Genomic DNA, 57,671 nt, shown 5'->3' on the forward strand with positions numbered 1-57,671 from the left:
GTTAGAGGAGAAAAAGCTATTATTAGAAGGTTTAGGTTTAGACAATTTAGTAGTTCAGAAGTTTGATTACGAATTTTCACAATTAACTGCAGAGGAGTTCGTAGAGCAAGTATTGGTAAATAAGTTTAATATTTCTAAGATAATTATTGGATACGACCATCGTTTTGGCAAGAATAGAACTGCAGATATTAACGATTTAAAGCTATTCGGTGAGAAATATGGTTTCGAGGTCGAAGAAATATCAGCAGAAGAAATAGATCACGTTTCTGTTAGTTCTACTAAGATTCGCCATGCATTAGAGATTGGTGATATGGCAATGGCTAACGAGTTCTTAGATTACGAGTATTTCTTTTCTGGAGTCGTTGTTCACGGTAAGAAGTTAGGGAGAAAATTAGGTTTTCCGACGGCTAATATTGAGATTGACGAGGATTATAAACTGATACCTCAGAATGGAGTTTATGTAGTGGAATCTGAAATAAATGGTGAACGCGTAAAGGGGATGATGAGTGTAGGTGTGAACCCAACCTTTGAAGGACACCCTTATACGATAGAAGTAAATTACCTAGATTGGGATGGAGATTTATATGATAAAATTTTAAAAGTTCGTATCTTAGACAGAATAAGAGATGAATTAAAGTTTAACAATCTAGACGAGTTAATTGCTAAGTTACACAACGATGAACAGGTAACTCGTGAATTTTTTGAGAAGTATGTGGAAAAAAGCACTTCAACCAATTGATAACTTCCCACTAGTTATATTTAGAATTTTCTTTGGATTTTTATTTGCATGTGAGTCTTTTGGTGCTATAGCTACTGGATGGGTGCGTACAAATTTAGTTGATGTCCAGATGACTTTCTCCCATATTTATATGGATTTTTTACAGGTCTTAGTTGGTCCTCAAATGTATGTTTATTTTGCATTGATGGGATTTGTATCTATTGCTGTTATGTTAGGGTGGCGCTACCGCTTGAATATTGTACTATTGACAATTTTATGGGCTGGTGCTTATTTTATTCAGAAGACTTCGTATAACAATCACTATTATATGTTGTTGCTGATTTGTTTTTATATGTGCTTTTTACCAGCACATCAATATGCCTCTATGGATGTAAAAGCAGGTCGGGTTGATAAAAAGTTATATATGCCGCGTTACTTTTCGTGGTTTTTTATCTTTCAGGTAACTATTTTATATGTTTTTGGTACAGTTGCAAAGTTTTATCCCGATTGGCTTGATGGAACTTTTACTCGTTTAATGTACCAAAGTGCTAATATTCCGGAAGTATTTAAGGAAGTGTTTACTCAGAAGTGGTTTTACATTACGATTGCTTATTTGGGTATTATTTTCGATGGATTAATTGTTCCGATGTTGTTGTGGAAGAAGACACGTACATTAGGAGTTATAGCAGCTTTGACTTTTCACCTTTTTAACTCTGCAACTTTACATATTGGAATTTTTCCATATTTTGCTTTGAGTTTTTCGGTGTTTTTTTATGAACCAGAACAAGTACGTCGTTTGTTTTTCAAGAAGAAACCTGTTTTTGAAGTGACTGATGATTTGACTAGTTACGGTACACAGAACTTTTTAAGCAAAGGGCAATTGTATGTTTTAAGTGCGTTTATGGTTGTGCAAGTTTTATTGCCTTTGAGAATACACTTTATAAAGGGAGATACACTTTGGACAGATGAAGGTCATCGTCTAAGTTGGCGAATGATGTTGCGTTCTCGTGTAGGTTATACTGATTTTATTGTAGAGAATAAAGATACGAAAACAAGAAGTTATTATCCATTAGCAGAAGTTTTATCTACTAAGCAAGCGGCGCGTTTAACTTCACCTGATATGATATGGCAAATGGCTCAGGTAATCAAAAAAGAATATGCTGCTAAGGGAGAAGATGTAGCTGTATACGCAGATAGTTTTGTCTCTATAAATGGACGTCCTTATAGTAGATTTGTTGATAATACGGTTGATTTAGGTAATGTAGGATGGAATTATTTCACACACTGTCCTTGGATCTTAGAGAAACCATTTTAATAAAACAAAAAGCCTTGATTACAATCAAGGCTTTTTGTTTTCTATTTCTTTCTTATATTCTACTAATTCTAGATTACTATTAAAAACGGCATACGTAAAGTAATTAATCCAATCTCCTAAATTGACATATTTAGAATTTGGGTTTAAATCCAATACCATAGGTAAATGCCTATGACCAAATACGAAGTAGTCGTAGTGTTGCGTTTCTAATTTGCGCTTGGCATAAAGAATTAACCATTCCTTATCTTCCCCTAAATAGGTGATATCTTCCTCTCCTGAGATAAGTTTATTCTTTACTGATAAGTACGAACCTAATCTCACGCCAATATCTGGATGTAACCATCTAAATAGCCATTTTGAGAATTTATTGGTAAATACTTTTTTCATTCTCTTGTAACCAAGATCTCCAGGTCCTAAGCCATCTCCATGACCAATAAAGAACTTTTTGCCATTGATATTAAATATTTTTGGCTCGTGAAATACAGGAATACCCAATTCTTTTTGGAAGTAATCATCCATCCATAGGTCGTGATTACCGACAAAGAAGTAAACGGGTACACCACGATCCTTTATTTCAGCAAGTTTTCCGAGAATTCGAACAAACCCTTTTGGTACAACTGTCTTATACTCAAACCAAAAGTCAAAGAGATCACCGAGTATAATTAATGCTCCCATATCGTGTTCTTTATCGCGAAGCCACTGCAAAAATAGTTGTTCACGAGGAATACTTTTTTCACGAGTCGGTGCTCCAAAGTGTTGATCGGATGCAAAATATACTTTCTTATTTGTTTGAATATTTATTTCCAAATTCTAAAGATTATCTGATTGGTGCCATTCAGCATAAGAAGATTCTGTTTCCTGAAGTCTTAATGAATATAGTTCAATTCCATCAGGAAGTCGGTCTTTTATTTTATTAGCAAAATCGATGACCATGTTTTCACTTGTAGGTTGATACTCTACCAGAATAACATGGTGTCCACGTTGTTCTAATTCCTTAGCAAGTTCAATGTGTGGAGTGTTTTTATTAAAAACAGTTGCATGGTCAAAATTGTCAACTATTTCTTCCTTCACTATTTTTTTTAGATCTCCAAAATCTATAACCATTCCATATTTTACATTATTTGTATCCTCAATAGGGCTACCAATAACAGTTACTGCTAATTTGTAACTATGTCCATGAACATTTTTACACTTGCCATCATATCCAAATAAGGCATGTCCAGTTTCAAATGTAAATTGTTTTGTAATTCTAATCTTAGGCATAACTAAAAATTTTGACAAAGGTAAGGAAAAAAAAGCCCTTACATTCATATATAACCCTGCCTTTTTACGGACTATTACTCTTAGAAGATGCGGTATTTTAATTGAAAGGAAACTTTAGGCCACCATTTGATACGATTAAGCCACTTTTCAGCTTCTTCATCATATTCGACATTTTCATCAAGTTCAAACGCTACTTTGCTCCCTCCTTGTTTGATTGTATAATCACCTTGGTACATCATACCAAGTTCAAAAGTGAAACCCAATCTACTTTTAGATATCGCTCTTCCTATTCCAAATCCTAAATAGGGTTTAATTACATTACCAACAGTGGCTTGTGCATCGATATTCCCATTATTGATGTCTATAACATTCCCTTGAAAATCTAAAGTAGGCCATTCTTCACCTTCTAGTGGATTAGCTCTTTCACCATCTTTATCAATCAAGTAACCGTGTAAGTCCACTTTGTTATTTCCCATGTATAAGCCGCCTGATACAAAAAACAACCCTCCTTTTACTGGGTAAAAGTCAACTAAAGCATGTCCATGAAACATATTTAGTTTTCCTTTCATTGTCAGATCAGGTCTGTAGCCAAAAGTTTTGCTTAATTCATTTCGTGGGTCATCGGGAGTACCATCATAGTATTTAGAGTTATACTTGAAAAAATTGATACCAGCTCTTAATTGAAGATTAGGTGTTAAGGGTGAACTCGCTTCTGCTGTAATCCCCATACTTGTTATTCCAATACCAACTGATAATTCACTAAAAGCAATGTCTGAGTAGTGTTTTGCAACTGGTTCTGGTTGGAAAGTAAAACCATCAGCAGATTGAGCATTAACAGAAAGTATACTTAGGAGAATACAAACCAATAGGTATAGTGCATTAGTTTTCATAAATTAAATGATTATTAAAAAATACGATAATTGATTTTCAGTTCAGCTTTTGGCCACCACCTGAGCCATTCGTTATATTTTTGTGTATCCTCTACTCTTGCGTCAGCCTCCTTACCTGTAGTTACTTTTTGTCCATTTTGTTTTAAAGTATAGTCGCCTTGATATAGCATACCGACTTCGAGCTTGATGCCTATTCTTCGCATACTGACAGATCTTCCTACTCCTATACCTAAGTATGGTTTTACGACATTTCCTAAACGCATTTCTGCATCTAATCGCCCTTTATTTAAGTCTAAGATATTTCCATCATATTCTAAAGTGGGCCATTCGTGCCCTACGAGTATATCTGCTGGATTTCCTTTGTCATCGATGAAGCCACCTTTGACGGAAACGGTATTTCTACCGAAGTAAAAACCTCCAGAGATGAAAAACACTCCTTCTTTATTGGGATAGAAGTCTACTAATGCGTGGGCGTGAAATAGCTTGATTCGGCCTTCGACTTCCAATCTTGGCGAGTATCCAAAGGAATTGAGAAAATATCCTTGGGGATCTTCTATGTTTAGTTTCTGTGCGCTTGAGTTGTAATTTAGATAGTTGAGCCCTGCGCGTATCTTCAAATGTGGTGCTAATGGTGTAGCAGCTTCTATAGTTAATCCTAAAGTCGAGATACCAGCAGAAATATTTAAGTGGTCTAAGAATCTCGTGGCTAAGTGGGCATCACCAGATTTATCCACTAGGTGTCCAACCAAATCTTGTGGAGGGATGGTGTTGTTATCAGTAGATGCTTTGAGATTGTAAGACCCCAAAACGAAACTTAACAAGATTAAAGTAAGTAATCTTTTCATAGCAATTATAGTACCTTTATTTTTAGATTGTTAAAATTATATAAAAAATAGGAGGTAGGCTATTATATTTTTTTGGATTTTTAATTGTTTTACATAAAACACTGTGTTGTACAAAGGGGCTTTCAGTGTAATTAGTTTCTGTATGTAGTAGTGTTAATGACGTAGAACTCTTACATGTATGTGTGACTATTGATAGTATTTGATTTGAGCTGTTCGTTTGGTGCTTGTCGTTTGATGGTGAAGTGATAGACTTAGAATGGTACTTTATAGCCGATCATTCTCCTTTAAATACCTTGGATTGGTTTGTAATGTTTTTTTATAGTGTTTTTTTTACAGCAAGGTTTTGATTACGAGTATTTTATGAATGGCTCACAATTTGGAATTGTAAGACAAAGTTTCTTTAGCTTAGATTAAATAGGAAGAACTTGAAAAGGAATAATAGGATAATTGGTATATAATAAAAAGCGAAAAAGCATATAAGATAACTTATATGCTTTTTCGCTTATGCTATATTCAATAACTATTATTATTTCTTTTTAAATTGATTAAGTGCATTGATTGTAAACTCAGATAGAACCAGTCTACCCGAAACTTCAGCTCTTTGATGGAGAAGTTCACTCCAATGCTCTGTTCCTTCCCAGAATATTTTCTTCATCGCGATGAGAGCCTGTGGGTTGTACTCACTAACACGCTTAGCAAAATCACCAAGTTCTAAGTCCATACGGGTATCATCTTCATATAATTCTGCATATAGCCCATGAGTTTTTGCCCATGTGGCAGTTTTCCACTCATGTGCCGCGAGTGACATTTCTGTGAATGCAGTCTTTCCAATCTTTCTTGATACAGCTGGTTCGATGACGAACGGACCTATACCGATGGCTAATTCTGATAACTTGATAGCCGCTTTATCCGTTGCATAACAATAGTCGCAAGCAGCAGCTAATCCTACACCACCGCCTACAGTCTTGCCGTGAATACGTCCAATAAATATTTGTGGACTTCGGCGCATAGCATCTATTACTGAGGCAAACCCTGAAAAGAATTTCTTCCCAGTCACTTGGTCTTTGATGGATAATAATTCATCAAATGATGCTCCTGCACAGAAAGCACCTGTGCCTGCACTTTTTAGGATAACTACTGTAATTGCTTTGTTTTTGCTTAGCTCTTCTATCTTGTCTGTAAGTTCTCTTAGCTGATAACTTGGAAAAGAATTGCTGGCAGGATTATAGAAAGTTAGGGTTGCTATTTTGTCTTGTATTTCTGAGGTAATAAAGGGCTTATTTGATTTTTCCATAGTTTAATTGATTGTTTTCTCAAATGTAGGAAAATAATTAGATTTTTCATTTTTACTAATAGAATAGAAATTGAATGAAAAAGTGATGTTTATGCCTTAAGTTTTATAACTTAAACTACTTATATTGGCGTAACTTTGATTTGATTAATTGTATTTGGATGAGGGAGGTATATTGTTTTGGTGAGAATTGGATGGTAATGTCCCATCTTATTTTATTGTACTTCAATATACTTTTGTTTTTAATGTATCGTTTAATATATTGAGGTTCGACAGCAAGAATTGTCAGCTATGAGTTGTAAGAATAAGTCTTGAATAGGTAAAAAAAAATAGCTATAAAAAGCTATTAGAAAAAAGAATAAAGAACTCTATGCAATTGGAGGAGGATCGATTGCTGTTATATATGGTGTCGAATGGATGCGATGTTTGAAAAAGAAAGGGGCAAATAAGTAATGTATGGTTGATCCCTTAATTTCTGGAATAACTATATTATTAATAAAAAAAGTTTCACAAATAATGTTAGTTAATTTTTCTGAAGTAGGCTCATTGTCTGAGTTTACTTTACTACTACTAATATTATAAACATAGAGGCTGGCAGTAGGACAATAGGTGAGTTTTTTACTACAACTATTTTCTACAGCAAAGTTTATCTTTTCAGCACCAAAAAGTGCGAAGACTAAACATAGTAACCACGCTATATATTTATTGTATTTGTTCATAGAGTGACAAATATATTTAAATAAATGAAAGAGAATATTAAACAATCACATTACAATTAAACTTTAACAGTAGTTAACGGTATGAAAGAAGATGATTTTCAATTTACAGTAATGGAACAAGAAGAAGCTGAAGAAATAGCTTTTAATTGGAAGTATCCTGGTATTTTGAGCTTTTATGATATGACAAAAGACGAAGAAGAATTAGAAGATTTCTTAGATCCACAAATACGTGGACAAAATACTTTTACAGTTAGAAAGCCAGGATTAACTGAGATTTTAGCCTTTTTCAATTATGATCTCATCGATAATAATACAGCAGAATATTGGTTTGGTCTTAACCCTCTTTATATGGGAAAGGGATATGGAAAGGAATTAATTGACTATATAGAATGGGCATTTATCACTAAAAAAGCAGTGTGTAAGTTTGTGTTAGCTATAGCTAAATTGAATCAAATGGGGATAAAAGTTTTTGAAAAAGCGGGTTATGAGGTAGTAGGACATTTTTACAATAAGACCAATGGAGGTGAATATGACTTCTTAAAACTCGAAAAGAGAGTTGGAAAATGTTAATTTACATATCACCGTGTTCCATTGTTATATTGATTATCCTATCATTTTTTTGACAGAGTAATTTAAACCTATTGATGCAATAACGATTAGGATGGCAGTACTCACCCATAAGGTTTCATAACCAAGGTGAGAGGCAATCTTTGTAGAAAGAATGGGAGATACTATAAATCCAACTGCAAAAGTCAACCCATTTACCCCCATATAAGCCCCTTTGTTATTTGCTCCTGCTCTCATAGCTGTTACAGTTGACGTAAAAGGCATTGCGAGCATTTCTGAAACACATAACACAGATATAGATAAATATATTGTAAAAATACTGTGATCAAAAGCTAATAGTAAAAAGGATAATGCACTGATTAGAACCCCATAGTAAATGGTCTTTCGTATGGTAAGATATTTTTCTGCAAGGTGAACAAGTAACATTTCCGTTAGAAAGATTAACAGACCACTATAACCAAGTACCAAACCAATTTGTGATTCATTTAGCCCTCCTACTTTTTCATAGTATAAAGGCATTGTACTGAATAACTGTAGAAAAGCAATAGAATATAGTGTACAGAATACACTATAAATAATGAACATTTTGTCTTTATAAGGAGATTTGTTATTATCGCCTACTAACTCTGTTCTATCCTCTAAAATACCCTCTTCGTTGTATTTTTCTTTATTTGTTTTTCTACCTCTAAAAAAGTTTATAAAAACGATTGCTGCAATGAAAGCTGCAGCTGCATTAATATTGAATAATAAACTATAGGAAATTGCCGCTAGTAATCCTCCCATTGCTGGGCCAATTGAGAAACCGAGATTTACAGCCATTCTGTTTAAAGAGAAAGCTCGTGTGATATTCTGTGGTTTAGCATACATTGTAATGGCAACGGAGTTTGCAGGGCGAAACATTTCACTTACTGTACTCTGAAGTAAAATCATGAGGGCTAAACTAGTAACTGTTGTAAAGTGTGGAAGTAGAATAAATACAGGAATACTTCCTAATAAACTAAGATATTGTACTTTGTAGTTTCCGATTTTGTCAGTAATCCATCCACCTAATGTTGAACCTATAATTGACCCTACACCGTAGCACGCTAAAACATATCCTGTTTGTTCTTCAGTAAACAGGAGTTTTTTGGTCATGTAAACACCTAAAAAGGGGAATACCATAGAGCCAGCTCGGTTAATTAACATCACGATAGCTAGCATCCACGATGCAGACGATAGTCCACTATACGAATCTACGTAGATCTTATATATTTTTTTCATAAAGCTTTTTAGGTGGTGGTTATTCGAGTGTCAAATCAATAGAATTACTTCTTTGATAGATTCTTTATTCTTTCGGCTTCTTTCATAGCGTTGTAATAAGCAGCTCTACTCAATGGTTCATATTCTTGCGTTTCACCAAGCATGACTAAATCTTCACTTGCCGCTTTTCTAAAACTATAATTTGCCAAGTTACCAGTTCTCGTACAAATGGCATGAACTTTTGTTACATATTCAGCAGTAGCCATAAGTGCAGGCATTGGTCCAAAAGGCTTCCCTTTAAAGTCCATATCTAAACCTGCAACAATTACTCGGACGCCTGAATTTGCCAAATCATTACAGACATTTACAATTTCATCGTCGAAAAACTGTGCTTCGTCAATACCTACAACGTCGCAACTATCACCTAACAAACGGATATGTGCAGCCGAAGGGACAGGTGTTGACCTTATCTCATTAGCATCATGTGATACAACAAATTCTTCATCGTAGCGCGTATCAATGGCAGGCTTAAAAATTTCAACTTTCTGTTTGGCAAATTGAGCTCTTTTGAGTCTACGAATTAATTCTTCGGTTTTACCAGAGAACATAGAACCGCAAATTACTTCTATCCAACCAAATTGTTCTTTGTGATTAACAGGATTTTCGAGAAACATTTTGTAAATTTCAGGCTGAAATCAGCGTTTATTTTTGTTATTTTGTAAAGTACAAATTTATCAAAAAAAGCTCGGGAAATTACTAATCCAAATTAAAAGTTATGAAGAAAGTCTTAGAAGGAGAATTACTCAGTATTGCTCATCGCATTTTACAGATGAAAGATAAGGATGTAACTAATCTCTTAACTGAAGCTAAGAATTTATATGAAAAGCTATTAATCTTGCAGTTCTATCAAGATTGCCATGATAAAGGTTTAGAAGGAAATACTACAAATGAAACATTTGAAGCTGATTTAACCGCATATTATGCCAACAAGTCTTTTGATCAAAAAGATGAGAGTGATCGCCATCAAATGCCTATTGACTTGGTAGAAGAAGATTACCCAATCGTAATAGAGTCTGAGAAAGAAGGTTATTTGTCTAATGCGGATGAAGTGATTTCTGATATTGTACAAAAGATAGCTCCTGAGATTCTTCACGATGATATTCCTACAACTTTTCCGATAGAGTACTCTACTGATCTATCTATGGGACCTGCAATAGTCGAATCGGAGAATGAAGATAAAGCCGAACTTCATCGTTTTTTGGATGAGCAAGAGGAGACTTTAGATGAAGTTGTCAGTAGTGATGTAACTGTAGATCAACCACAATTGGTTGTAAATAAAGAAGAAGTTGCAAACACTAAGACTGAAGATAACAATACTATTATTACAGGTGATGACTTAAAGGTGGAAGAAGATGTAGTACAAGTAATCAGTACTAAAGATGAAATTCATCATTTAATTCATTCTCAAGTCGAGATAGATAAGGCTCAAGTCGAGGTTGATTTGCCAAAAGTGGTGAAAGAAGAAGCTATTGTTGCAGATCGAATAGTTCCTGTTGATGATTCGATTTCTCCTTTGAAGAGAGAAGAGGATCCTTTCTCTGGTTTTAATTTTATGGATTTAGACTTTAAGAGAGTTGATGATACTTCTTTAAAGGCAGAAGAAGCTATTACACAAGTAAATGATGAAGATAGTTCATTAACGACCGAATCTGAGAAAGAAGAAGCAAAAGAGGACCAAAGTCAAAATACGTTATTTAACCTTGAGTCGATGTCTGTTAAAGAGCCGCGTATTTCAAAATCAAAGTCAATCAATGACATCTATAACTCGTCTATATCTGTAGGATTAAATGATAGGATTGCATTTGAGAAACATTTGTTTGGAGGTAGTGCAGAAGATTTCAACCGAGTACTTTCACAGTTGAATACAGTTAGTAATTTTGATGAAGCAATGAGCTTGATTGAACATTTAGTGAAACCTGAATACAATAACTGGGAAGGAAAAGAAGAGTATGAAGAGCGCTTTGTCGCAATTGTAGAGAAACGATTTATATAGTATGAGTAAATTATATTTGGTACCAACACCAATTGGGAATCTTGATGATATGACGTTTCGTGCCATTAAAGTTTTGCAAGAAGTAGATTATATTTTAGCAGAAGATACCCGTAATAGTGGAAAACTTTTAAAGCATTTTGAGATTACAACTCCTATGTTTAGTCATCATATGCACAACGAGCATAAGACAGTAGAGGGATTGGTTAAAAGAATGCAGTCTGGAGAAATATTTGCGTTGATCTCTGATGCAGGTACTCCTGCTATTTCAGATCCGGGGTTTTTATTAACCAGAGCATGTATTGAAGCGGGAGTTGAAGTGGAGTGCTTACCTGGAGCAACTGCATTTGTTCCAGCATTAGTGAATAGTGGTTTGCCAAATGACAAATTTGTTTTTGAGGGTTTTTTACCTGATAAGAAAGGAAGACAGACACGTTATCTAATTTTAGCAGAAGAAGATCGTACTATGATTATCTATGTTTCACCACATAAGCTTAATAAGACGTTAGCTGAGTTTAAGGAATATTTTGGAGAAGACCGTTTAATCTCAGTCTCTCGCGAATTGTCTAAGCTACATGAAGAAACGGTTAGAGGAACAGTTGTCGAGGTATTAAATCATTTTGAAGCCAAACCAGCTAAAGGAGAAATAGTAGTGATTGTTTCTGGTAAAAAGAAATAATAACTGAATTAAAATATGTTAAGGTCAATGTCTGATGTTACAAGTAGCATCAGACATTGGCTTTTTTTTGATACATTTGATAAAAACGATAATAAATTATGTCACATAAAGTAACAACAACGTGGATTGAGAATATGCAATTCGAATCTACAAACCCAAGTGGAGATACTATTCGAATTGATGCCGGACCTGAGAATGGTGGAGATAATAAAGGGCTTAGACCCAAAGCATTAATGTTATCTGCTTTAGCAGGCTGTAGTGGGTTAGATATAGCACATTTAATCAAGAAAATGCGTTTGGAAGTAGATGAGTTTAAAATGGAAACAGAGGGGAAGTTAACTGATAGTGATCCATCAACTTATCATACTGTTGTATTAGATTATCACTTTTACGGAAGTAAACTTGATGAAGCAAAATTAAAAAGAGCCGTTGACATGTCAATTGAGAAATATTGTGGCGTAATGAATATGTTTAAAGAATTTGCTAAAGTAGAAACGAATATTCATTATCATAATAAATAGTAAATGCGTTGGAAGCTTAAAACGGATGTTATCGCCGAAGCAGTTGTGCATTTACAAGAAGTATTAAAAGTTGATAAAATTATAGCTCAGTTACTCGTTCAAAGAGGTATCAGTACTTATAACGAAGCAAAAGACTTTTTTCGCCCTTCTTTAGACGCTTTACACGATCCATTTTTGATGAAAGATATGGACAAATCAATTGTGCGTATTAAGGAAGCAGTTCAAAATAATGAGAAGATTTTAATCTATGGTGATTATGATGTAGATGGAACAACTTCGGTTGCAATGTTAGCTTCTTTTTTTAAAGGTTTTTATCCTAATGTCGATACATATATCCCTGATAGATATAGTGAAGGGTATGGTGTTTCTTATCAGGGAATTGATTATGCTTCTCAAAATGATGTAAAACTAATTATTTCAATAGACTGTGGAATAAAATCTGTTGATGAAATTGCTTATGCTCAGGAGTTAGATATTGATTTTATTGTCTGTGATCATCATTTGCCTGGAGAAATTTTGCCTCAAGCTAAGGCGGTATTGGATCCCAAACGCTCTGATTGTAATTATCCATTTAAAGAGCTATGTGGTTGTGGTGTTGGTTTTAAGTTGATCCAAGCTTATAGTATCAGTCAACAAAGAGATATAAAAGGTTTAGTTCAGTATTTAGACTTGGTTGCAACTGCAATAGTAGCAGATGTCGTCCCGATGACTGGAGAGAATAGAATAATGGCTTATTATGGTTTAGAGGTTATTAATAAAACGCCGAGACCAGGTTTGCGCGCATTGCTATCTTCTTATGATCAATCCTCCTTTACAATTAGCGATATTGTCTTCAAGATTGCACCGAAGATTAATGCTGCAGGTAGATTAGAGCATGGAAAGTTTGCGGTAGAATTATTGTCAACTTCTGATTATACTGAAGCTATTAAGCTTGCAAAGTATATCATGGATATTAATAGTGAGCGCAAACACATAGATCAACAGATTACAGAACAAGCTTTGCAAATGATTGTCGATAATAAAGAGGTTTTTAATAAATCGACAGTAATTTATAATCCGACATGGCACAAAGGAGTTATTGGAATTGTGGCATCGCGATTAATAGAGACCTACTATAGACCAACCATTGTATTTACTGAAAGTGGAGAGTATTTAGCAGCTTCGGCTCGCTCTGTCAAGAATTTTGACGTTTATGAAGCAATCAAAGAGTGTTCGGAGTATTTAATTCAGTTTGGAGGTCACAAGTATGCTGCTGGCTTGACATTGTATAAGGAAAATTACACTGCCTTTAAAGAGAAATTTGAAGAAGTAGTCTCTCGCACTTTAGATGAAAGAGATATGATTCCTGAATTGGTCATCGATGCGGAAGTTGATTTTTCTGATCTCACGCCAAAGGTAATTCGCATTTTAAGACAGTTCGAACCCTTTGGCCCAGATAATGAAATGCCTTTGTTTATTTCAAATAATATTTATGATACGGGAGGGAAGCGTTTAATTGGAAAGAATAAAGAGCATATGTACCTTTATGTTAAGCAAAGGGGAAATGAAGAACAATCTTTTCCTGTGGTTGCTTTTCGTTTTGGTAAGTACTTTGAAGAACTCAACAATAGGCGTTTTTTTAACTTCGTTTATAGTATCGAAGATAGTGAGTGGAAGGGAAAAGTTAAGACTCAGCTTGTTATGAAAGATATGCAACTAGTTTAATTTAGTGAAATGCTTTTAAAATACGGATGAAACTGTATAAATTTGTGAAAATCAATTAAACATATAAAAATGAAAATAGCTGTAGTAGGGGCTACCGGAATGGTAGGAGAGATTATGCTAAAAGTTTTAGCAGAGCGCAATTTTCCTGTAACGGAATTAATACCAGTAGCATCAGAGAAATCTGTTGGAAAGGAAGTTGAGTTCAAAGGGAAAAAGTTTGTAATTAAGTCTATGGAAGATGCAATTGCTATGAAGCCTGAAATAGCTATATTTTCTGCTGGTGGTACTACATCTTTAGAATGGGCACCTAAGTTTGCTGAAAACGGAACGACTGTAATAGACAATTCCTCTGCTTGGAGAATGGACCCTACAAAGAAACTTATTGTACCAGAGATTAATGCAGATGTTTTAACGAAAGAAGATAAGATCATTGCTAATCCAAATTGTTCGACTATTCAACTTGTAATGGCTTTAGCGCCACTACATAAAAAATATGCAATTAAGCGCGTTGTAGTGTCTACCTATCAGTCAATTACTGGAACAGGAGTTAAAGCTGTTAAACAGTTAGAGAATGAGTATAAGGATATTAAAGGAGAAATGGCTTATAATTATCCAATTCACAGAAATGCGATTCCTCATTGTGATGTTTTCGAAGATAACGGCTACACGAAAGAGGAAATGAAGTTAGTAAAAGAGACTAAGAAAATACTAAGAGATGATACAGTTCTTGTAACAGCTACAGCGGTTAGAATCCCTGTGGTTGGAGGACATAGTGAATCTGTAAATATTCAGTTCGAGAATAGTTTTGATTTAGCTGAGGTTCGCCGAATATTGCATGAAACACCAGGAATCATTGTTCAAGATAACACAGATACAAATACGTATCCAATGCCTTTGTATGCAGAGGGAAAAGACGAGGTGTTTGTGGGGCGAATTAGACGAGATGAAACTCAAGATAACACGCTTAATATGTGGATAGTTGCTGATAATTTAAGAAAAGGTGCTGCTACTAATACAGTTCAGATTGCTGAGTACCTTGTTCAAAATAAAATAGTATAGTGTTTATAGAAAAAGGAGCTAATTCATAAGCTCCTTTTTCTATTGATATATATCCAAATCTAATAAGATAGTAACTCCTTCATTCGGCTTACTGGTAATCTTCAGATTGGCACCTAACTCTTTAGCTCTTTCTTTCATATTTTTTAAGCCTGTACCTTTACTTAAGATTCTATTATCTTTTGAATTAAACCCAATGCCATTGTCCTTTATGATTAATTGGAATCGGCCATCCCTTAGTTTTATGGTAGAAACTATTACTTCTGTTGCTTTCGAATGCTTATTTATGTTTTGAAATACTTCTTGAAGTATTCGATAGACGTTTAACTTCTGTTCACTATTGAGTCTATCCCAATTAATACTTGCGTCTGGATTGTAGTGAAATTGACTGTTAAAAGCATTTTGCTGATTTGAAATTAAGTCTTCAATGAGTTGATCAAAAGGATTTTGATCCGACAATTTTTCCTGACTTAAAATAGTTGATATTGTTCTTATTTCTTCTTCTGCTACATGTAATTCATTTATCAAAAGCTTTCTTTGTTCTTCATTTGAGTTTCCATCTAACTGCATTAGATGGAATCTGGTGGTGAATATTCTATTAATAATGCCATCGTGTAGTTCCTTTGCTATTCTTTTTCTTTCTTCAAACTTTGCATTATCTGAGAGGTCTTTTTGTTCTAATATTAATTTGTAAATCTTCTCATCAGCTAATTGACTTCTATGTTGATACCTTAAGCTTTTGTTTTTGATATACAGTATGAGCATGATAATTGTTCCAATAAAAACAATTAATATCAAGCTACTGATGAGAATGATATTTTTTTTATCAGCTATTAACTGTTGATTTTGCAGTGACAATTGTTCTGCTTCAAATTCAATTCGCGCAAATTTGTTCTTGCTTTGTCGTTCAATCTTAAATAATTTATCATTTAGTTCAAGAAACTTACTGATGTGTTCTTGTGCATTTGTGGTATCGTATTTCGACATAAAGGCCAAGGCTTCTTTCGCAATCTGATATCGTTTTTCATAGTTTGCCCTATCATAAGCTTTCTTACAATATTCGAGAGCTTTAGGTAGATTATTTTGATGAATATAGTACTTAGCTTTTACTAAGTAAGTGCTTGGAAGTCCTCCACTATAAGTACCTTTACTGTTGTATTTTGTTTCAAGAGCTACAATTTCGTCTATATAATCTAATAAGTTTTCAAACTCGCCCAAATCTATTTTAGCCTTGATGAGGTTCGTTAATAAGATGCTGTATAGGCGTGATTCTTTGGGAATATTAGGATATTCATAAAGTCCTTTTAAAGCGTACTTTTTGGCTTTCTGTAAATCTCCTTCATAGTAGTATAAGTGAGAAAGATTGTTGTTTATATGTGAAGTATAATGTTCTGCTTCTTGTTGTGTAATTGCGTTACTGTCTTTTAATTCATTGACAATTGTCTTTGTAATGGCGAAGTACTTTTTAGCTTCAGAGTAATCAAAGAGTTCGATTAAGTTAATGGCTAAAAGGTGATTTGCTTTGTAAAGTATGGTTTTATCTTTAGTGTTTTTTAGCAAGCGCAATCCTTTGAGTATTTCCTTTTCACTTTCCGTATATATACCGTGCTCGAATACTATCTGAGCTTTTGCAATTGAAATTCTACCTAATTCAATGCTGTCCTGTAATTGATTGTAACTTTGTTCTGCTTTGACAAGAAATTGATAAGTACTATCTAACTGATTTTCGAAATAGTGTTTTTGAGCCTTTAGTTTAAAAACTTGTCCTTGTATTTCAAAGTCGCTTTTATTCTCGGAATATAATATTAACTGATTACTTAGTGAATCAAAGGCAGTTAGACTTTGAAAATTATCAAGGTTTCTTACCTTTTTGAGTAATTCTAAGGAGTAATTTCTGTTTTCTTCGTTATTTCTTAGCCGTAAGGCCTTGTGAAGGAGGCTATCCATCTCTTGATTGGCAAGACTGTCATTAGATTTTTTTTGAGGTAATTGTTCTACTGACTGTTGATGTGTGATGCTGTTTGCTTCTCTTTTGCAGTTAATGAAAAGAGCTATAATTAATATGTAGGTTATACCTTGTATGTAGGAGAATCTCATTATAGTTGTTAAAGGGACTTTGTTGCTTTATAAAAATAATTAAATTTTTTCATAGAAAGATAAAAAGCTTGAAGTGTCTTTGTTGTTTTTAATATGTTAAAAACGAGTTGTTTATGCCTTGTTTTGCTAATTTAGGTGTTAACAGAGATATGTTTATGGGGTCAATAAAGTTAATTAAATGCTTAATTTTATAAATTGTTATGTTTTATTTATCTTTATAGTGAATTAAAAATTGTCATAATGTATAATATCTTCTTAGTCGATGATCACCCCTTAATTGTGGAGGGCTATATTCTTGCCTTATGTAAGGAAGGAAGCCCATTTGTATCATCTAAATTTACTAAAGCTTTCGATTGTTTGTCAGCAAAATCTATGATAGATACTGCTGTAGAAAAAGGAGAAAGCTTTGATATTGCAATTGTAGACTTCTCAGTTCCAGGTAATGTTGACTTTAAGTGGAATGATGGGGGAGATATTATTCTTTATCTTAATAAGGTAATGCCAAGCTGTAAAACAGTGATGATTACAGGGCATACTGAAGTAATTACCATTTACGAGATTGTCAAGAATATTCGACCTAATGGTTTGGCAAGTAAGCATGAAATTTCACCAGGAAGTTTAATAGACATTGTTCAAGATGTTTTAAAAGGTGAACGTTATCAAAGTGATATTGTTAAACATTGTTTGAGTGAGATTGTGCGAAAAGAGATGATGTATGATGATTATAATCGATCAATTTTAGTTCTTTTGTCAAAGGGATATAAGTTACAAGAATTGGAAAATCACATTCCATTGTCTAATCCTACTATTAAAAAGCGATTGGCAAAAATGAAGCAAGTATTCGAAGTTGCTGATACGCAAACATTGATTCAGAAAGCAATTAAATTGGGATTTGTATAAAAAAAGGCTCTTTCATATTGAAAGAGCCTTTTGCTTTGTATTACTTTTTGAGATAATCTCTCAAAACGTATTGTAGAATACCATCATTTCGGTAATACTCAATTTCTATTAGTGAATCGAATCGAGCTTTTACTTGGAATTGAATTGATTTTCCATTCTCTAATGTAGCTGTGACATCTATTATTTTGTGTGGTTTGATATCATCTTCTAATCCTGTTATAGTGAACGTTTCTTTACCAGTTAATCCCAATGTTTCTGCATTTTGATTTTCTAAAAACTGCAACGGTACTATTCCCATACCGATTAGATTACTTCTGTGAATACGCTCAAAGCTTTCTGCAATAACAGCTTTTACTCCTAATAAGTAAGTTCCTTTTGCTGCCCAATCTCTTGATGAACCACTTCCGTATTCTTTTCCAGCAATGACAATTAGAGGAGTGTTATCTTCTTTGTACTTCATTGCCGTATCAAAAACAGTCAGAGATTCATTAGTTGGTAAATAGGTACTGTACCCACCTTCTCTTTGAGCAATTTTGTTCTTAATGCGAACGTTTGCAAAAGTTCCTCTCATCATGACTTCGTGATTTCCACGACGCGAGCCATAAGAGTTAAAGTCTTTAGGTGAAACTCCCTGACTTAGCAAGTATTTACCTGCTGCTGACTCTTCGTTAAAGGCTCCTGCAGGAGAGATGTGGTCAGTAGTCACTGAGTCACCAAGGTAAAGTAATACTTTGGCTTTGTGAATATCGCTAATAGGCTTTAATTCTGAAGGAAGGTTTTCAAAGAATGGAGCTTGTCTAATATAAGTGGAGTCTTTGTCCCAATCAAATTTTTGTCCTGTCGGAGCTTGTAGTTCTTGCCAATCTTTTTCCCCGTCAAAAATGACACTATATACTTGATCAAAATCTTCGCGTTTTAGCGATTGATTAATTACCTCTCTAATTTCTTCATGTGTTGGCCAAATATCTTTTAAGTAAACAGGTTCTCCATTAGGATCATAATCTAAAGGCTCATTGATTAAATCAATATCAACTCGTCCCACTAATGCATAAGCAACTACAAGCATTGGTGACATTAAGAAATTCATCTTCACTTGAGGGTGAACTCTGGCTTCGAAGTTTCTGTTTCCTGATAACACAGATGCAACAATAAGGTCTCCTTTTTTGACTGCTTCAGCAACAGGTAATGGCAAAGGTCCACTGTTACCTATACAAGAAGTACACCCATAACCCACAGTGTGGAATCTCAGTGCTTCTAAGTCTTCCAATAATCCAGAGCGTTGAAGGTATTGGGTCACCACTTTTGATCCTGGCGCCAAACTTGTTTTTACCCAAGATTTGGTTCTTAGCCCTCTTTGTATGGCTTTACGCGCTACAAGACCTGCCCCAATCATTACTTCTGGATTTGATGTATTCGTACAACTCGTGATAGCTGCTATAACGATACTTCCATCACTGAGAACATATTCTTTGTTTTTTTGTTTGATGCGTACAGAGCGAAGGCTGTCTTGTACTACTTCAACTTGCTGGTTACTTTCTTTTCTTTCTTCATATTGAAATTCTGTACCTGATCCTCCTTCAGATAACCAAGCGTGTTCTCTTCTCTCTTTTGTCGTTACATAAGTACGTTTATATTCATCTTGTAATAGAGTAGAGAATGATTTGCCTAAGTCTTTTGCCAATATTTTATCTTGAGGACGTTTCGGGCCTGATACCGTTGGCTCCAGTGTATTTAGATCTAATTCTAAGACAGTAGTGTATTCAATGTTTTCTTTTCCTGTTCTCCAAAGCATATTGTTTTTACAATATTCTTCTACTAATTGTACTTGTTTTTCTTCTCTGTTGGTTGCGCGCATATAGTCAAGCGTACGATCATCAATTGGGAAATAGGTTACAGTACATCCAAACTCTGGAGACATATTTGAAATAGTAGCTCTATCCGTTACAGAAAGATTGTCTAGTCCATCGCCAAATACCTCTACGAATTTTCCTACAACGCCATGTTGACGCAATAACTTTGTAATGGATAACACCATATCTGTTGCAGTTGCTCCTTGTGGTATTTTTCCTGTTAGTTTTAACCCAATAACTTCTGGACAAGTAAAGTAGATAGGTTGTCCTAACATTGCTGCTTCAGCCTCTATACCTCCAACTCCCCAGGCAATCACACCAATACCGTTAACCATCGGAGTATGTGAATCAGTACCTACTAATGTGTCAGGGAAGGCCCATCCATCGCGCTCGATGATTCCTTTTGCTAAGTATTCTAAGTTCACTTGGTGACAAATACCCATACCTGGAGGTACTACAGTAAAGTTGTTTAGTTCTTTTTGAGCCCACTTTAGCAATTCATATCGCTCTGAATTGCGTTCGTACTCTTTTTCAACGTTATTTTGGTAGGCGTAGTCAGTTCCGTAATAATCTACTTGTACAGAGTGGTCTATAACTAAATCAACGGGTATCGCTGGGTTGATTTTGTTTCCGTCCTTACCTTGTCTGATGAACTCATCTCTTAACGATGCAATATCTACTACTGCAGGAACCCCTGTAAAGTCTTGCATTAAAACTCTCGCAGGTTTAAAGGGAATGTCTTTATCTGTCCCCTTAGGATCCCAGTTTATTAATGTGTCTAAATGTTCGTCTGTAATCACATATCCATCGTGATTACGCAAAACATTCTCTAATAGAATACGAATAGAGAAAGGCAATCTGTGAATGTTGTGGCCTTTTTCTTGTAATTCTTGAAGTGATGCGAATTTATACTTTGTCATAATTGTTAGTTTATGCGTTAAATTATGAAATATTATTCTCTTTCTCTCATTTTTAACGATATTTCACAGTGTATTTGGATTTTTTACAAAACGGGATTCTAAAATAATTTGTTGACTGATATATGTCATATTTATTTAACAATTACTGTGATAATTTTACTTGTGTAAATTTTGATTATATGAAAATAGAACAGATATATACTGGTTGTATTGCACACGCTGCATATTATTTAGAAAGTGAAGGAGAAGCGGCAATTTTTGATCCATTGAGAGATGTTCAACCATATATTGATAGAGCAGATGCAGACGGAGCTAAGATTAAATTTGTTTTTGAGACACATTTTCATGCAGATTTTGTTAGTGGTCATTTAGATTTAGTGAAGAAAACAGGAGCTAAAATTGTCTTTGGACCTACTGCACAGCCTGGGTATGATGCTATTGTTGCTGAGGATAATCAAGTATTTGAGATTGGAAAAATAAAAGTGCAGGTTTTACATACTCCAGGTCATACTATGGAGAGTAGTACGTATCTGGTTTATGATGAAAAAGGAGAGAAACACGCAATTATTACGGGGGATACACTGTTCATTGGCGATGTGGGAAGACCTGATTTAGTACAGTTAGTAAAATCTGAGATTACTGAGGAAATATTGGCTCGACATTTATTTCAGTCATTGCGCACCAAAATTATGCCTTTACCAGATAATTTAATTGTCTATCCTAATCACGGTGCGGGTTCTGCATGTGGGAAAAACATGAGTAAGGAGACGACTGATACATTGGGCAATCAAAAGAAAACGAATTATGCTTTGCGTGCTGATATGACAGAAGATGAGTTTGTCAAAGAATTATTAACGGGCTTAGCTACTCCGCCACAATATTTCCCAAATAATGTCTTGATGAATATTCAGGGTTATGAAAATTTGGATAACGTTTTAGATCGCGCCAATAAACCAATCAAATTAGAGGAGTTTAAAGGCCTATTGAACGACAAAGAAATATTAGTTCTCGATACAAGAGATGCTCAGACTTTCTCGGAAGGATTTATTCCAAATAGTTTGAATATAGGATTGAAAGGGCCATTTGCTGTCTGGGTAGGAGAGATGATCAAAGATATCAAACAAAAAATTGTACTCATCACAGAGAAAGGAAGTGAGGAGGAAAGTATGATTCGTTTGTCACGTGTAGGATACGACAATACAATTGGTTATTTAGAAGGTGGTTTTGATACGTGGAAGTCTGCTAATTTGCCTGTTGAAAAAATTAAGCGCATAGAAGCGAAGGAATTAGACGCACTAAAAGAAAAGAGTAAAGCTGTTTTATTTGATGTTAGGAAAATCAATGAGTATAATGCCGAACATCTTGAAAACTCTATAAACCTTCCTTTGAATCAACTGGAAGATAGAGTAAGTGAAGTTTCAAAGCAGGATTTGTTGATTGTCTATTGTGCAGGAGGATACAGAAGTATGATAGCAGCTTCATTGTTGTATAAGTACGGAATAAAAAATATTGTTGATGTAGTAGGTGGGTTTAATGTTATTCGAAATGAATCTTTATTGCCAAAAACAAAATTTGTTTGCCCTTCATCAATGTTGTAATTAAACTATTGATTGGTATAAACTTATTTATATAAGTTTGTGGGATAAAAAGAAAGTATGGCAAAAGTAATTGGATTAGTTGGTGTTGGATTGATTGGGGGATCCATGGTTTTAGATTTAAAGGAAAAAGGATTTGCATCTAAAATTATTGGTAGTGATTTATCAGATACTAACTTAAAAAAGGCATTAGAATTAAAGATTATTGACGAAGCAGTCGACTTAGATAATTTAATTTCACGTTCTGATATTATTGTATTAGCAACTCCTGTAAATGCAACAGTTGAATTGGTTCCTTATGTCCTGGATAGGATTTCAGAGGACAAGTTTGTGTTAGATGTTGGTTCGACAAAATCAATGTTGTCTGATGCGGTGGCCAATCATGCCAATCGCGGTAATTTTGTAGCAACACATCCAATGTCTGGAACTGAGTTTAGCGGACCTGAGGCAGCATTTAAGGGATTGTTTAAAGATAGAGTCGCAATTATCTGCGATCCAGAGAAATCAAATCCTAAAGCATTAAATGTAATTTCAGAGATGTATTATCATTTGGATATGCGTTTGATACTAATGGATGCTCATTCTCATGATGAACATGTGGGATATGTATCTCATTTGTCGCATGCTATCTCCTATGCACTTGCTGTAGCGGTGTTGGATAAAGAGAAAGATGACACGGCAATATTTAATCTTGCCGCAGGGGGATTTGCTTCTACCGTTCGACTTGCAAAGAGTTCCGTAGATATGTGGCTACCTATATTTGAACAGAATGCGGATCATATATTACCTATTTTAGATATTTATTTGGATAAGTTGAGTTCGTTTAGAAATTATTTAGAACAACGTGATACCGAACAACTGGGCAAGTTTATTAAAGAGGCCAATCGAATTAAAGATAAGCTAAAGAAGTAGAATATCGAAAAGGAGTTTTTATCTTTAGTACACGTAATTTTAAAAATGATATCATCATGGTGACACATATTGTAATGTGGAAATTGAAAGCAGAGAATAAGGAAGCTAATAAACTTGAGATGAGAGAACAGTTATTAGCACTTAAAGATAAGATAGTTCAGTTGAACGAAATTAGAGTAGAGTTTAATCTACCAGAAGCAGATGCAGGCAATTGCGATGTAATGCTTTTTACGAAGTTTGAAAACTTTGAAGATTTGGATATTTATGCGAAACATCCTGAACATTTGAAGGTTGTTTCTTTTATAAAATCTGTTGTAGAACAACGTGTAGCTATCGATTACTAACTAGGGTTGTTATAAAGTTATATTTAAGGTTAGTTATTATTACTTTGCTATAGAGTAACTGCTGTAGTAGAGAAAAAGTTAAAGTTAGTTATAAAGTAATCGATTTTTACTTTGGGTGGTTTCGTTTAGAGGCCACCCTTTTTTTGTGGATAAAAGTGATTGTATGTTTTGTTAGAAAGGGATAGTGTTATGCCTTGTTATGAAGAATATATCACAAGGCTATTGTCTGATAGTTGAGAGCTCCCAAGTGCTAAAGCTAACCAGGCCTATTTGTTTAGTATAGCATTTTATTATTGTTCAAATGGTAGGTTTAGAGGTCTATGGTGATTTCCACTTAAAAGAACTCTAAAGAAAGACTGCATCTATGATATCATTAAAGAGCATTAGTGGATACTTCGGTTTATAGCTATAAAACGATCAGTGCTTTATTGGTTGGTAAGGGAGAGGAGTTTTAATGCTGATAAAGGAAGGTAGTTTACGGTTGCAAACAAACGAACTTACTAAGGCAGAAGCAAAGGTACTTATGCTATCTCGAATATACGTTTGGTCAGTGCCCCATAGTTGAGGTATGGTTTTCAAAATCAGATCGATGTAAGGCACTTGTTTCAAAGTAAATTACATACAGTATAAATGGCAAAGTTACCATAGGATAGGGAGTTAAATAAGCCTTTCCCTTAAGGCTTATTTGTAAACTATGAAAGGAATGAAGGGAGTGAATTTGATTTAACCCATGAACCTTTGTTCTGTTCTATTAAATTTAGATAAGTGCAATTTTGTTGGTACTTTCTTAGGGGTTTCTTGCAGGTTGCTAGGGGTTTTCTTCGAGAAACACTGGTTTTTGCGTATAAAACCCCAAGGATACTCGAAGAAACCCCCAAGGAACTCCTAAGAAAGTACTGTTTTTTTCTGTTTTTAATACGGTCATAAACAGTCTATAAGTTTAAAAACGAATGTGTTTAGCATACATATTTTATAGATGACAAATAGCTTAAGAGGTTTGTTAGCTATCGTGAGGTTAGGCTTTCCTTTTAACTCTTTTAGTAAAAGAAGGTTGCTACCCAATTAGAGTAGTGTGTAATATATACTAAGATACAGCATAGAGCTGTAGGAGTCAACGAGATAAAGCTGAGTCTTGATTTGAATTATACCAGTGTATTCAATAAGTTAATGCCCAGGTAAATCACCTTCGACAGGTAGATAATCAAAGAATTGTTAGAGAAATAATAGGTGATTAACTAATGGGGAGGATTAGTGATATCGAAAGAACGACACTGATATACTTTAGTGTCTTTTTAAGTAGCTAAACTACCTATCAGGGTGGAATTTGTCATTACTTTATTCACAGTAGGGCAAAAACCTTTGATCAATCACATCATTCAAGCGTTAAACTCTTTTGTATTGTGTATAGAGGTGAAAAGAAAAGAGCATCTATTTCTTTTAGATTGGCATAAGTTTAGCTTCGTTTCCAACGCTTAATACTGATTCGATATAAAAATGATTTGCAGAAAGGAAGGGATTCGAACCCTCGATACATTGCTGTATACACACTTTCCAGGCGTGCGCCTTCGACCGCTCGGCCACCTTTCTGTTTATTTTAGTTGCGAATATAGCAATTAATCTTCCATTTCACCACAGATTGGTGTTTCAAAAGCTAATTTAAAATCGCTGATATCACTTTTTGCCAATAGGTACATTAGTTTGGTGATTGCCGCTTCTGTGGTAATATCTTTTCCTGAGATAACGCCAATTTCCTTTAATTCAGTACTGGTTTCATATTTGCCCATATGTACACTTCCACTAGAACACTGGGTTACATTGATAACCTTTAGCCCTTTTTTAATAGCCTGAGATAGTGTGTTTAAGAACCATGCTTCTGTTGGGGCATTTCCCGATCCGTATGTTTCTAATACTATTCCTTTTAGCTCTGGAATATTTAGAATGGCTTGTAATACATTTTGTTGTATTCCTGGGAAAACTTTCAAGATCATGACATCTCTCGACATTTTCTTATATACTGTAAAAGGCAAGTCTTGTGAGGTATAAGTCAAGAGAGATTTGTTTACTCTTAAATTGACCCCTGACTCTGCCAAGTGAGGTATATTTGGAGATGTGAAGGCGTTAAATAATTCAGCACTTACCTTTGATGTTCTATTTCCTCTATAGAGTTTGTACTCAAAGTATAAACAAACCTCCTGAATTACAGGTAAATTGTTATTCTGCAAAGCAGCTACTTGTATGGCTGTAATTAAGTTTTCTTTCGCATCAGTACGCAGATCGCCAATTGGTAATTGTGACCCTGTTAGGATAACGGGTTTGTGTAAGTTTTCCAACATAAAGCTCAGCGCAGATGCTGAATATGACATAGTATCAGAGCCATGTAAAATTACAAAACCATCGAATTTCTCATAGTATTCTTCAATAACAGAGGCCATTTGTACCCACATTTCAGGGCGCATATCCGATGAATCAATTGGAACGTCAAAAGAATAAGTTTCAATAGAACAATCCAAAAGGTGTAATTCTGGGATGCGCTCTACAAGCTGGTCAAAATTAAATGCCTTTAAAGCACCTGTTTTAAAGTCTTTGACCATGCCTATTGTCCCTCCTGTATAAATCAAAAGGATTGAAGGCTTATTCATTTTCTATTAGTTTTAATTTATTAACTACTGGGTTTGCATACATCGCTAAGAAATTATCAACAATAATTTGGTTTTCCTTATTGACGCGCAATTCCAATCTTCTTTCAAACAATTGTTTTTCTTGATCAGTATATTTGTCTTTAAACTTATTTGTTTTGTTTAAAATGTCGTATGCAATATAATTTGTAGGCCACAATCTATAGTTCTTGATGATGGAGTTATCAATCACAGAAGTGAGGGCTTGCATTTGTTTATTGGTTTTATCAAAGTTTGCTTTGATATTGTCTAATTCTGCATCAAGTACATCTCCTACGTGAATGTGAATTCCCCTTTTCTGACCTATGATACCGCTATAAAGGTTAATGAAGTCTTCGTTGCGATCTTTTACATAATCTTCATTATTCGCTTTAGCTAATATTTGAGGCATTTTCAAGGCATCCGTAGGGTCGTATTCATAAGAAATAGAAACGGGAACAATCTTTATCTTTTTAAAATAATCCATTAGGCATTCCTCATCAGATGCCATTCCCAGCATTTTTAGTACTCCTTGATGTGTGGCGTCATTTCCATCTTTGGTACGACCTTCTCTCTGAGCAATCCACACAGATCTATTCTCTTCGGTCAATAGATGTCTGATGTATTCAGACATTAACTTAGAGCTTTCCAATAGTTCACGCGGTGGTAATCCCCTTCTAACAAGGAAGTTTCTATTGACTTTTGCAAGTGCTAATAAAAATGACTTTTGTACTAAATTATCTCCAATTGCAGAAGCAGTCATAATCATTCCATGATCTTTTAGAGATACATTCAATAGTGATGTATCCATAATAATGTCACGGTGATTAGAGATATATAGATAAGAAGTGTTTTTATCAAGTTTTTCGAAACCTGATGAGCTTAGTCCATTCGAACTTTTCTCAAGGATTCTCTGTATTGAATGGTAAGCAAAATCATTTTGAAATTGCTGTATAGATTTTACTTCTCTTAAAGATTCCAACCATTGATCTTCCGTTTTATTAGGAAAAGTAAAACCCATTAAAGCTTTGATCATTGGGTGTTTTGAAATTTGTTTTAGAACTTCATTTACTTCATGATCATGGTAATGGCGTATTTCGTCAAATTTAGACATTATCGTGCTTTATTATTATAACTATAATTTAATATATGTTCCGTTTAAATACCAAAAACATCAACAGAATTAGCTGTTGTTTGTTTGGCAATTTCTTCAAGTGATAAATCGTATATCGCAGCTAATTTTTCAGCTACATTTACAATATATGCACTTTCGTTTCTCTTTCCTCTATAAGGGACAGGTGCAAGATACGGAGAATCAGTTTCTAATACGATGTGTTTTAAATCTATTTTATGAAGAAATTGATCAATTTTTCCGTTCTTGAATGTTGCTACACCACCTATTCCCAATTTTAAGTTATAAGAGATTGCTCTTCTCGCATCTTCCTCAGTACCAGAGAAACAGTGGAAAATCCCTCTTAATTCTTCCCCTTTTTCCCTTTCTAATACTTCGAAAACTTCTTCAAATGCATCTCGGCAATGAATGTTTATTGGCAATTTGTACTTTTTGGCTAATTGAATTTGGCGTTGAAATGCCTCTTGTTGTAAAGCTAAAGTAGACTTGTCCCAATATAAGTCAATGCCTATTTCTCCTACTGCATAAAACTGTCTTCTTTCTAATTCTCTCTCTACAAATGCTAATTCTTGTTGATAAGTTTCAGGTTTTACATCTGTAGGATGCAATCCCATCATGAGAAAGATGTTGTTAGGAAATTCCTTTTCTAATTCATACATTTTATCAGCATAACTTGAATCGATTGCTGGTATAAAAAAACGCGTAACACCCTTTAATATTGCTCGATTTATTGTTTCTTTGCGATCTTCTGCAAATGCATCAGAATATAAATGTGTATGTGTGTCTGTAAAAATCATTCCTATTGGTGTATTTTATTTGCTATTTTGCGAGTACAAAAGTACCTTATTAAAATGAATTAAAACTATATTTTGCTCATGGAAAACTTAAAAGAGATTTTAAAAAAAGAAAAGTACAAGCGTATTAAGTTTAAGATTTCGCGTACGCAGCATCTTTTCGTAAGAGCCAAAATTAATGGAGTATGGGGTGATTTTATCTTAGATACAGGTGCGTCAAACAGTTGTATTGACTTTTCGCATATCGATATGTTTAATATTGTAGCTTCTGAATCGACTACAAAAGCCACAGGAGCTGGAGCAAATGGATTATTTACACAAGTATCTTATAAGAACCATCTTCAGCTTGGAAGATGGCATCAAAAAGACTTCAATTTTGTATTATTAGATTTAACGCATGTCAATAATGCCTTGACAGAGTATAAAACGAAAAATGTTCACGGCATTATTGGTTCAGACGTATTGTTAATAGGCGAAGCGATTATAGATTACAAGGAGTGTACCTTATATATAAAGTAATTTTACTTGTTTTGTTTAGCCCATTCTGTGGCAACCTCTTCAAGTTCTTTGTACCAATCTTCTCCGTATTTTCTTATTAATGGGTCTTTTAAGAACTTGTAAACGGGTACTTCTAATTCTTGTCCTAAAGCACAAGCATCACTGCAAATGTGCCATTTGTGATAATTTACCGCAGCAAATGATGAAAATTCTTTTATTCGAATAGGATATAGATGACATGATATTGGTTTTTTCCAATCGATTAATCCTTCGCGATGTGCTTTCTCTATACCGCAAAGCGCCATATTATTCTCATAAATAACATACGCACATTCACCACCTTCAATTAATGGTGTTTCGATTTCCCCATCTTCTCCTTTTACCGTTTTTCCTTGTCTTTCAATTGCTTCAATTCCTTCAGGTCTAAGGAAAGGTTTTACTGTTTCGTAAATATCTTCCATTATAGCAACTTCTCCTTCTTCTACAGGAGCTCCTGCATCGCCATCAATGCAACATTGTCCTTTGCACGCTGATAGATTGCATACAAACTCTTTTTCTAATACATCTTCCGATACGATTGTTTTTCCGATTTGAAACATAATAATTTAGATAATATAAAAGGTTTGCAAAAATACGAATCTTATATCTATTTTAATCTCTTAGTGTTTTGACTTTGATACTTTATAATCAAACTAAATAGTTAATTAGACGTAAAGGGTTACTATTTGCGGTTTGTAAAGTTTATTGAAGATAGGCGTATTTTCTTTGAGTGTAGTTCTGTTGTATATAAGGTTTGGTAGGGAGGTCTATCTCTTTAGGACCTCTAATGGAGGGAGCTTAGATTAAGTAAGAAGTACGAAAGTCCTAAGTAGAAATAAAGAACTCTTTGCTATAAAGTACTTGAGGAATGTAGAGGAGAATCTCTCTTTTGCATGATATCTGTTTCTATTTGCAGTAAACTTGACTATTTGCTGCTTATTTTCAACTTGTTATTGCCTCTTTTTATATTGAATGTTTTTCGTTAGTTGAGGTAGATTTCACATCCCAATGTAATTTTTGTTTCAGTAATAATAGCCCTTACTTAAATTTACTTGTTAGTTATCATAAAGTTTTTGTGTTGATGTTAAATTGCAAGCGTGCTTTGTTAAAGCTTAATATGAATAAATAATATTTTTGTACTTTCGGACAATAATCTCAAATTCTTTATAACAGAAAATGAAAATATTTACTTACGTTATGTTCGTTGTAATTGCAGCATTGATTATTTTTAATGTTACAATGCTTGATTTTAATAATCTATTTCAGGGAGATAGTTTGATTGCGTTAATAAGTATTGTTGCTTTACTATGTGGAGTTTGCATTCTATTGATTTACCGCACTTCTAAAATTATTCAGAATAAAACAAAGTAGAATGGTAGCTATCTATGATGTTTTGATTTTAGGTGGTGGTGTATCAGGTGTTTCGTGTGCTCAAATTCTCGGTAGTGCTTTTAAGAAGGATTTCGCAAAAGATAAGAGAGTGGGAATTATGACACACCAAAAAGCTTCAATGCTTCAAGATGCTGTTTTTAATAACGCTTATGGAATTAAACCAGGAACACTTGGAAGTACTTTACTGAAGGAGTCATTAGATTATTTGTCGTTTTATCCTCAAATCAGTCAAATTGAGGGAGAGAAGGTATTGTCTGTAATCAAGAGAGATCATAGTTACGAGGTTTTAACGAATAAGAATACTTATCATGCTCATATTGTTGTAGTAGCTGTTAATTCGAGTCCTTCTTTTGACATTGAAGGACTAAAAGAATTTGTAGAGCCTCATCAAAAGTCTTTAGCTTCTAAAAATCGCATACAGTTAAGAAATCAAGATCACTTAGTGGCTGAGGGCATATATGTTGCAGGAACTTTGGCTGGACATAGAAGCCAATTGACTATTGCGGCTGGGAGTGGAGCAGCGGTGGCAACAGATATTTTAACGCTATGGAATGGAGGCGTTGAGACGCATAGTCACGATAGTTTAAGAAAGAAATAAGATCATAATCAACTAATATTGAAAAGCAATTAAAATTTTTTAATTGCTTTTTTTGTTTTTATAATTTAATAAATTGTAAATTTGCTGTTAAAGTTTTAAAAAAAATTAGACCTATGGAATGGTATTTAAAAGTAATTAAAGAGCATTATGCTGATTTTAATGGTAGAGCAAGAAGACAAGAGTATTGGATGTTTACATTGATAAACATATTAGTGTCACTTGTATTAGCTGTAGTAGATTATGTTTTAGGAACTGGATTTATTGGAAGTATTTATAGCTTAGCTGTACTTCTTCCTGGTTTAGCAGTTTCTGTTCGTCGTTTACACGATTTAGGAAAAAGCGGATGGCTTCTTCTTCTTGCATTGATTCCTTTAGTAGGAGCAATTATCTTACTTGTATGGTTTGCAACAGAAGGTAATGCAGGATCAAATGAGTATGGTAAAGATCCAAAGAACCCACACGAAGATATCAATGAAATTGGGCAAACAAATTTCTAAGATAAAAAAAAGCATTTAAGTAATTAAATGCTTTTTTTTGTATTCAAAATGTTGAGGTGCAATTTGCATTATCTTATTTCACGTCATAGACTAAACCTACGTTATCTATCCAAAGTCTACTATCTGTATTTCCTATATATGCTCCCCCATTACTTGAAGAAAATTGAACAATAATATGGGTAACTTCATCGTCTTTATCTCCCCATTCTTCTTCTAAAATAGGAACCATTTTACCTTTACTATTTCTCGTGTAGTAAGCCATTTCTCCACTTCGCAACGACATATAATCTCCATAGTAACTTTCTTTGGATATGTTGCCATAATTTACAAGGATGCGGTGTTTGTTCTGCCATTCCTTTACCGATTTGCTAAAGCGTTGCCACCCAGTTCCGATTCTTTTAGCATGTACATTTCCGTCTTTATCCTCCCATCGTTTTTGCAATAGTATCTGTATTTCAGCCATATCATTTCTGTTGGCATCTGTACCTTTTCCCATACCATTTACTTTTTTAGAAGGACCACCTGTTGTCACTTTGTAATCAAATTGAAGGGCTTTTGGCTTTTTTGTAAATGGAATACCCGTCACTAATTTACTTTGTGGGTTCTTAGTGTCTGTTATGGGTTCTACCATTTCTCCTAAAAATATTGTTCCGCTTGCAAGTACATTTATATTGATCACACCTAATACTTTTACACGTTCTATTCGCGTTTCTAATCTCGCTGCAAAACCGCTATTTCTCTTTTCAGGAAAAACGGTTACACTTCCTTTCGTAATGCCGCTAACAGTTGCAAGTACTGAGGAAGTAGCCCAAGGAGATTTGGTACTTTTATATGGTGTATTGTCTTTTAATGTGTCTTTTTGATCAGTGATAGAGTACAAGTATTGTGTGTTTCCACCAATGAGGAAAGACTCTTTAATTTCTCTTACCATCCACTTATCCATATTGCCATAAGGCAGCAATTCGACTTTTTCCTTTTGGGCAAAGCAAAGAGCTGGTATGCTAAGTAAGGTGGCTGCTAATATATGTTTCAGTGTTGTCATTTTTTTGTTGTTTAATTAGTGAATGTTGTTTTTTTCTAACATCTCAAAGTCTTCTTTTTTGAGATTCATCTTTCGATAAGGGACTGCAATATCATGGTCGTTTAGATATTCCCGTTCTTTTGTTACAAAAATGGGGTTGACTAAAGACAGGTCTTGTTCTAAATAATTTGTTTTTATACTTGCTATATCTAACATGGTATGAAAGATTGCATTTGTAGAAATAGGTTTGTTGACATTAGTTGAAATAGCCTCTATTTTATTTTGATTCTCAGCGCTATACTCATTTGAAAACCATACGAATAAAGGTATTCTTAATTGATAATAAGTTGGTGTGGGTGAAGCATGTAAGAACTTCCCTCTCTTATCATCAAATAAATCTTCTCCGTGGTCAGAGGTGTATAGTAATGCTGTAGAGGCATTTGTTTTCTTCAAGGCGTCTATTGTGCTTGATAAGAAGTAGTCAGTGTACAAAATTGTGTTGTCATAGGCATTTAGTAAATGCTCCCTCTCTGATTTTTTTACACCTGCGATTTCGTCAGACATAAATTGTTTAAACTCCTTTGGATAGCGCTCCATATAATTAAAGTGTGAACCATAGGTGTGTAAAAGTATAAACAGGTTGTCTTCAGTACTATTGATGATTTCTTCCATGATGGGAATTAATTCTGCATCATAGTGATTTTGGGTCATTCTTGTCTTTGAATCAGTTGTGCGAATCGTCTTGTAAATATCAGCTTCTTTCGTAAAGTATTCAATAAATGATGAATTTTCAGCTTGATTAGAAATACAAACTGTTTTGAAATTGGCTTCTTTGAATGCTTGAGCAATTCCTTTTCTATTGTATATGATATTGTAATTACTCGCTTCGGCATCTGATAAAATGATAGATACACTTTTGTGTGTTGTATTAGATTGCGTTAGTGCATCTTTGAAGACAAACAGATTATCTTGTTTGCTGAGTAGGGGCGTGGTAGGTCTGTCGTAACCATAAAGTTGCCAATTGTCAGCTCTACTTGTCTCACCCACAATCAGAACATATATTTCTCTTTGCTGTGATTTCTTTTCTTTTACAGCGTGAAATTTGAATCCTTCTGAAGTTATTGGATATCGCTTTACTTTATCCCATTTATTGACTGCAAACCCCAAGTTGTGAATGGCATTAATAGGATACACATGTTGATTAAAGGCGAATGTATTTGAATTGGTGTTTTCACTCCAAAAAGACAAAATTAAACTTGCTGCTAAAATAGCGAAAGAAGGAAGGAATACTTTTTTTCGGAAAGCCCAATCCAGATAAATCCTCTTTCTCCATTGCATAATGGCCAGAATAGTAGCAGGTAAATATAGAAAACAAACAAGGGCTATTGATGGTAGCAAACTACCTAATAATTCATTAATTTCACTTGTGTTTGTAGTTGCTACATTGAGAAACATATCTGCGGCGATCACATCTTCTCCAAACAGATAGAATAATACAATTTGAAAAGCATGCAAGAAGAGTAGAGGGAAGTAAATAATTTGCCACTTTCCTGTGTTCTTAAATGCGGATAAAATAAATATATAAAACCCTAAAGGGAATAATAGGGTAACAATCTTCCCAAAGAGATTTACAGGTGCATTGAAAAAGAAATAGATGGAAGGAACCATGTTTACAGTTATATAAAACCAAAACAAAGCTTTCGGATTGTTTATTATTTTTGAAACAATCCCTTTTTTTTCAGTCGTAGTCATTTGTCTTATTTCTTAGAACGATTCGTTAATATTAAAGTAAAAGCCACTTTGTCCTTTTCCTATGCCGTAATCTAATCGGATATTGACGCGGTTTTTAAATTCCCATCTGTAACCTATACCATAAGCTGGAAGGGTGTGTTTCCAATCGTAATTCTTGATGTTTTCAAATACATTACCGGCTCCACCCCAAATAGCTATTCCATGTCTGTTATAGATTTTCTGTCTTAATTCAACTTGTGTGTTTAGCTGCTTTCGATCCCTATACTGGCCCATAAAGTACCCTCTCATTTGTCGAGCACTTCCCAATAGGGAGAGCATATTCCATTGAACATCTCCATTGTTGAAGCTACCGTTCAAATCAAATGCCAAAAGCCCGCCTTTCCATACTTGTTGATACGTTCTGGCAGTAAAGTCAATTCGCCCAAAGTGGTGATTACTCCCAAGTGTTTTAGGGAAAAAGACTTGCTCGTATTTAATAAACCATCCTTTTGAGGGATTGGGAATAAAGTCTCGGGAATCATATTGAAGAATAAAACCTCCTCCGATTGCTGTACTTAGCATATCTCCTTCGGGAATCATTTCTTCTTTTTCGAAGTTTTTAGCTCTGAAATTTTGAGCAGAAAAAGTTACTCCAACATATGTATTTGGCAATACTTTTCTCAATACATCTAACTTTAAAGCCAGGCGATATTCATCGTATTTGGAATACTCATTTGCCGATCCAGCCTGATAACCAACTCCGTAAAATTTACTTGGCATGAAAGCAAAGTTCATGTCGTAGTTTAGGCGGTAATCATCATTGGGAAAAATAGTTGTGTTTTCTAAGCCAATTGAGAAGAAACCACTTGTCGTAAAATTGGTATATATAGATACAGCTGAAGGAGGTAACTCCATGTTTTCTTTGTCAAGTCTATATAAACCAGAGGCAACTATTCCAAGGCCAAGTTTAGTATCTACTGAATAACTTGGGCCACCAATAAAAGATAAGTCAAATTTTTTATCTGATTTATCTTTTTTCGCCTCTTCGAAATAACTTACAATCCGCTCAGTGAATTTTTTTTTAGTAGTAACACTGTCTGGGGTAATATTGCTATTATCAGGTTCTTGGGTTTCTTGAGCCATAGATATCATCGAAACAAAGAACATAATAATGAGCAATTGTATATGTATATAGTTTTGCTTCATATTATCAAAAATCTTAATCCACAAAGGTACGAAATATGTATTCGAGTAAAATCTCAAAGCTCTGAAATAAGGAGCGTAAAGTAAGTTTCTTAACTGTTTTTAGTAATAATTAGTTTAATGTTAAGAAATACATAAGCCATTCGTATAATGTTTATACTTTTTTCATTACTATTAGTATTTGACCAATAATAATAATGAAGGACACGGATAAAGTTGTGTAAATTGCTATTTTGTTAAATAATGTAACTTTTTTCTGATGAAATTGCATTGCTCGAACAAAAATAATGACGGGTACCACCAAAGCGAGAATCACCCCTGCTATCGCTGCGAAACCCAATGCCTTCATAAAACCTTCAGGGTAGAATAGGGCAAAACCCAGAGGAGGAAGGAAAGTAAGTGCACCTGATAAAGAAGGGATTACTTTGGAAGATTTGTTTTTTAATAAATCCTTGTAATAATCATAAAGACCAACGCTAACACCTAAAAACGATGTTCCTAATGCTGCAGCTGAAAACAGACTAAATAGCGTTTCTATATAGGTTGATTTTGCTACTTGTCGAATACTCATGATCAAGCCATCAAGAGGCTCTCTTTGTCTAAGTATAGACATAAATGTTGTTTGATCTAAACTGCCAAGTACTACGATTTGCCAGATTAAATATATCGCTAATGGAAGCAAACTCCCTAAAATGAATGCTCTATTGAGTAACTTCTTGTTTCCCCCAAGATAATTGACTATCGTTGGAATACTGCCATGAAAGCCAAATGAAGTGAAGATAGGTGGGATCGCAGCAATAATAAGCCCTTGCTTCAATGGCATTGAAAGTAAATTAATGCCTTGAATTAAAGGTATCATTAATATTACTAATACGATTAGAAAGATAACTTTAGCTGTAAATAGCCCTCTGGTAATAAGGTCGACTGATTTGGTACCGATGATGACTATCGTGCTAAAGAGGATAGAGAATAAAATGATTGCAAACTTTCTGTTGATATCTAAGTTAAATACCAGGTCGATATTTGTTTTTAAAATCGTTCCCCCTCCTGTCATATAGGCTGCTGTCAAAGAGTAGATTAAAAACATCAAACTTAACCCAGCAATGCGATTGACAAATAGATTAGTATATTTTCTAGTCAAGGTGTCAAATCCATCAGTGCACGAGTTAAACTCATAGATCTTTACCATTAGCAAAGCAGTATAGCAAGTGACAAACCATAGTAAGAATAGTAATAACGAAGATCCAATAAATCCAACTCCAGCCGAAGAAATTGGCATGGCTAACATTCCTGCTCCTATTGAGGATCCCGCAATAATTAAAATACTACCTAAAAGTTTACTATTCATTTTTTCTATGCGTTAAGCTACAAAGGTATGAAAAAGCTAAACCTTTATATACTATAAGCAGTTTTACAATGATCAAATATGTTTATTTAGTCGTTAGATTGAAAGATAGAGGTATCAATTATCTTGCTCAAGGTCTTTATAATTTTTGAGTTCCATATTTCCTGTGAGGATTTTATTTTCCTTATTCGCATCTTTTGTCATTCCTGTATCTAATCCAAGATAGTACTTAGTGTGTTCATACAGATTTGTAGTCGATATAGTATCGTTTATTTGTCCTGTAATCTTAAAATTTTGATCAACTGAATTACTGTGCCAGATAAAGTAAGGAACATCAATTCCCTTTTTACTCCATCCGTGTTTGTAATTGTGATTTTTGAATACTTGACCGTGATCAGATAAGTAAATAAGAATAGAATTAGTATTCTCTATTTTTTGGATGATTTGTTCCATGACAAAATCAGTATACAATACACTATTGTTGTATTCATTGATAGCTTTTTCAGTATTCGATTTGAATACATCAAATTCTTTTGGATAACGTTGATTAGCATCTAAGTGACTGCCGTTGATATGAATGATAATAAATCTCTTTTTATTATTGTCTGCTAAAGCTTGATCTAATAGTTTAAGGACAGATTCATCATGACTTTTATCTTTCCACTCTTTGTTTTGAGCCATTTCTGCAAGGAGTGATATCGTACTTACGTACTTTCCATACTTTTCTTGAGAAGACAACCAATAGGTGGACCAAATATTACTTTGGTTTGCAAGGTTAATTACATTGTCTTTGATAAAGTGAAGATCATATTTACTTGCGTTTGGTACGCCACTACTTAACATGTAAGGAACGGAAAGTATTGTAGAGCCTGACGGTGCTATAGCATTGTTGTAGATTAGTAAATTATCTTTTCTTTTATCAATATAGGGTGTTGTTTTTTCTAAATTACCATATAGAGATAAGGCATCTCTACGTTGAGATTCTCCTAAAAGGATAATAACATTTTGTAAGTTATTGTTTGTTGTTGTTAGGTTGCCATACGTGTGTACATCATCTGACATTTCTTTTGTATTGCGGATAATAGCAAAAGCTTCTTCGTATATACGAAGTGTAAATAATGGTACTTTATTTAGATAACGTTCATAGCGAATACCGTTAATATGCTCTAAATCTAAGTTTTTCTTTTTGTTTCTAAGACCATCTATAGTTATTCCAATAAATAGCAAAAGTGTTATAATGACAATTGCTTTCACTGTTTTAGTTTTCTTTAGCGAATTTAAGTTATAGGCGCAATACGTTACAATTATGAAGTAGAGTATAGAAATAAGTATATAAGGCATAAGTGAAATAAATATTTCTCTTACTTCTTTTGTTGTAGTCATTAAGGTACTCATTGCCATGTTTGTATCAAAACTACTGTTGTAGCTAAATCGTGCAACAATCACTTGGAAGAAATTGATGGTAATTAGTAGATTAATCAAATATGCGAATGATAGTCCTATTTTATTCTTTATTATTGTTGAAGATAGAATGAAAAAGCCAAAAGTTAAAAGCCAACAATATATATTGTTAGAAAACTTAAAGAAAGCTTCGTCACTATTAATAAAAATAGGTAAAAAAGATGCAATCAAAAGGATGGCAAAGGAAATTGATTTTTGTTTAGTAAGTTGACTTTTCAAAGTTTTTTTTGCGAATTTAATTAAATTTTATCATTTTTTCGTACATATAATGTATTTGTTTAACTTTTGAATTGTCATTTGTTGTCTGTTTGTCTGTTTTATTGAGTTTATTAACTTCATTATTATACCTTTAACGTTTTCTTGTTAGTTTAAATAGTTTAAAAAAAATGAGTCTATTGGGTTAGTATCTGAGATACTTATTTATATTTGCACTATGCAAAGAAGAATAAACATAGCGAGGGTTTTACTGATAGTAGCAGTTTTGTTTACTACAGTATTTCAGTTCATACATAGCTATGAACACGTTACTTCGTTTATATCTTATGCAAATGAACACAGTACACACGCTCACTTTAATGAAAAGCGTGAGGATAGTGGCAATAGGTTAGAATACAAGGTTAATCACAATGAACTTGAAAAATGTTTCGCATGTGATATTATTATTCCTGCTGATACTACACCTATTTTAGAACTAGCCTTTAGTTCTTTTGAACATCATGAGAAAGTACAACAAGAAGTTGTACAAACTTTCATTCCTTTATCTCATGTGTATTATTCTCTCAGGGCACCTCCTGTATTCGTTTAATTGTTTTTTTCCTTCTCATCTTATGTGAGTAAGGATAAGTATTTTATTAAACGAAAATATTATCAAAGTATGAGATTATCACTTTTGGTGTTATCTCTAATGTTTTCCATCTGCGTTTCTGCACAGAATTATAATGTTCGCGGAGAAGTATCAGATAGTTATGGACAGGCATTAGTGGGTAGTACTATACAATTAGGAGAATACGTTACACTAACAGATCTTAATGGACAGTTTTTATTTCAAAGTGTTCCTGCAGGTCAACATAGTTTTAGAATAAGCTTTATTGGTTATACTTCCATTGAGCAGGAGTTAAATGTAGGTTCAGATTTAAATTTACACTTTCATCTGAAAGATGATAACACACTTTTAGATCAAGTAGTTATTTCTTCAAAAGGAGTACAAACGGTTAGAAATACGGAAAAGATTTCTAACAAAGAACTTGTTGAGAAGTTTTCTGGATCATTAGCTAAGACCCTTGAGAATATACCTGGGGTTAATGCTATGGAGATTGGAGCGGGTGCTTCCAAACCTATTATTCGCGGACTTGGATTTAACCGTGTTGCGGTGGCTGAGAACGGAGCGAAGCAAGAAGGACAACAATGGGGAGCTGATCACGGATTAGAAATCGATGCCTTTAGTACAGAAGAAGTAGAAGTAGTAAAAGGGGTTGGAGCTATTGAATATGGAAGTGATGCTATTGGTGGAGTAATTAAAATCAACAATGAAAAGGTTCCAGAAGTACACTCTTTTTCTGGGAATGCAACGATATTTGGCAAGACTGTCAACGATTCTTATGGTGCTTCAATTCAATTGAAAGCACGTGAAGACAAGTTCTTTTATAAATTGAAGGCAACTGCACAAGATTATGGAGATTATAGGGTGCCCACAAAGGAAATATATTACTTGAATACGGATATCCCAATTTACGGTGGGCGAATGAAAAATACAGCAGGGAAGAACTTAGCCTTGTATGCTCAAGTTGGCTATGTAGATGGAAAGGTTAAAAATGTATTGAGTTTGAGTAATGTGTACGACAAAAGTGGTTTTTTCCCTGGATCACATGGACTACCTGATATATCAAGTGTTGTAGATGATGGTAATCACCGCAATATTGGGCTGCCAAATCAAAGTGTGAATCACTTTAAAGTAACGAACAATTTTAGCTATGACCTTACTGATAATAGTAAGTTTAGTGTTTTGCTTTCTTTTCAGAATAATAAACGACAAGAAAGTAGCCTTTTTCACTCGCACTTTGATAATCAACAAGCACCTACAAAAGACCCTAATTTAGAGTTAGAGTTCAATTTGAATACTTTTGATGCTGCAGTGAAGTATGAGTATTTGTCTCCTAATAATCACAAAAGTACTATTGGGGTACAGTACACTTATCAGAATAATACAATTGCAGGTTATGGCTTTTTATTGCCAAAGTTTAATCGATTTGGCATTGGTGCATTTGCTACGCATGAGCATTTTGTGAATGAACGATTAACTTGGGAGGCAGGAGTGCGTGCTGATTATGCCGAAATTCATATTAAACCATTTTACGACGAAGTATTGTACGATTATTTGAGAGGGAATGGGCATTCTCATAATTTTGCAGCAGACTATGCACAGCGCAGCCATAAAACAGATAAGGATTTTACAAGTTTTAATGCAATGGTTGGAGCGAAGTACGATTATACTGATAAAGTTAAGTTTGCTGCTACTTTTGGGACGAACTTTAGGTTTCCTACAGCAATTGAAATGGCTTCAAATGGAGTTCACCACGGAGCTTTTAGACATGAGAAAGGAAATAGTAATCTGAAGCCTGAGCAAGGGGTTGCTGTTGATTTTAGAGCAAGTTATGACAGTGATAACTTCAATACAACTCTTAGTCCTTATGCTTACTTTTTTTCTAACTATATTTTCCTGAAGCCATCAGGTAAGTTCTCTGTTTTACCAGATAGTGGCCAGATTTATGAATATTCTCAATCACAGGCATTTATATCAGGTTTTGAATGGAAAGTACAGCAGCGTTTCTTACAGCATTTTGTTTTTGATGGAGTATTTGAGTATATCTACAATCGTCAAATTTCAAATGGCAAGAAAGGGAATTATCCTTTGCCATTTTCTCCACCAATGAATTTCTTTGGTGAGTTAAAGTATGAGCTTAACGATTGGAAGGTGTTTAAAAATACAGAAGCATTTGTCAATGGCAAGTGGTATGCTAAACAAGAGCGAATCGCCCAAGGAGAATCAATTACACCGAGCTCTTTTAGTTTTGGAGCAGGTATAACTTCTTCTATAAGAGTTGGAAATTTTGAAGCAAAAACAAGTTTAGTAGCTACGAATATCTTCGATAGAAAGATCCTTAATCACATGAGTTTTTATCGTCCATTAGAAATACCAGAATTAGGTAGATCAATTCAATTAATGATTCAAATTCCCTTTTAATGAACAAAAAGAACATTCGTGTTCTGTGGTTGACATTGATGTTATCGGTATTTATTATACCACACATCAGCAATGTTTTACACTTTGTTGTTATAAAGCATGATTTTGGAAGAAGAACTAAGGTATTAGAATATGTCAATAGCAATAGTATTCACTATTGTGATCAATATTTGTTTAAGATTTCTCCTTTACTTGAGTTTGATTCAATTCAATGGGAGGTAATTGTCGAGTTAGCTTATCACTGCGTTGATGATTTCTATCTATTAAGCAAATACAGTTTTGATACTTTTTATTATTATTTAAGAGGACCTCCTGAGGTGTTGTTTCTTACACATATATAGACAACACAACAGAAGTAATATCTTTTAAATTTAAAAATTAATAAAAATGAAAACAATTAAATATATAGCCTTTTCTTTCGTTCTTAGTTCTGCCTTTTTAACGTCGTGTACTGCTGGTGACGATAACGTTGACACAGAACCACCTGTAGTTATTCTAAATGCTCCTGCAGAAGGGGCAAAGTTAGAAGCAGGCAAGGATATCCACTTTGATATGGATTTGTCGGATAACGAAGCACTTGGATCATACAATGTCGATATACACAATAATTTTGATGGACATAATCACGGAGGTGGAAATCATACGCATAGTTTGACTGTTCTACACGATGACCATGATCACGACCACGATGAGGAAAATGAAGGAAGAACTCCTTTTAGATTTAATCGCACTTGGGATGATATATATGGAAAAAAGAATGATCATATTCACCATCACGAAATTGTGATTGATAAAGATGCTAAAAGAGGAAAGTACCATTTTGTCGTAAAGGTTGTTGACAAAGCTGGAAATCAATCGATGGTGTTTCGCAACATCGAGATTGTAGATCCAGGAAATGGAAGTGGGCACGATCATGATCACGACCACGATCACAATCACTAATAATCTTTTCTCAAGCTTTATTTCTAACAGGTCAAGTGAAAACTTGATCTGTTTTTTTACTTTATACCGATTTAGCGGTATTCTAATGCTTAATTGGAAAGATAATGTCGATAATTATTTATATTTGTTTCTTAACTAATAATTACCCTAATATTCTATGAGAAAAACATTTATGACACTTATTGTGGCAACAGTTATTATTTCTTGTAAACAAGGAAATACTGACTCAAATAAAGAGATTAAATACCCTGAAACACACAAAGGAGATGTGGTAGATACTTACTTTGGTGTTGAAGTGGCCGACCCATATAGATGGTTGGAAGACGATAGATCTGAAGAGACAGCTGCTTGGGTTAAGGCAGAGAATGAAGTAACCTTTGATTACCTTGGTCAGATTCCATTTAGAGATGAGTTAAAGAAGCAAATGGAAGAGGCTTGGAATTATGAAAAGATAGGAGCTCCATTTAAAGAAGGCAAGTACACTTATTTCTTTAAGAATGACGGATTGCAGAATCAATCGATTTTGTATCGCAAGAATGAGGAGGGGAAAGAAGAAGTATTCTTAGACCCTAATAAGTTCTCAAAAGACGGTACTACTTCTTTTGGTAGTATTGACTTCTCTGAAGATGGTAGCAAAGTGGCCTATGCTATTTCTGAAGGAGGTAGTGACTGGAGAAAAGTGATTGTATTAGATACAGAAACTAAAGACGTAATCGGGGATACCTTAGTAGATGTGAAATTTAGTGGTGTTTCTTGGTATAAGAACGAAGGATTCTACTATTCAAGCTATGATAAGCCTGAAGGAAGTGAATTATCTGCTAAGACAGATCAACATAAATTGTATTATCACAAATTGGGATCTGCACAGAAAGACGATACGCTTATTTTTGGTCAAGATCAGAAAAGACGTTACGTAGGTGGTTACGTTACAGGGGATAATAACTTCTTAGTGATTACTGCAGCTAATTCAACTTATGGTAATGAACTTTACCTAAAAGATTTAACGAAAGCGAATAGCCCTATTGTTACTGTGGTGAATAACTTTGATAGCAGTAATAATGTGTTGGACAGCAAAGATGGTAAACTGTATATCGCTACGGATTACAAAGCGCCAAATACAAGAGTGGTTACAGTAGATGCTACCAATGCAGGTCAAGCGAACTGGGTTGACTTCATTGCTGAAACTGAAAATGTACTTAACCCTACAAAAGGTGGAGGATATATCTTTGCAAGTTATTTAAAAGACGCCGTATCATTTGTTAAACAATACGACTATACAGGAAAGGAAATTCGCGTGGTTGAACTACCAGGAATTGGTACAGCTGGTGGTTTTGGTGGTAAAAAAGAGGATACAACGTTGTATTATTCTTTTACGAACTACATTACACCAGGAACTATATATGCTTTTGATCCTAAAGAAGGAGTTTCTAAAATATACGAACAACCAAAAGTTAAGTTTGATTCTTCTCAGTATGAATCTAAACAAGTATTCTATACTTCTAAGGACGGAACAAAAGTACCAATGATTATCACCTATAAGAAAGGTACTGAACTGAATGGCAAAAACCCTACAATGCTTTATGCGTATGGAGGTTTTAATATTAGTTTGACACCGTCATTTAGCATTGCAAATGCTATTTGGTTAGAGAATGGCGGTATCTATGCGGTACCTAACCTAAGAGGTGGAGGAGAATATGGTAAAGAATGGCATGTTGCTGGAACAAAGATGCAAAAACAAAATGTATTTGATGACTTTATCGCTGCAGCTCAGTATTTAATCGACAACAAGTATACATCATCAGATTACCTTGCAATTAAAGGTGGTTCAAATGGAGGATTGTTAGTTGGTGCTACAATGACTCAATGTCCAGACCTTATGAAAGTTGCTTTACCTGCAGTAGGAGTATTGGATATGTTGCGTTACCATACATTTACAGCAGGAGCTGGATGGGCGTATGATTATGGTACATCTGAAGATAGTAAAGAGATGTTCGAGTATATTAAAGGATACTCTCCTCTACACAATGTGAAAGCTGTTGCTTATCCTGCTACAATGGTAACAACTGGTGATCACGATGATAGAGTAGTACCTGCACATAGCTTTAAATTCGCTGCTGAATTACAAGCTAAGAATACAGGTAATAACCCAATGTTAATCCGCATTGAAACAAATGCTGGACATGGTGCTGGAAAATCGATTGCTCAACAAGTACAAGAGCATGTAGATTTACAGGCATTTACACTTTACAGCATGGGAATCAAGAAATTGAAATAATTCATACTTCGTATGAAATAGAAACAAGAAGGCGAGTCAACTATTTGACTCGCCTTTTTATTTTGTTTTGATTTTTGGAAAGCCTCCATCTACACTTAGCTCTGTACCTACGATGAATGAAGCAGCTTCAGAAGCTAAAAACATAACTGCCTCTGCTACTTCAGATGCAAGACCGAAGCGCTGTATAGGCACTTGTGGTGCGAAGGAAGTAGTAAATGAGTCTACTTGTTCTTTTGACAAGTTTGATCGATCAAAGTAATTCGTTTGGATAGGGCCTGGCGATACAGCATTAACGCGTATTCCTCTACTGATTAATTCTGATGCAAAGGTCTTAGTGAATGATTGCACAGCTGATTTAGCTGCAGAATAGACACTTGAGTTTGGCATACCTACCTCCGTGACGATAGAGGTGTTTAGTACGATAGCACTATTGTTAGTCATTAGAGGTAAGACTTGTTGTACAGTAAATAAAGTTCCTCTCACAATCGTATTGAACATTTCTTCATAATGCACTTCGTCAATAAGCTCTAAAGGCGCATATTTACCAAAACCTGCATTGACAAACACAATGTCCAAATGGGAGGTGTATTGACGTAGTTCTTCGTTGAGGTGCATTAGGTCCTTCATGGATCCAGCATCCGTTACAATACCAATGGTATGATGACCTAATTCTTGAACTGTATGGTCAAGGGTAATTTTATCTCTACCGGTTATTATGACTTGTGCTCCTTCTTGAATGAATAATTGGGCTGTAGCTTTTCCTATGCCACTTGAACCACCTGTAATAAGCGCTATTTTTCCTTTGAGTTTCATATCGAATTGATTTAAAACTCAAAAGTATATAGGCTGTGATTCTCTGACAATCCGATTCTTGCTATTGTTTTTTTATTAGTACTGATAGTCTTTTACTCCTGCATAAATATCCGCTTTAATGAAATTTTTGTCTGGAGGTATAGGGCAAGAGTATTTTGGATTATAGGTGCAATAGGGATTATAAGCCATGTTAAAGTTGATTGTTATTTCATCTCCTTCAGGTATTTCTAAGTCTAAATATCGACCGCCTCCATAGGTTGTTTCTCCCGAACTCAAATCTGTAAAGGGTAGAAAGAGGTGATTCGTGTATTCTTCTTTACCCTTTAGGCTTAGATCTTGAAATACATCAACGGTATGTGTTTTGTCGGCCAAGGTAAATGTGATTTCTCCAAATTTGATATAGGTTGGCTTTCTACTTGTGGTTGTTGGCATTTCAAACGGTTTTTCGCCTGGAGTTCTCAATAGCTTCCCCGTAACAATAAAATCTTCTTGAATAGGAAAAAAATCTAAGGATTCAAATGTTTTTAAAGCATCCTTTGGCAAAGGACTGGTTTTACTATCTGCAAATTCTTTGTTTAGTTTTTTCTGAAATTTAGCAGCTTTTTCGGTTTCTGTTAAATGGTCTGAATTGCAGCTAATACCTATTAGTGCAAGGGCTATCATTGCAAGTAATTTCTTCATGTTTGTGGGTTTGGAGTAAATATATAAAAAAAGGTTTGCCTAAAAAAAGACAAACCTTGTTTCTATATTGTTTTGAGAATTATCCCAAGTGAGAACGCAACATCCAAGCTGTTTTTTCATGTTCTTCCATTAATCCAATAAGGAAGTCAGCAGTACTCTTATCATTTGATTCTTCTATTGCATCTATATTTTGTCTGATAAACGATACAATGATTTCATAATCGATTAACAATTCACTTATCCATGATTTACTGTCAGTCTTATCAGTTGATCTTTCTTCTGTCAAATGCGTTAGTTTTAAGTAATCTTTTAACGAAGAAGGTGCATAGTGTCCTAAAGTTTTGATACGCTCAGCTACAGCATCTACATTTACTGCTAACTCAGTGTACAACTCTTCGAAATAAACGTGTTTTGAATGAAAATCTACACCTGTTACATTATAGTGCGCATTTCTTGCTTTAGTATAAAGTACAAATTCATCCGCTAATAATTTAGCTAATACGTCTGCATTAAATTGACGTGCTTTGTCTGTAAGTCCAATATTTGCTTTCATAGTTTCTTAATTTTTATTACTATGTAAAGGTAGTAATATATTGTCGGATTGTGTTGATATCTAATTGTTTGTATTTATTTGACTATTGATAAATCTGATACCAAAATGTCTCAAAAACAAAAGGAGGAACTTTTAAAAGTTCCTCCTCTTTCATATTATTTAAATAAGTCTTTTTTTGCGTCTTGAAGCTTTTTGTCTGCTTCATTTTTCGCATCTTCAGTTTTAGATTTAGCGTCTTTAATTAATTCGTCTGCTTTATCTTTCGCTTCGTCTGCTTTTTCGTTGATTTTGTCTGTAGCTTCATTTGCTGCCTCTTTTAGTTGGTCTGCTTTTTCTTTTGCATCACCTTTTAAATCATTTGCTACATCGTTAGCTTCTTTTTTTAGGTTTTCTGAAGCCTCAACAGTTTTAGCTTTTAATGCATCCCACTCTTTTTGAGCTTCCTCTAATGCTTTGTTAGCTTTTTCTTTTGCTTCTTCATTTCCTTCTTTCACTGCAACTTCTACAGCTTTCTTAGCCTCTTCTAACTTAGTTGATGCATTGTCTAATGCTCCTTTTAAGTCTTCTTTAGCTTCTTGTCCTGCTTCGATTACATCTTGTTTCATTTCTTCTACCTCTTTTTTGGTATCCTTACAAGAAACAAACATTAATCCAAATGCTGCTAATAATAAAATTGATTTTTTCATAGTTTTTATTCTTTTATTTATTGTTTCCCTCAAAAATAAAGATTTTTATTTTAATAAGACAATAAAAACCATTATAATCTCAAATTTTACTTCTTTTTTGGTTTTTTCTTCTCAATATTACCATCAAAATCTAAGGGGCCGAAGTTGTTTACGTACTTTGTAATCAACGATCTTCTTTTATTGATATAAGGGCCAGAACCTGTAGCTTTGTATTTTCGTGGATTTGGAAGAATAACTGCTATGCTCGCAGCTTCTGAAGGGCTTAGATGCTTTGCTTGCTTATTAAACCAATAGTAAGATGCTGCTTCGGCGCCATATATGCCTTTGCCCATTTCTATACTATTGAGATAAACTTCTAATATTCTTTCTTTAGGCCAAATAAGTTCAATCAACACTGTAAAATAGGCCTCAAACCCCTTGCGAATATAACTTCTCCCTGGCCACAAAAAAACGTTCTTAGCCGTTTGTTGAGAAATAGTACTTCCTCCCTTTATACGTGCATTTTTCTTTTCGTTATTTTTCATCGCCTTTTCGATTGCCTTCATATCAAATCCATTGTGACTGATGAAATTTCCATCCTCTGATGCGATTACAGCTTTTTGCAAGTTTACATTTATTTCGTTAAGAGGTACCCAATTGTGTTTTAGTGTGATGGATTCTCCTGCTTTCATTTGTTCATACATTCTTATAAACATCAATGGTGTATAAGGAACTGGAACAAATCGAAATAGAATAACAGAAGCAATACTAAAAATAAAGAAGTAAATTATTGCTTTCAACAAAAAGCGAAATAGCTTGCGTATCATAGGGATAAATCAAGGTAAAAATCGTAGCAAATGTATATAAAAAAGTCTTTCTTTTCACAGGGATTACTTGAAATATCAAAAAAAAACCTTTGTATATTTTAAATACAAAGGTTTGATTATAAGTGTTTTATTTTTCCTATACTGGATTTGTTGTCCAAAGTGACGCTGACTTCAACATTGCTCTTCTTGGTAATTTAAGAGTAGCTACTATTAGTTCAGCAAAATCTTCTGGTTGAAGGATGTGATCTGGGTTACCATCTGTCAGACCTAATTCTATCGACATATCTGATGCAATAGTACTTGGCGTTAACGTACAAACTCTAATATTGTTTTTGCGTACTTCCTTCATCAGTGACTCAGACATTCCGATAACAGCAAATTTAGATGCTGAGTATGCAGACGTAGTTGCATTTCCATTTAACCCAGCAGTGGATGCTACATTGAATATATCTCCTTCATTTTGATCAATTAAATGAGGCAATACTTCTCTTGTTACATTGTAAACTCCCATTACGTTTGTAAGTAGAATTTCTTCCCAACGCTCAGCTGGCATATCTGTGAATTTACCAAATTCTGAAATACCTGCATTGTTTACCAAGATATCTACTCCACCAAGGGTATTGATAACCTTCGCTATTTCGCTTTTAACTTTCGCTTTATCTGTTACATCAAATGCTGCATAAGTTGCTTTAACGCCTAAAGCCTCTAATTCTTTAACTGTTTCTTGTAGCTTTCCTTCATTTCGACCTGTAATAGCAACATTAATTCCCTCTTTTGCAAAGGCAATAGCTGTCGCTTTACCAAGTCCTCGTCCTCCACCAGTTATTATTGCATTCTTTCCTTTCATGTTTTCTTATATTTTTATTGTTTTAGGTAAAAATACTGAATTATTAATCAAAAGTATGTTTAGTTGTTGTTAATAAACAGTTACTTATCTAATGTTTTTTTCTATTGCATTCCAAAGACCGTATCTCTTTTTCAGCGCCTCCTTTGACACAGCGATGACATCCTGCCATTTTTGTTGATCCTCTCCACATAATTCTGTTATCATTTGCATGGCCATCGGGCCGTGTTCATCACCATCTAATTCGATGTGACGTTCAAAATAGTAAACTAATTTGCTCAAATCTGTTTCAGGGAAGTTTTGTTGAAACCCTCTGAGTATTTCTGTGAACATATCTGGAATTAAATCTTCTCTACCGAAAGTAAAGGCAGCTGCAATCTCATGTGGTTTTCCCGCTTCGATAGTCTTGAATGTGAAGTTTAAAAAATCTTTTACTCCTTCATCCAAATTCATTGTTGCTATCGCCTCAAATATGGGTGTACCTCCTTTAAGCTTATCGATCAATGTAGATATAGTTGTAGTATTCGCCTCAGCAGTTGTCATGGCATCTAAGTACATTTCAAAATGACTTAATCGCTGACCATCTATAGCAAGGTCTGATTCTTCAGCTAACACGATTTCATTGATTAAATACCTTGTTTGAGCATAGGGAGACGCAAACCACGGAGTAGTGGTACAAGTGAGCTTTTGTTGTAATGCTTTTAATAAAGACATAAAATCCCATACAGCATACACATGTCCTTCCATAAAGGCACGTAGATTGTCAATGGTTTTTATCTTATTGTAAAGTGGATGCTGTAATAGTGCATTTCTTTCTGGCGAAATGAGTGTGTTTACTTCTTGAATTGTCATGGCAAAAAAATATTTGTGCAAAAATAAAAAAGCTTCCCTGCAAAGAGAAGCCTTTTCTATAAAGTTTAGTGATTTGAATATTGTTTATTTGAATGCAGAGAACCCCGTCACATCCATACCTGTAATTAGCAAGTGAATATCATGAGTTCCTTCATATGTGACAACAGATTCTAAGTTCATCATGTGACGCATAATAGAGTATTCTCCTGTGATACCCATTCCTCCTAACATTTGTCGTGCTTCACGAGCGATATCTAATGCCATAGCTACGTTGTTGCGCTTTGCCATGGAGATTTGAGCGGAAGTAGCACGTCCCTCATTTCTCAATACGCCAAGTCTCCAAGTTAACAACTGAGCTTTGGTAATTTCGGTAATCATTTCTGCCAACTTCTTTTGTTGTAACTGAGTCGCACCGATTGGTTTATCAAATTGTATGCGCTCTTTCGAATAGCGAAGTGCCGTATCGTAGCAGTCCATAGCTGCTCCGATTGCTCCCCATGCAATCCCATATCTCGCAGAGTCAAGGCAACCAAGAGGTGCTCCTAATCCTGATTTGTTTGGTAGTAAGTTTTCTTTTGGAACTTTGACATTATCAAAAATAAGCTCTCCTGTAGCAGAAGCTCTCAAAGACCACTTATTGTGTGTCTCAGGAGTAGAGAAACCTTCCATACCGCGTTCTACAATCAGTCCATGGATACGACCTTCCTCATTTTTAGCCCATACTACTGCAAGGTGTGCAAATGGTGCATTAGATATCCACATCTTAGCTCCATTTAATAGATAATGATCTCCCATATCTTTGAAATTGGTAATCATTCCCCCTGGATTTGATCCGTGATCAGGTTCTGTTAGTCCAAAGCATCCAATGTATTCTCCTGTTGCTAATTTAGGTAAATACTTCATTCGCTGTTCTTCTGTTCCGTATTTCCATATTGGATACATCACAAGAGAAGATTGTACAGATGAGGTAGAGCGAACTCCCGAATCTCCTCTCTCTATCTCTTGCATGATTAATCCGTACGAAATTTGGTCTAATCCTGCTCCTCCATATTCTGTTGGTATATATGGACCAAAACCACCTATTTCAGCTAATCCTGGTATTATTTGTTTAGGAAATTCAGCGCGTTGTGCAAAATCTTCAATGATGGGTGATACTTCTTTTTTAACCCATGCTCTTGCCGTATCTCGTATTAACTTGTGTTCATCAGTGAGCAAGTCGTCTAAGTGGTAATAATCAGGTGCTTGAAATAAATCTGGTCTCATATAATTAAAATGTTTTTTTGGTTGTATAACAAAAATAGTTAATATTTAGTCTTTTGCAATTTTTACGCAGTTTAATTCTGATTCTTCTCCTTTTTTTCGTAAGCCTCCTTTGTTATTATCTGCTTTCGTGCTTAATAATTTGTGTTGTTGCAGTGTGTTCTGTTCTGCTATTTGCTACATACTTTATCGATATGATAGTATAGTGATCGTAGGGTCATGGCATAGTGGTCGCATGTATTTAGCTATAAACTATGCGACCACTATGCGATCATATGCCGACCACAAGCCGACCACCCCTAAAAAAGGGTGTCTCGTCCTAATATAGCTGTACAGTTATTGTTGTCTCGTTCTAATGTAGCAGAGTTCCGCAAAGTCGGGAGACTTTGCGGAGCCTGTATTGTCTTTGTGGAGGGAGATTGTAGTAAAGACTTCTGTTATGTCTATGTATCACAATATGATGACATCTAATTATCTGTTGTTTGATTCTACAGGGGAGTTGATTAAAGAATTCGAAGGAGTACAAGGAGCGGATTTTGAAGAGCAGTCGAGAGCGTTGATGAAATAGGAGCGTAGTTATATTTATTTGAATGTTGATATTTAGTTATTCTTTAATTATTTAAATTGCTGTTACTTAGCTTTAATTGATTTGTGAACTATGAAATATAAGATATTCTATATGCTTTTAATGCTGTGCTCTATGGGAGTATTAGGACAGGAAAAATTACATATTATAGGGAAACTGGAAGGAATAAGCGATGAGGTAAAGATGAAGTTATCTAGTGGTGGAAAAGAACAAGAATTTCGTCTAAAGAATGGTGAGGTAGATGTGTCTATGGTACTAGAAGATGTTCCTAATTATGTGAGATTAGATGCTTATGTAGGAAAAGAGACAAAGAGTACCTTCTTTTTTTTAGGAAATGAGTCTGTAACTATTAATGGTTCTATAAATGATTTTTCAGGTAATCTTAGAGCGATGAATTCTGTGAATGACAGTCTGAGATATGAAAATATGTTAGTTAATAAGCACTTAGTAGAAGAACGAAGTGTTTATATCAAAGAGTATTATCGTCTTTTAGAAGAAGGGAAAGCTAAGGATAGTGTAGCGAAGGTGTATCTAAGTGATGAAGAACCTCTAGGTGAGATTAAGAAGTTGTCAAATCTTATTAACAAACAAGATAACGCTTTTATAAAAAAGAATATTAATACAGCTTATGCTCGATACCTACTGCAATATCAGGCTATAGATTATTCATCAGATTATTTAAACGAACTATATGCTCTTATAGATCCTAAGTATTATGATACTAAAGAAGTACAGATGCTTAAGATATATATAGATCATAAGCTTCTGGAAATAGGAGATAAGTATTATGATTTTTATGCTGAAGATCTACAAACTAAGCAAGTAAAGCTTAGTGATTACTTTAGGGGGAAATATGTATTGTTAGATTTTTCGACTTACCACTGTGGCTATTGTGAAAAAGCAGCTCCTAAGACAACTCAGATAGCTGATAACTTGAAGGATAAGCTTGTACATATTACGTATTATGCAGGACATGATCAGAAAGATAAGTTTAAATATTACTCTGAATTTAAAGGGAATAAGGGTATTTTATTAGGTAATAAAGAGGGAAGACTAAGTCCTGTTCTAGCAATGTATAGAAATAATAGTACACCAGATTATTGGTTGTTTGATCAAGATGGAAAACTAGTGAGGAGATTCGAAGGAATGCAAGGAGAGGATTTTGAAGAACAATTAAGAGCGTTGATGAAATAGGCGTAAGCGATTTTACATATATAAGTATAGGACAAAAGTCTTATGCCCTCAAGAAGATTCCGTATATTTTCGCTGTTGATTACAAAACAACAATAACAACGATGAGAACTAAAATAGATTTATCTCAATGGAATAGAAAAGAGCAGTATGCGTTCTTTTCACAATTTACAGAACCTTTCTTTGGATTAACCGTACAAGTGGATTGTACCACTGCTTACCAAAAAGCAAAAGAGAAAGGGCATTCTTTTTTCTTAACTTATTTATACGACGCACTAAAGGCTGCTAATGAAGTAGAGGCATTTCGATATAGAATAGTAGATAACGAGGTATATTTGTATGATGAGGTACACGCTTCGCCTACTATCAATAGACCGAATGGTACGTTTGGGTTTGCGTATATGGATTACTATAGTGATAAAGAAGTTTTTTTGATTAAGGCAAAAGAAGAGATTGATCGAGTACAGCAATCAACAGACTTCTTCCCAGCATCAAAAGGGGAGAATGTATTGCATATATCTACTGTGCCTTGGCTTGATTTTACTTCTATGTCGCACGCACGTCACTATGATTTTCCTGATAGCTGCCCTAAGATTTCGTTTGGTAAAGTGATGGAAGAGAATGGTCGTAAGCGTATGGCGGTATCTATACATGGACATCATGCACTGATGGATGGAGTACATGTAGGGGAGTTCGTAGATCGTTTTCAACAACTTTTAAACGAGAAGTAAGATGAGTAAAGTAATCATCCCTGAGGGCATAAAGAAGATAGCTACACTATGTGTGCTTAGAAATGGTAGTAACTTAATGCTGCTAAAGCGTTTAAAAGAACCGAATAAGGATATGTACACTCCTGTAGGAGGTAAGATAGAACCTTTCGAAACTCCTGAGGAGGGTGTGATCCGTGAGACGTTTGAAGAGACGGGTATAAAAGTAGAGAAGGTGAAGTTCTGCGGAATACTGACAGAGACTTCTCCTGTGAAGTATAATTGGCTAAACTATGTGTATGCAGCTGATATCGATGCTGTAACTCCTCCTGAGTGTAACGAGGGAACTTTAGAGTGGATAGCGTATGAGGACTTGCTAAATGTACCTACTCCGAAGACAGATTGGTTTATTTATAAATACATCTTAGAGAATAAGCCTTTTGTGTTTCACGCATTATACGATGGAGAGTTGAATTTGTTAGAGATGAAGGAGGAGATAACAGGTTTACAGTTGTCAGTTAACGGTTAACAGTTTTTGCCTATGGCATTAAGTATAGGTTTACTGTAGAAACGCAATATTTTGCGTGTCACATAAAGCAGGTAGATACATAATTAAAGAAATATAAAAAGCCCTACTATGACAGTAGGGCTTTTGCTTTATTAATATTTAGGTTTTGGTTTCCAGTAGATCTTTTGGATGTCGAATTGCTTTGTGTCTGGGTTGAATCGGTATTGTATAGTGTTGCCTTTAAGGCAGTATTGATATTCATCTTTAGTATGATACCAAGAACTCTCAAACTCGATAATCTGTTTATCATCTAAGTTAACATCATAAATAGATAGTTCTGCACCTTGAATTTTATCTAAACAGTCTGAATTGATATTAGGAAGAGTTACAAGATTTTCGAAATTCCCGAAGACTTCTTCTTGTGTGTAAGAATTAACTATCTCATTTTCTTTTACTTCTAATATATGTATGCTATTACTATCTCCAACTACATCATCTGTCACAATGTATATAGATTGATCAGTTGCTCTATAGATTGTTATAGTCCAATATCCATCTATGATAGAGAAACCTGCTGTGTGTGGCTCGAAGTAACTTTGATTAAAGTACAAAGGATCATCATCTATATAGTAGTTATTTTTCTTGATTTCATTATACCATGATTGACGTTCTGCTATATCCCATCCCCAGGTAGTAAAAACGGTATCAGGTAATAACAGTATCATATCTAAGATGTCTTTATGTTTATCAAAGTCTATATCTATTTGTTTAGGATAATCAGGGTGTTGATTATCAGTTGTCTGGTCAATTTCTTCTATAGCAGGTATTTCTTGAACAACTTCTTCTGTGGTTGAATTTTGAAACTCTTGAAAAGGTTGTTGTTTCTTGCCACAGGAGAATATCAATAAAGTTAGTGTTATTAGATATAAATATTTCATATTGAATAGTATAGAAAGTAATGTAATTTACAATAAATTATGGAGTTGTTGTGTTATTTTAATTGTAGCTTAGTTAATTAGGAAAAACATTAGATAATGATATTGTTTAAAAGCTATAGTAGAAGATAATAATTATAAACACTAATTATCAGCATATTATATTTGATTGCTTTAAATTTGATATATTTGTAATCAGAAAAAGATAATTGAATAGGATGATAATCTGGACAGTAGAAATACAGGATTTGACTCTGGACAATTCAATATAAAAAGCCCTACTGTCATAGTAGGGCTTTTGCTTTATATTAATTTATTTTATTCTGTTTTCTGCGTTTTCTGATACGTCTAATGATCAAGATTAATCCAATTGAGATTAGGATAAATGGCCAGATATAGAATAACCCTATCACAAATGATAATAGATTACTCCATCCAGAACCAAAGGCAGATGATATTTCGTACCCAAAGCCAGTTGTTGATTCTCCTTTTTCATAGAAAGTTACCGTAAGGGTACTTAGCGATATTCTACTCTTTAGATACTTTAATCGGCCTTCAAAAGATTCTATATTCGCACGTAGAGCCCCCAGTTCTCTTTCTATTCTTAGAATATCATCTATTGAATTGGCGCGTTTAAGTAATTCTTTATAGCGCACTTCTATTTCTTTCTTCGTCTTGATTCTCGCTTCTACATCGATGAACTCTTCGGTTACATCTAAGGCATTGATGTTTTTGCTGTCTACTTTAGTGGCAGTCTGTGTAACTCCTTCTAACAAGGTTTCGAAGTTCTTCGCAGGTACTCGAATCACAATGGTATGTTCAGTGCGATTGCTGTAGACATTTGATGTGTCTTGTGATAGATATCCGTTGAGTTTTTTGCTACTTGCTACGATATTAGCTCGAGTTTCTTGTGCATTCGAAGTTTCAAAGCGTATTTTCCCTTCTTTGACTATCATGCGTTCAGGTACAGTGATATCTTGAGTAGCATCTGTGGATTGTGGTGCTTCAGTAGTGGTTTCGGCAGCAATATCAGCCAACGATGCTACTGTTTCTTCTCTTAGCTCTCCTGTTTTAGAACACGATATAAGAGCTGTGAATAACAAAAGCGTTAATACTTTAAGTGTCTTTTTCATAGTTATTGTTTTACATTAACAAATGTAATAGATAGTTTGTTGTAAAACTTAAGAAAAGTTAAAATTTTGTTTTAAATCACTGATTATGGGGAAAGTGGAAGTGTCGTTGTATAAACATATTTTCTCAAAGTCTGGAGACTTTAAGGAGCAGTCATGGTCATGATTCGTATAAAAAACAAAAACCTCTTGCCTATAAACAAGAGGTTTTTTACAACAAAAAAATTATAATAAAGAATTATGGATTCTGTTAGTCGGTTCCCAGTTCCCTGTTTCCTAAATAGCCACTGGACACTTTCTTAACACTCGGTCCTCCCCGTTCCCTGTTTCCCGTTCCCAGTTTCCTAAATAGNCGTTCCCTGTTTCCCGTTCCCAGTTTCCTAAATAGCCACTGGACACTTTCTTAACACTCGGTCCTCCCCGTTCCCTGTTTCCCGTTCCCAGTTTCCTAAATAGCCACTGGACACTTTCTTAACACTCGGTCCTCCCAGTTCCCAGTTTCCCGTTCCCCGTTCCCCGTTCTCTAAACCGTTGCAAGCTTAATGATCTTCTTGATATTATCAGATTTACCCATAGAGTAGTAGTGTACGATAGGGATACCTGCGTCTATCAATTCTCTTGACTGCTGTGCACACCATTCAATACCGATCTCGCGGATGGCAGCATTGTCTTTTGCTTTGAGTACTTCAGCAACCAAATCATCTGGTAAGTCAACTTTAAAACGTTGAGGTAGCAGATTCAATTGGCTTAGGGTAGCTAATGGTTTTAGCCCTGGGATAATCGGCACATCAATACCGATAGCTCTACATTTCTCTACAAAGGCAAAGAACTTACTGTTGTCAAAAAACATCTGTGTAACGATATATTCTGCTCCGTTGTCTATTTTCTGCTTTAGGTATTTAAGGTCTGTATCAAAGTTAGGTGCTTCCATGTGTTTCTCAGGATAACCAGCCACTCCAATGCAGAAGTCAGTCTTACTGGTATTCTCAAGCTCTGGGTCTAAATAGATACCTTGGTTAAGTTCACTGATTTGAGTTACCAATTCAGAGGCATATTTGTTTCCTTTCGGTTCGGGTTTAAAGTAAGTCTCGTTCTTCACAGCATCCCCTCTAAGGGCTACAACATTATCTATCCCTAAGAAATCAAGGTCTATGAGGAAGTTTTCGGTGTCTTCTTTGGTGAAGCCTCCACACAAGATGTGTGGTATAGCATCCAACTTGAATCTATGTTGGATAGCTGAACAAATGCCGACAGTTCCTGGTCTTTTTCTGACAACTCTTTTTTCCCACAGTCCGTTGCCTGCTTCTTTGTACTCATATTCTTCTCGATGATACGTTACGTCTATGAAAGGAGGGTCAAACTCCATTAGCGGTTCGATAGAGTCAAATATTCCTTGAATATTTTGTCCTTTTAAGGGAGGTAGTATCTCAAAAGAGAATTGTGTTTTCCCGTTTGCCTTTTGGATGTGTTCTGTTACTTTCATGATTCGTTCGTCGTTAATTTATTATTTTGTGCTAAGTTGGGTGACAGCCAACGTTCAGCTTCTTCTATTGTTATGTTTCTTCTCTTAGCATAGTCTGCTAATTGATCTTGTTCTATTTTACCTAATCCAAAGTATCTACTCTGTGGGTGGGCAAAATAATAACCCGATACTGCGGCGGCAGGGAACATGGCATAGCTCTCTGTCAGACTTACGCCTATGCGCTCTTCGACTTGTAGGAGTTTCCATATCGTTCCTTTTTCTAAGTGATCAGGACAAGCTGGATAACCTGGTGCTGGTCGAATTCCTTGATATGCTTCTTTTATTAGTTCTTCATTGCT

The 57,671-nt window shown here is 34.7% G+C and carries 56 protein-coding genes and 1 tRNA gene (2 of these 57 only partly in view); 25 read left to right on the forward strand and 32 right to left on the reverse strand.

Annotation, left to right across the window (positions count from 1 at the left end):
• On the forward strand, positions 1 to 739 hold the 3' portion of the coding sequence (locus GJV76_RS01025; RefSeq protein WP_160339394.1) for a bifunctional riboflavin kinase/FAD synthetase. It extends 215 nt beyond the left edge of the window; only the last 739 of its 954 coding nucleotides appear in the window; its start codon lies beyond the left edge, outside the window; it ends in the stop codon at positions 737 to 739.
• Entirely contained in the window at positions 711 to 2,033 is a 1,323-nt protein-coding gene (locus GJV76_RS01030; protein ID WP_155090784.1) for an HTTM domain-containing protein, read from the forward strand. The genes GJV76_RS01025 and GJV76_RS01030 overlap by 29 nt, the downstream gene beginning before the upstream one ends.
• 24 nt (positions 2,034 to 2,057) lie before the next feature.
• Here GJV76_RS01030 and GJV76_RS01035 read toward each other — a convergent pair whose 3' ends face one another.
• From GJV76_RS01035 to GJV76_RS01060, 6 genes are all read right to left on the reverse strand, one after another.
• Entirely contained in the window at positions 2,058 to 2,834 is a 777-nt protein-coding gene (locus GJV76_RS01035) for a UDP-2,3-diacylglucosamine diphosphatase (protein WP_160339395.1), read from the reverse strand.
• Positions 2,835 to 2,843: 9 nt separating this feature from the next.
• Positions 2,844 to 3,296 (reverse strand): 6-pyruvoyl trahydropterin synthase family protein, encoded by a 453-nt coding sequence (locus GJV76_RS01040; RefSeq protein ID WP_155090786.1) that lies wholly within the window; start codon positions 3,294 to 3,296, stop codon positions 2,844 to 2,846.
• Between the two features lie 80 nt (positions 3,297 to 3,376).
• Complete coding sequence (locus GJV76_RS01045; RefSeq protein WP_155090787.1) at positions 3,377 to 4,186, reverse strand: hypothetical protein; 810 nt, start codon at positions 4,184 to 4,186, stop codon at positions 3,377 to 3,379.
• A 14-nt stretch (positions 4,187 to 4,200) separates the two neighbouring features.
• Positions 4,201 to 5,031 (reverse strand): hypothetical protein, encoded by an 831-nt coding sequence (locus tag GJV76_RS01050; RefSeq protein ID WP_155090788.1) that lies wholly within the window; start codon positions 5,029 to 5,031, stop codon positions 4,201 to 4,203.
• Between the two features lie 526 nt (positions 5,032 to 5,557).
• The gene (locus tag GJV76_RS01055; protein WP_155090789.1) at positions 5,558 to 6,325 is read right to left on the reverse strand and encodes an enoyl-CoA hydratase/isomerase family protein; all 768 of its coding nucleotides are present in this window, start codon (positions 6,323 to 6,325) and stop codon (positions 5,558 to 5,560) included.
• Between the two features lie 365 nt (positions 6,326 to 6,690).
• Positions 6,691 to 7,041, reverse strand: coding sequence for a hypothetical protein (locus GJV76_RS01060; RefSeq protein WP_155090790.1), 351 nt, complete (start codon positions 7,039 to 7,041; stop codon positions 6,691 to 6,693).
• Between the two features lie 81 nt (positions 7,042 to 7,122).
• On the opposite strand from GJV76_RS01060, the gene GJV76_RS01065 reads away from it, so the two are divergent.
• The gene (locus GJV76_RS01065) at positions 7,123 to 7,611 is read left to right on the forward strand and encodes a GNAT family N-acetyltransferase (RefSeq protein WP_155090791.1); all 489 of its coding nucleotides are present in this window, start codon (positions 7,123 to 7,125) and stop codon (positions 7,609 to 7,611) included.
• A 33-nt stretch (positions 7,612 to 7,644) separates the two neighbouring features.
• On the opposite strand, the gene GJV76_RS01070 is transcribed toward GJV76_RS01065, so the two are convergent.
• Positions 7,645 to 8,868 carry an MFS transporter gene (locus GJV76_RS01070; protein ID WP_155090792.1) on the reverse strand — a complete coding sequence of 408 codons (1,224 nt, stop codon included), beginning with the start codon at positions 8,866 to 8,868 and terminating at the stop codon, positions 7,645 to 7,647.
• Between the two features lie 44 nt (positions 8,869 to 8,912).
• Positions 8,913 to 9,521, reverse strand: coding sequence for a thymidine kinase (locus tag GJV76_RS01075; protein ID WP_155090793.1), 609 nt, complete (start codon positions 9,519 to 9,521; stop codon positions 8,913 to 8,915).
• A 101-nt stretch (positions 9,522 to 9,622) separates the two neighbouring features.
• On the opposite strand from GJV76_RS01075, the gene GJV76_RS01080 reads away from it, so the two are divergent.
• From GJV76_RS01080 to GJV76_RS01100, 5 genes are all read left to right on the forward strand, one after another.
• Entirely contained in the window at positions 9,623 to 10,900 is a 1,278-nt protein-coding gene (locus tag GJV76_RS01080) for a hypothetical protein (protein WP_155090794.1), read from the forward strand.
• Position 10,901: 1 nt separating this feature from the next.
• Positions 10,902 to 11,576 carry a 16S rRNA (cytidine(1402)-2'-O)-methyltransferase gene (gene rsmI, locus GJV76_RS01085; protein WP_155090795.1) on the forward strand — a complete coding sequence of 225 codons (675 nt, stop codon included), beginning with the start codon at positions 10,902 to 10,904 and terminating at the stop codon, positions 11,574 to 11,576.
• Positions 11,577 to 11,674: 98 nt separating this feature from the next.
• Positions 11,675 to 12,097: an OsmC family protein gene (locus tag GJV76_RS01090; RefSeq protein ID WP_155090796.1), complete on the forward strand. Its 423-nt coding sequence runs from the start codon at positions 11,675 to 11,677 to the stop codon at positions 12,095 to 12,097.
• A 3-nt stretch (positions 12,098 to 12,100) separates the two neighbouring features.
• Positions 12,101 to 13,801, forward strand: a complete 1,701-nt coding sequence (gene recJ / locus GJV76_RS01095; protein ID WP_155090797.1) for a single-stranded-DNA-specific exonuclease RecJ — start codon at positions 12,101 to 12,103, stop codon at positions 13,799 to 13,801.
• A gap of 69 nt (positions 13,802 to 13,870) precedes the next feature.
• A complete protein-coding gene (locus tag GJV76_RS01100; RefSeq protein WP_155090798.1) occupies positions 13,871 to 14,860 on the forward strand; it encodes an aspartate-semialdehyde dehydrogenase in 990 nt (329 codons plus the stop codon).
• A 39-nt stretch (positions 14,861 to 14,899) separates the two neighbouring features.
• Here GJV76_RS01100 and GJV76_RS01105 read toward each other — a convergent pair whose 3' ends face one another.
• Complete coding sequence (locus GJV76_RS01105) at positions 14,900 to 16,954, reverse strand: ATP-binding protein (protein WP_155090799.1); 2,055 nt, start codon at positions 16,952 to 16,954, stop codon at positions 14,900 to 14,902.
• Between the two features lie 240 nt (positions 16,955 to 17,194).
• Between GJV76_RS01105 and GJV76_RS01110 the strand changes: the two genes are divergently transcribed.
• Positions 17,195 to 17,854 carry a DNA-binding transcriptional response regulator gene (locus tag GJV76_RS01110; protein ID WP_155090800.1) on the forward strand — a complete coding sequence of 220 codons (660 nt, stop codon included), beginning with the start codon at positions 17,195 to 17,197 and terminating at the stop codon, positions 17,852 to 17,854.
• 40 nt (positions 17,855 to 17,894) lie between these two features.
• On the opposite strand, the gene acnA is transcribed toward GJV76_RS01110, so the two are convergent.
• A complete protein-coding gene (gene acnA / locus GJV76_RS01115) occupies positions 17,895 to 20,624 on the reverse strand; it encodes an aconitate hydratase AcnA (RefSeq protein ID WP_155090801.1) in 2,730 nt (909 codons plus the stop codon).
• Between the two features lie 179 nt (positions 20,625 to 20,803).
• On the opposite strand from acnA, the gene GJV76_RS01120 reads away from it, so the two are divergent.
• From GJV76_RS01120 to GJV76_RS01130, 3 genes are read left to right on the forward strand one after another with little or no spacing between them, the layout of a single operon-like run.
• Complete coding sequence (locus GJV76_RS01120; protein WP_155090802.1) at positions 20,804 to 22,222, forward strand: MBL fold metallo-hydrolase; 1,419 nt, start codon at positions 20,804 to 20,806, stop codon at positions 22,220 to 22,222.
• A 57-nt stretch (positions 22,223 to 22,279) separates the two neighbouring features.
• Entirely contained in the window at positions 22,280 to 23,131 is an 852-nt protein-coding gene (locus GJV76_RS01125) for a prephenate dehydrogenase (protein WP_155090803.1), read from the forward strand.
• 56 nt (positions 23,132 to 23,187) lie between these two features.
• Positions 23,188 to 23,475 (forward strand): Dabb family protein, encoded by a 288-nt coding sequence (locus GJV76_RS01130; protein WP_155090804.1) that lies wholly within the window; start codon positions 23,188 to 23,190, stop codon positions 23,473 to 23,475.
• 1,502 nt (positions 23,476 to 24,977) lie between these two features.
• On the opposite strand, the gene GJV76_RS01135 is transcribed toward GJV76_RS01130, so the two are convergent.
• From GJV76_RS01135 to GJV76_RS01150, 4 genes are all read right to left on the reverse strand, one after another.
• Positions 24,978 to 25,062 (reverse strand) — tRNA-Ser (locus GJV76_RS01135).
• 26 nt (positions 25,063 to 25,088) lie between these two features.
• Entirely contained in the window at positions 25,089 to 26,114 is a 1,026-nt protein-coding gene (locus tag GJV76_RS01140) for an asparaginase (RefSeq protein WP_155090805.1), read from the reverse strand.
• The gene (locus GJV76_RS01145) at positions 26,107 to 27,243 is read right to left on the reverse strand and encodes a 1-acyl-sn-glycerol-3-phosphate acyltransferase (RefSeq protein WP_155090806.1); all 1,137 of its coding nucleotides are present in this window, start codon (positions 27,241 to 27,243) and stop codon (positions 26,107 to 26,109) included. The genes GJV76_RS01140 and GJV76_RS01145 overlap by 8 nt, the downstream gene beginning before the upstream one ends.
• A gap of 44 nt (positions 27,244 to 27,287) precedes the next feature.
• Positions 27,288 to 28,058 carry a TatD family hydrolase gene (locus tag GJV76_RS01150; RefSeq protein WP_155090807.1) on the reverse strand — a complete coding sequence of 257 codons (771 nt, stop codon included), beginning with the start codon at positions 28,056 to 28,058 and terminating at the stop codon, positions 27,288 to 27,290.
• 78 nt (positions 28,059 to 28,136) lie between these two features.
• Between GJV76_RS01150 and GJV76_RS01155 the strand changes: the two genes are divergently transcribed.
• A complete protein-coding gene (locus GJV76_RS01155; protein WP_155090808.1) occupies positions 28,137 to 28,574 on the forward strand; it encodes a retropepsin-like aspartic protease in 438 nt (145 codons plus the stop codon).
• 2 nt (positions 28,575 to 28,576) lie between these two features.
• On the opposite strand, the gene GJV76_RS01160 is transcribed toward GJV76_RS01155, so the two are convergent.
• The gene (locus GJV76_RS01160; protein WP_155090809.1) at positions 28,577 to 29,152 is read right to left on the reverse strand and encodes a DUF3109 family protein; all 576 of its coding nucleotides are present in this window, start codon (positions 29,150 to 29,152) and stop codon (positions 28,577 to 28,579) included.
• A gap of 616 nt (positions 29,153 to 29,768) precedes the next feature.
• Here GJV76_RS01160 and GJV76_RS01165 point away from each other — a divergent pair.
• The 3 genes from GJV76_RS01165 to GJV76_RS01175 all read left to right on the forward strand — a co-directional run bounded on the left by GJV76_RS01165 (position 29,769) and on the right by GJV76_RS01175 (position 31,079).
• On the forward strand, positions 29,769 to 29,963 hold the full coding sequence (locus GJV76_RS01165) for a hypothetical protein (RefSeq protein WP_155090810.1): 195 nt from the start codon (positions 29,769 to 29,771) through the stop codon (positions 29,961 to 29,963).
• A gap of 1 nt (position 29,964) precedes the next feature.
• The gene (locus GJV76_RS01170; protein WP_155090811.1) at positions 29,965 to 30,582 is read left to right on the forward strand and encodes an FAD-dependent oxidoreductase; all 618 of its coding nucleotides are present in this window, start codon (positions 29,965 to 29,967) and stop codon (positions 30,580 to 30,582) included.
• Between the two features lie 113 nt (positions 30,583 to 30,695).
• Entirely contained in the window at positions 30,696 to 31,079 is a 384-nt protein-coding gene (locus tag GJV76_RS01175) for a DUF805 domain-containing protein (RefSeq protein WP_155090812.1), read from the forward strand.
• A gap of 73 nt (positions 31,080 to 31,152) precedes the next feature.
• Here the strand turns inward: GJV76_RS01175 and GJV76_RS01180 are convergent, their stop codons facing one another.
• The 5 genes from GJV76_RS01180 to GJV76_RS01200 all read right to left on the reverse strand — a co-directional run bounded on the left by GJV76_RS01180 (position 31,153) and on the right by GJV76_RS01200 (position 38,059).
• Positions 31,153 to 32,121, reverse strand: coding sequence for a PCMD domain-containing protein (locus tag GJV76_RS01180; protein ID WP_155090813.1), 969 nt, complete (start codon positions 32,119 to 32,121; stop codon positions 31,153 to 31,155).
• A 15-nt stretch (positions 32,122 to 32,136) separates the two neighbouring features.
• Positions 32,137 to 33,852, reverse strand: a complete 1,716-nt coding sequence (locus GJV76_RS01185; RefSeq protein WP_155090814.1) for a phosphoethanolamine transferase — start codon at positions 33,850 to 33,852, stop codon at positions 32,137 to 32,139.
• A 12-nt stretch (positions 33,853 to 33,864) separates the two neighbouring features.
• Positions 33,865 to 35,037, reverse strand: a complete 1,173-nt coding sequence (locus GJV76_RS01190; RefSeq protein ID WP_155090815.1) for a BamA/TamA family outer membrane protein — start codon at positions 35,035 to 35,037, stop codon at positions 33,865 to 33,867.
• Between the two features lie 151 nt (positions 35,038 to 35,188).
• A complete protein-coding gene (locus tag GJV76_RS01195) occupies positions 35,189 to 36,382 on the reverse strand; it encodes an aromatic amino acid transport family protein (RefSeq protein ID WP_155090816.1) in 1,194 nt (397 codons plus the stop codon).
• Positions 36,383 to 36,496: 114 nt separating this feature from the next.
• Positions 36,497 to 38,059, reverse strand: coding sequence for a phosphoethanolamine transferase (locus tag GJV76_RS01200; RefSeq protein WP_155090817.1), 1,563 nt, complete (start codon positions 38,057 to 38,059; stop codon positions 36,497 to 36,499).
• Positions 38,060 to 38,273: 214 nt separating this feature from the next.
• Between GJV76_RS01200 and GJV76_RS01205 the strand changes: the two genes are divergently transcribed.
• From GJV76_RS01205 to GJV76_RS01225, 5 genes are all read left to right on the forward strand, one after another.
• Positions 38,274 to 38,645 carry a hypothetical protein gene (locus GJV76_RS01205; RefSeq protein ID WP_155090818.1) on the forward strand — a complete coding sequence of 124 codons (372 nt, stop codon included), beginning with the start codon at positions 38,274 to 38,276 and terminating at the stop codon, positions 38,643 to 38,645.
• Between the two features lie 69 nt (positions 38,646 to 38,714).
• Positions 38,715 to 41,081, forward strand: a complete 2,367-nt coding sequence (locus GJV76_RS01210; RefSeq protein ID WP_155090819.1) for a TonB-dependent receptor — start codon at positions 38,715 to 38,717, stop codon at positions 41,079 to 41,081.
• A complete protein-coding gene (locus tag GJV76_RS01215) occupies positions 41,081 to 41,422 on the forward strand; it encodes a hypothetical protein (protein ID WP_155090820.1) in 342 nt (113 codons plus the stop codon). Before GJV76_RS01210 ends, GJV76_RS01215 begins: the two co-directional genes overlap by 1 nt.
• A gap of 46 nt (positions 41,423 to 41,468) precedes the next feature.
• Positions 41,469 to 42,023 carry a DUF4625 domain-containing protein gene (locus GJV76_RS01220; RefSeq protein ID WP_155090821.1) on the forward strand — a complete coding sequence of 185 codons (555 nt, stop codon included), beginning with the start codon at positions 41,469 to 41,471 and terminating at the stop codon, positions 42,021 to 42,023.
• Between the two features lie 157 nt (positions 42,024 to 42,180).
• Positions 42,181 to 44,298, forward strand: coding sequence for a prolyl oligopeptidase family serine peptidase (locus tag GJV76_RS01225; RefSeq protein WP_155090822.1), 2,118 nt, complete (start codon positions 42,181 to 42,183; stop codon positions 44,296 to 44,298).
• 57 nt (positions 44,299 to 44,355) lie between these two features.
• Here GJV76_RS01225 and GJV76_RS01230 read toward each other — a convergent pair whose 3' ends face one another.
• The 8 genes from GJV76_RS01230 to GJV76_RS01265 all read right to left on the reverse strand — a co-directional run bounded on the left by GJV76_RS01230 (position 44,356) and on the right by GJV76_RS01265 (position 50,796).
• Entirely contained in the window at positions 44,356 to 45,111 is a 756-nt protein-coding gene (locus tag GJV76_RS01230) for an SDR family oxidoreductase (RefSeq protein ID WP_155090823.1), read from the reverse strand.
• Positions 45,112 to 45,186: 75 nt separating this feature from the next.
• Complete coding sequence (locus GJV76_RS01235; RefSeq protein ID WP_155090824.1) at positions 45,187 to 45,792, reverse strand: DUF1684 domain-containing protein; 606 nt, start codon at positions 45,790 to 45,792, stop codon at positions 45,187 to 45,189.
• 79 nt (positions 45,793 to 45,871) lie between these two features.
• Positions 45,872 to 46,345 carry a Dps family protein gene (locus tag GJV76_RS01240; protein ID WP_155090825.1) on the reverse strand — a complete coding sequence of 158 codons (474 nt, stop codon included), beginning with the start codon at positions 46,343 to 46,345 and terminating at the stop codon, positions 45,872 to 45,874.
• A gap of 155 nt (positions 46,346 to 46,500) precedes the next feature.
• A complete protein-coding gene (locus GJV76_RS01245; protein WP_155090826.1) occupies positions 46,501 to 47,031 on the reverse strand; it encodes a hypothetical protein in 531 nt (176 codons plus the stop codon).
• Between the two features lie 86 nt (positions 47,032 to 47,117).
• The gene (mtgA, locus tag GJV76_RS01250) at positions 47,118 to 47,837 is read right to left on the reverse strand and encodes a monofunctional biosynthetic peptidoglycan transglycosylase (RefSeq protein WP_155090827.1); all 720 of its coding nucleotides are present in this window, start codon (positions 47,835 to 47,837) and stop codon (positions 47,118 to 47,120) included.
• Positions 47,838 to 47,973: 136 nt separating this feature from the next.
• A complete protein-coding gene (locus GJV76_RS01255; protein ID WP_155090828.1) occupies positions 47,974 to 48,684 on the reverse strand; it encodes a 3-ketoacyl-ACP reductase in 711 nt (236 codons plus the stop codon).
• Between the two features lie 84 nt (positions 48,685 to 48,768).
• Positions 48,769 to 49,533 carry a DUF3050 domain-containing protein gene (locus GJV76_RS01260; RefSeq protein ID WP_155090829.1) on the reverse strand — a complete coding sequence of 255 codons (765 nt, stop codon included), beginning with the start codon at positions 49,531 to 49,533 and terminating at the stop codon, positions 48,769 to 48,771.
• An 84-nt stretch (positions 49,534 to 49,617) separates the two neighbouring features.
• Positions 49,618 to 50,796, reverse strand: a complete 1,179-nt coding sequence (locus GJV76_RS01265) for an acyl-CoA dehydrogenase family protein (protein WP_155090830.1) — start codon at positions 50,794 to 50,796, stop codon at positions 49,618 to 49,620.
• A 436-nt stretch (positions 50,797 to 51,232) separates the two neighbouring features.
• Between GJV76_RS01265 and GJV76_RS16045 the strand changes: the two genes are divergently transcribed.
• The 4 genes from GJV76_RS16045 to GJV76_RS01280 all read left to right on the forward strand — a co-directional run bounded on the left by GJV76_RS16045 (position 51,233) and on the right by GJV76_RS01280 (position 53,806).
• Positions 51,233 to 51,361 carry a hypothetical protein gene (locus GJV76_RS16045; RefSeq protein WP_258204662.1) on the forward strand — a complete coding sequence of 43 codons (129 nt, stop codon included), beginning with the start codon at positions 51,233 to 51,235 and terminating at the stop codon, positions 51,359 to 51,361.
• Positions 51,362 to 51,451: 90 nt separating this feature from the next.
• Positions 51,452 to 52,573, forward strand: coding sequence for a TlpA family protein disulfide reductase (locus GJV76_RS01270; protein WP_155090831.1), 1,122 nt, complete (start codon positions 51,452 to 51,454; stop codon positions 52,571 to 52,573).
• Positions 52,574 to 52,674: 101 nt separating this feature from the next.
• Complete coding sequence (locus GJV76_RS01275) at positions 52,675 to 53,301, forward strand: chloramphenicol acetyltransferase (RefSeq protein WP_155090832.1); 627 nt, start codon at positions 52,675 to 52,677, stop codon at positions 53,299 to 53,301.
• 1 nt (position 53,302) lies between these two features.
• Positions 53,303 to 53,806: an NUDIX hydrolase gene (locus GJV76_RS01280; protein WP_155090833.1), complete on the forward strand. Its 504-nt coding sequence runs from the start codon at positions 53,303 to 53,305 to the stop codon at positions 53,804 to 53,806.
• A 131-nt stretch (positions 53,807 to 53,937) separates the two neighbouring features.
• On the opposite strand, the gene GJV76_RS01285 is transcribed toward GJV76_RS01280, so the two are convergent.
• From GJV76_RS01285 to metH, 4 genes are all read right to left on the reverse strand, one after another.
• Positions 53,938 to 54,723: a hypothetical protein gene (locus tag GJV76_RS01285; protein WP_155090834.1), complete on the reverse strand. Its 786-nt coding sequence runs from the start codon at positions 54,721 to 54,723 to the stop codon at positions 53,938 to 53,940.
• A gap of 305 nt (positions 54,724 to 55,028) precedes the next feature.
• A complete protein-coding gene (locus GJV76_RS01290; RefSeq protein ID WP_155090835.1) occupies positions 55,029 to 55,853 on the reverse strand; it encodes a DUF4349 domain-containing protein in 825 nt (274 codons plus the stop codon).
• A 520-nt stretch (positions 55,854 to 56,373) separates the two neighbouring features.
• Entirely contained in the window at positions 56,374 to 57,333 is a 960-nt protein-coding gene (metF, locus tag GJV76_RS01295; RefSeq protein WP_155090836.1) for a methylenetetrahydrofolate reductase [NAD(P)H], read from the reverse strand.
• On the reverse strand, positions 57,330 to 57,671 hold the end of the coding sequence (metH, locus tag GJV76_RS01300) for a methionine synthase (protein WP_155090837.1). Its footprint extends 3,390 nt past the window's final position; only the last 342 of its 3,732 coding nucleotides appear in the window; its start codon lies beyond the right edge, outside the window; it ends in the stop codon at positions 57,330 to 57,332. The genes metF and metH overlap by 4 nt, the downstream gene beginning before the upstream one ends.

This window comes from Myroides albus (assembly GCF_009711045.1).
GTDB lineage: Bacteria > Bacteroidota > Bacteroidia > Flavobacteriales > Flavobacteriaceae > Flavobacterium > Flavobacterium album_A.

Bases quoted from the DNA above. Each gene is read 5' to 3' on its own strand.
- GJV76_RS01225 (WP_155090822.1), top strand. From the start codon at position 42,181: ATGAGAAAAACATTTATGACACTTATTGTGGCAACAGTTATTATTTCT.
- GJV76_RS01060 (WP_155090790.1), bottom strand. From the start codon at position 7,041: ATGAACAAATACAATAAATATATAGCGTGGTTACTATGTTTAGTCTTC.
- GJV76_RS01075 (WP_155090793.1), bottom strand. From the start codon at position 9,521: ATGTTTCTCGAAAATCCTGTTAATCACAAAGAACAATTTGGTTGGATA.
- GJV76_RS01230 (WP_155090823.1), bottom strand. From the start codon at position 45,111: ATGAAACTCAAAGGAAAAATAGCGCTTATTACAGGTGGTTCAAGTGGC.
- GJV76_RS01175 (WP_155090812.1), top strand. From the start codon at position 30,696: ATGGAATGGTATTTAAAAGTAATTAAAGAGCATTATGCTGATTTTAAT.
- GJV76_RS01265 (WP_155090830.1), bottom strand. From the start codon at position 50,796: ATGAGACCAGATTTATTTCAAGCACCTGATTATTACCACTTAGACGAC.
- GJV76_RS01245 (WP_155090826.1), bottom strand. From the start codon at position 47,031: ATGAAAAAATCAATTTTATTATTAGCAGCATTTGGATTAATGTTTGTT.
- GJV76_RS01065 (WP_155090791.1), top strand. From the start codon at position 7,123: ATGAAAGAAGATGATTTTCAATTTACAGTAATGGAACAAGAAGAAGCT.
- mtgA (WP_155090827.1), bottom strand. From the start codon at position 47,837: ATGATACGCAAGCTATTTCGCTTTTTGTTGAAAGCAATAATTTACTTC.
- GJV76_RS01270 (WP_155090831.1), top strand. From the start codon at position 51,452: ATGAAATATAAGATATTCTATATGCTTTTAATGCTGTGCTCTATGGGA.
- GJV76_RS01255 (WP_155090828.1), bottom strand. From the start codon at position 48,684: ATGAAAGGAAAGAATGCAATAATAACTGGTGGAGGACGAGGACTTGGT.
- GJV76_RS01235 (WP_155090824.1), bottom strand. From the start codon at position 45,792: ATGAAGAAATTACTTGCAATGATAGCCCTTGCACTAATAGGTATTAGC.
- GJV76_RS01210 (WP_155090819.1), top strand. From the start codon at position 38,715: ATGAGATTATCACTTTTGGTGTTATCTCTAATGTTTTCCATCTGCGTT.
- GJV76_RS01090 (WP_155090796.1), top strand. From the start codon at position 11,675: ATGTCACATAAAGTAACAACAACGTGGATTGAGAATATGCAATTCGAA.
- GJV76_RS01105 (WP_155090799.1), bottom strand. From the start codon at position 16,954: ATGAGATTCTCCTACATACAAGGTATAACCTACATATTAATTATAGCT.
- GJV76_RS01145 (WP_155090806.1), bottom strand. From the start codon at position 27,243: ATGTCTAAATTTGACGAAATACGCCATTACCATGATCATGAAGTAAAT.
- GJV76_RS01140 (WP_155090805.1), bottom strand. From the start codon at position 26,114: ATGAATAAGCCTTCAATCCTTTTGATTTATACAGGAGGGACAATAGGC.
- GJV76_RS01045 (WP_155090787.1), bottom strand. From the start codon at position 4,186: ATGAAAACTAATGCACTATACCTATTGGTTTGTATTCTCCTAAGTATA.
- metF (WP_155090836.1), bottom strand. From the start codon at position 57,333: ATGAAAGTAACAGAACACATCCAAAAGGCAAACGGGAAAACACAATTC.
- rsmI (WP_155090795.1), top strand. From the start codon at position 10,902: ATGAGTAAATTATATTTGGTACCAACACCAATTGGGAATCTTGATGAT.
- GJV76_RS01170 (WP_155090811.1), top strand. From the start codon at position 29,965: ATGGTAGCTATCTATGATGTTTTGATTTTAGGTGGTGGTGTATCAGGT.
- GJV76_RS01220 (WP_155090821.1), top strand. From the start codon at position 41,469: ATGAAAACAATTAAATATATAGCCTTTTCTTTCGTTCTTAGTTCTGCC.
- GJV76_RS01040 (WP_155090786.1), bottom strand. From the start codon at position 3,296: ATGCCTAAGATTAGAATTACAAAACAATTTACATTTGAAACTGGACAT.
- GJV76_RS01205 (WP_155090818.1), top strand. From the start codon at position 38,274: ATGCAAAGAAGAATAAACATAGCGAGGGTTTTACTGATAGTAGCAGTT.
- GJV76_RS01240 (WP_155090825.1), bottom strand. From the start codon at position 46,345: ATGAAAGCAAATATTGGACTTACAGACAAAGCACGTCAATTTAATGCA.
- GJV76_RS01280 (WP_155090833.1), top strand. From the start codon at position 53,303: ATGAGTAAAGTAATCATCCCTGAGGGCATAAAGAAGATAGCTACACTA.
- GJV76_RS01160 (WP_155090809.1), bottom strand. From the start codon at position 29,152: ATGTTTCAAATCGGAAAAACAATCGTATCGGAAGATGTATTAGAAAAA.
- GJV76_RS01180 (WP_155090813.1), bottom strand. From the start codon at position 32,121: ATGACAACACTGAAACATATATTAGCAGCCACCTTACTTAGCATACCA.
- GJV76_RS01030 (WP_155090784.1), top strand. From the start codon at position 711: ATGTGGAAAAAAGCACTTCAACCAATTGATAACTTCCCACTAGTTATA.
- GJV76_RS01285 (WP_155090834.1), bottom strand. From the start codon at position 54,723: ATGAAATATTTATATCTAATAACACTAACTTTATTGATATTCTCCTGT.
- GJV76_RS01185 (WP_155090814.1), bottom strand. From the start codon at position 33,852: ATGACTACGACTGAAAAAAAAGGGATTGTTTCAAAAATAATAAACAAT.
- GJV76_RS01155 (WP_155090808.1), top strand. From the start codon at position 28,137: ATGGAAAACTTAAAAGAGATTTTAAAAAAAGAAAAGTACAAGCGTATT.
- GJV76_RS01290 (WP_155090835.1), bottom strand. From the start codon at position 55,853: ATGAAAAAGACACTTAAAGTATTAACGCTTTTGTTATTCACAGCTCTT.
- GJV76_RS01260 (WP_155090829.1), bottom strand. From the start codon at position 49,533: ATGACAATTCAAGAAGTAAACACACTCATTTCGCCAGAAAGAAATGCA.
- GJV76_RS01190 (WP_155090815.1), bottom strand. From the start codon at position 35,037: ATGAAGCAAAACTATATACATATACAATTGCTCATTATTATGTTCTTT.
- GJV76_RS01100 (WP_155090798.1), top strand. From the start codon at position 13,871: ATGAAAATAGCTGTAGTAGGGGCTACCGGAATGGTAGGAGAGATTATG.
- GJV76_RS01070 (WP_155090792.1), bottom strand. From the start codon at position 8,868: ATGAAAAAAATATATAAGATCTACGTAGATTCGTATAGTGGACTATCG.
- acnA (WP_155090801.1), bottom strand. From the start codon at position 20,624: ATGACAAAGTATAAATTCGCATCACTTCAAGAATTACAAGAAAAAGGC.
- GJV76_RS01130 (WP_155090804.1), top strand. From the start codon at position 23,188: ATGGTGACACATATTGTAATGTGGAAATTGAAAGCAGAGAATAAGGAA.
- GJV76_RS01125 (WP_155090803.1), top strand. From the start codon at position 22,280: ATGGCAAAAGTAATTGGATTAGTTGGTGTTGGATTGATTGGGGGATCC.
- GJV76_RS01080 (WP_155090794.1), top strand. From the start codon at position 9,623: ATGAAGAAAGTCTTAGAAGGAGAATTACTCAGTATTGCTCATCGCATT.
- GJV76_RS01050 (WP_155090788.1), bottom strand. From the start codon at position 5,031: ATGAAAAGATTACTTACTTTAATCTTGTTAAGTTTCGTTTTGGGGTCT.
- GJV76_RS01110 (WP_155090800.1), top strand. From the start codon at position 17,195: ATGTATAATATCTTCTTAGTCGATGATCACCCCTTAATTGTGGAGGGC.
- GJV76_RS16045 (WP_258204662.1), top strand. From the start codon at position 51,233: ATGTCTATGTATCACAATATGATGACATCTAATTATCTGTTGTTTGAT.
- GJV76_RS01195 (WP_155090816.1), bottom strand. From the start codon at position 36,382: ATGAATAGTAAACTTTTAGGTAGTATTTTAATTATTGCGGGATCCTCA.
- GJV76_RS01275 (WP_155090832.1), top strand. From the start codon at position 52,675: ATGAGAACTAAAATAGATTTATCTCAATGGAATAGAAAAGAGCAGTAT.
- GJV76_RS01120 (WP_155090802.1), top strand. From the start codon at position 20,804: ATGAAAATAGAACAGATATATACTGGTTGTATTGCACACGCTGCATAT.
- recJ (WP_155090797.1), top strand. From the start codon at position 12,101: ATGCGTTGGAAGCTTAAAACGGATGTTATCGCCGAAGCAGTTGTGCAT.
- GJV76_RS01150 (WP_155090807.1), bottom strand. From the start codon at position 28,058: ATGATTTTTACAGACACACATACACATTTATATTCTGATGCATTTGCA.
- GJV76_RS01165 (WP_155090810.1), top strand. From the start codon at position 29,769: ATGAAAATATTTACTTACGTTATGTTCGTTGTAATTGCAGCATTGATT.
- GJV76_RS01215 (WP_155090820.1), top strand. From the start codon at position 41,081: ATGAACAAAAAGAACATTCGTGTTCTGTGGTTGACATTGATGTTATCG.
- GJV76_RS01055 (WP_155090789.1), bottom strand. From the start codon at position 6,325: ATGGAAAAATCAAATAAGCCCTTTATTACCTCAGAAATACAAGACAAA.